Origin of the sequence: Actinoplanes hulinensis (assembly GCF_019429605.1) — a bacterium.
GTDB lineage: Bacteria > Actinomycetota > Actinomycetes > Mycobacteriales > Micromonosporaceae > Actinoplanes > Actinoplanes campanulatus.
The window spans coordinates 57,672-112,818 of the sequence record NZ_JAHXZI010000020.1 but is presented as its reverse complement, the minus strand read 5'-3'; the positions used below and the strand labels follow the sequence as shown (position 1 = coordinate 112,818).

The 55,147-nt window shown below is 72.1% G+C and carries 60 protein-coding genes (2 of these 60 only partly in view); 35 read left to right on the top strand and 25 right to left on the bottom strand.

The genetic code is table 11. The features are described from left to right. The 5 genes from pucL to KZ829_RS43480 all read left to right on the top strand — a co-directional run. Positions 1-365, top strand: the end of a protein-coding gene (gene pucL, locus KZ829_RS32840; protein ID WP_220147712.1) for a factor-independent urate hydroxylase. Its footprint begins 505 nt before the window's first position; only the last 365 of its 870 coding nucleotides appear in the window; its start codon lies off the left edge, out of view; it ends in the stop codon at positions 363-365. Next, positions 362-1,714 (top strand): 8-oxoguanine deaminase, encoded by a 1,353-nt coding sequence (locus tag KZ829_RS32835; RefSeq protein WP_220147711.1) that lies wholly within the window; start codon positions 362-364, stop codon positions 1,712-1,714. The genes pucL and KZ829_RS32835 overlap by 4 nt, the downstream gene beginning before the upstream one ends. Before the next feature lie 106 nt (positions 1,715-1,820). Beyond that, complete coding sequence (gene aceB, locus KZ829_RS32830; RefSeq protein ID WP_220147710.1) at positions 1,821-3,368, top strand: malate synthase A; 1,548 nt, start codon at positions 1,821-1,823, stop codon at positions 3,366-3,368. Positions 3,369-3,579: 211 nt separating this feature from the next. Continuing rightward, on the top strand, positions 3,580-4,716 hold the full coding sequence (locus KZ829_RS32825) for a DUF6986 family protein (RefSeq protein WP_220147709.1): 1,137 nt from the start codon (positions 3,580-3,582) through the stop codon (positions 4,714-4,716). A gap of 286 nt (positions 4,717-5,002) precedes the next feature. Then, positions 5,003-5,146, top strand: coding sequence for a hypothetical protein (locus KZ829_RS43480; protein WP_229794370.1), 144 nt, complete (start codon positions 5,003-5,005; stop codon positions 5,144-5,146). Here the strand turns inward: KZ829_RS43480 and KZ829_RS32815 are convergent. Further along, the gene (locus tag KZ829_RS32815) at positions 5,137-5,562 is read right to left on the bottom strand and encodes a glutaredoxin family protein (protein WP_220147708.1); all 426 of its coding nucleotides are present in this window, start codon (positions 5,560-5,562) and stop codon (positions 5,137-5,139) included. The two genes, KZ829_RS43480 and KZ829_RS32815, sit on opposite strands and share 10 nt — an antisense overlap. 93 nt (positions 5,563-5,655) lie before the next feature. Between KZ829_RS32815 and allB the strand changes: the two genes are divergently transcribed. From allB to KZ829_RS32795, 4 genes are read left to right on the top strand one after another with little or no spacing between them, the layout of a single operon-like run. Further along, the gene (gene allB / locus KZ829_RS32810) at positions 5,656-6,972 is read left to right on the top strand and encodes an allantoinase AllB (RefSeq protein ID WP_220147707.1); all 1,317 of its coding nucleotides are present in this window, start codon (positions 5,656-5,658) and stop codon (positions 6,970-6,972) included. Next, positions 6,972-7,943 (top strand): allantoicase, encoded by a 972-nt coding sequence (alc, locus tag KZ829_RS32805; protein WP_246636654.1) that lies wholly within the window; start codon positions 6,972-6,974, stop codon positions 7,941-7,943. The genes allB and alc overlap by 1 nt, the downstream gene beginning before the upstream one ends. Further along, the gene (locus KZ829_RS32800; protein ID WP_246636653.1) at positions 7,940-9,097 is read left to right on the top strand and encodes a phosphotransferase; all 1,158 of its coding nucleotides are present in this window, start codon (positions 7,940-7,942) and stop codon (positions 9,095-9,097) included. Before alc ends, KZ829_RS32800 begins: the two co-directional genes overlap by 4 nt. Positions 9,098-9,116: 19 nt before the next feature. Further along, positions 9,117-10,196 carry a protein-L-isoaspartate O-methyltransferase family protein gene (locus tag KZ829_RS32795; RefSeq protein ID WP_220147706.1) on the top strand — a complete coding sequence of 360 codons (1,080 nt, stop codon included), beginning with the start codon at positions 9,117-9,119 and terminating at the stop codon, positions 10,194-10,196. Here the strand turns inward: KZ829_RS32795 and KZ829_RS32790 are convergent. From KZ829_RS32790 to KZ829_RS32780, 3 genes are all read right to left on the bottom strand, one after another. Then, positions 10,172-10,819 carry a response regulator transcription factor gene (locus tag KZ829_RS32790; RefSeq protein ID WP_220147705.1) on the bottom strand — a complete coding sequence of 216 codons (648 nt, stop codon included), beginning with the start codon at positions 10,817-10,819 and terminating at the stop codon, positions 10,172-10,174. The genes KZ829_RS32795 and KZ829_RS32790 overlap by 25 nt on opposite strands. Further along, positions 10,816-12,093, bottom strand: a complete 1,278-nt coding sequence (locus KZ829_RS32785; protein WP_308285758.1) for a sensor histidine kinase — start codon at positions 12,091-12,093, stop codon at positions 10,816-10,818. Before KZ829_RS32785 ends, KZ829_RS32790 begins: the two co-directional genes overlap by 4 nt. A gap of 75 nt (positions 12,094-12,168) precedes the next feature. Continuing rightward, a complete protein-coding gene (locus KZ829_RS32780) occupies positions 12,169-13,752 on the bottom strand; it encodes a phospholipase D family protein (protein ID WP_220147704.1) in 1,584 nt (527 codons plus the stop codon). Between the two features lie 99 nt (positions 13,753-13,851). Here KZ829_RS32780 and KZ829_RS44215 point away from each other — a divergent pair, with 99 nt between their 5' ends. Then, positions 13,852-13,977: a hypothetical protein gene (locus tag KZ829_RS44215; protein WP_281428295.1), complete on the top strand. Its 126-nt coding sequence runs from the start codon at positions 13,852-13,854 to the stop codon at positions 13,975-13,977. Between the two features lie 25 nt (positions 13,978-14,002). On the opposite strand, the gene KZ829_RS32775 is transcribed toward KZ829_RS44215, so the two are convergent. Both KZ829_RS32775 and KZ829_RS32770 read right to left on the bottom strand, forming a co-directional pair. After that, positions 14,003-14,203 (bottom strand): class I SAM-dependent methyltransferase, encoded by a 201-nt coding sequence (locus tag KZ829_RS32775; RefSeq protein WP_220147703.1) that lies wholly within the window; start codon positions 14,201-14,203, stop codon positions 14,003-14,005. Continuing rightward, positions 14,191-15,387, bottom strand: coding sequence for an aminopeptidase (locus KZ829_RS32770; RefSeq protein WP_220147702.1), 1,197 nt, complete (start codon positions 15,385-15,387; stop codon positions 14,191-14,193). The genes KZ829_RS32775 and KZ829_RS32770 overlap by 13 nt, the downstream gene beginning before the upstream one ends. Positions 15,388-15,675: 288 nt before the next feature. On the opposite strand from KZ829_RS32770, the gene KZ829_RS32765 reads away from it, so the two are divergent. Beyond that, the gene (locus tag KZ829_RS32765) at positions 15,676-17,337 is read left to right on the top strand and encodes a sensor histidine kinase (RefSeq protein WP_220147701.1); all 1,662 of its coding nucleotides are present in this window, start codon (positions 15,676-15,678) and stop codon (positions 17,335-17,337) included. 19 nt (positions 17,338-17,356) lie between these two features. On the opposite strand, the gene KZ829_RS32760 is transcribed toward KZ829_RS32765, so the two are convergent. After that, a complete protein-coding gene (locus tag KZ829_RS32760; protein ID WP_220147700.1) occupies positions 17,357-17,797 on the bottom strand; it encodes a MarR family winged helix-turn-helix transcriptional regulator in 441 nt (146 codons plus the stop codon). Positions 17,798-17,850: 53 nt separating this feature from the next. Between KZ829_RS32760 and KZ829_RS32755 the strand changes: the two genes are divergently transcribed. Then, positions 17,851-18,315 carry a GNAT family N-acetyltransferase gene (locus KZ829_RS32755; RefSeq protein ID WP_220147699.1) on the top strand — a complete coding sequence of 155 codons (465 nt, stop codon included), beginning with the start codon at positions 17,851-17,853 and terminating at the stop codon, positions 18,313-18,315. Between the two features lie 135 nt (positions 18,316-18,450). Here KZ829_RS32755 and KZ829_RS44930 read toward each other — a convergent pair whose 3' ends face one another. From KZ829_RS44930 to KZ829_RS32735, 4 genes are all read right to left on the bottom strand, one after another. Continuing rightward, the gene (locus KZ829_RS44930; RefSeq protein ID WP_220147698.1) at positions 18,451-19,065 is read right to left on the bottom strand and encodes a Clp protease N-terminal domain-containing protein; all 615 of its coding nucleotides are present in this window, start codon (positions 19,063-19,065) and stop codon (positions 18,451-18,453) included. Between the two features lies 1 nt (position 19,066). Then, positions 19,067-19,303, bottom strand: coding sequence for a helix-turn-helix domain-containing protein (locus KZ829_RS32745; protein WP_183215434.1), 237 nt, complete (start codon positions 19,301-19,303; stop codon positions 19,067-19,069). A 180-nt stretch (positions 19,304-19,483) separates the two neighbouring features. Beyond that, positions 19,484-20,200, bottom strand: coding sequence for a VOC family protein (locus KZ829_RS32740; RefSeq protein WP_308285757.1), 717 nt, complete (start codon positions 20,198-20,200; stop codon positions 19,484-19,486). 384 nt (positions 20,201-20,584) lie between these two features. Further along, on the bottom strand, positions 20,585-22,744 hold the full coding sequence (locus tag KZ829_RS32735) for an ATP-binding SpoIIE family protein phosphatase (RefSeq protein WP_220147696.1): 2,160 nt from the start codon (positions 22,742-22,744) through the stop codon (positions 20,585-20,587). Between the two features lie 189 nt (positions 22,745-22,933). Here KZ829_RS32735 and KZ829_RS32730 point away from each other — a divergent pair, with 189 nt between their 5' ends. Both KZ829_RS32730 and KZ829_RS32725 read left to right on the top strand, forming a co-directional pair. Beyond that, a complete protein-coding gene (locus KZ829_RS32730) occupies positions 22,934-23,776 on the top strand; it encodes a cellulose binding domain-containing protein (RefSeq protein WP_220147695.1) in 843 nt (280 codons plus the stop codon). Positions 23,777-23,884: 108 nt separating this feature from the next. Beyond that, on the top strand, positions 23,885-25,414 hold the full coding sequence (locus tag KZ829_RS32725) for a mechanosensitive ion channel family protein (protein ID WP_220147694.1): 1,530 nt from the start codon (positions 23,885-23,887) through the stop codon (positions 25,412-25,414). A gap of 127 nt (positions 25,415-25,541) precedes the next feature. On the opposite strand, the gene KZ829_RS32720 is transcribed toward KZ829_RS32725, so the two are convergent. After that, on the bottom strand, positions 25,542-25,898 hold the full coding sequence (locus tag KZ829_RS32720) for a DUF6401 family natural product biosynthesis protein (protein ID WP_220147693.1): 357 nt from the start codon (positions 25,896-25,898) through the stop codon (positions 25,542-25,544). A 107-nt stretch (positions 25,899-26,005) separates the two neighbouring features. Between KZ829_RS32720 and KZ829_RS32715 the strand changes: the two genes are divergently transcribed. Further along, on the top strand, positions 26,006-26,440 hold the full coding sequence (locus KZ829_RS32715) for a hypothetical protein (RefSeq protein ID WP_308285756.1): 435 nt from the start codon (positions 26,006-26,008) through the stop codon (positions 26,438-26,440). On the opposite strand, the gene KZ829_RS32710 is transcribed toward KZ829_RS32715, so the two are convergent. Beyond that, positions 26,428-26,637, bottom strand: a complete 210-nt coding sequence (locus KZ829_RS32710; RefSeq protein ID WP_183215422.1) for a hypothetical protein — start codon at positions 26,635-26,637, stop codon at positions 26,428-26,430. The genes KZ829_RS32715 and KZ829_RS32710 overlap by 13 nt on opposite strands. 79 nt (positions 26,638-26,716) lie before the next feature. On the opposite strand from KZ829_RS32710, the gene KZ829_RS32705 reads away from it, so the two are divergent. Further along, on the top strand, positions 26,717-27,517 hold the full coding sequence (locus tag KZ829_RS32705; RefSeq protein ID WP_220147692.1) for a hypothetical protein: 801 nt from the start codon (positions 26,717-26,719) through the stop codon (positions 27,515-27,517). A gap of 48 nt (positions 27,518-27,565) precedes the next feature. On the opposite strand, the gene KZ829_RS32700 is transcribed toward KZ829_RS32705, so the two are convergent. From KZ829_RS32700 to KZ829_RS32690, 3 genes are all read right to left on the bottom strand, one after another. Then, the gene (locus KZ829_RS32700; RefSeq protein WP_220147691.1) at positions 27,566-28,030 is read right to left on the bottom strand and encodes an SRPBCC family protein; all 465 of its coding nucleotides are present in this window, start codon (positions 28,028-28,030) and stop codon (positions 27,566-27,568) included. Further along, on the bottom strand, positions 28,027-28,317 hold the full coding sequence (locus tag KZ829_RS32695; protein WP_246636651.1) for a DUF2795 domain-containing protein: 291 nt from the start codon (positions 28,315-28,317) through the stop codon (positions 28,027-28,029). Before KZ829_RS32695 ends, KZ829_RS32700 begins: the two co-directional genes overlap by 4 nt. 108 nt (positions 28,318-28,425) lie before the next feature. Beyond that, the gene (locus KZ829_RS32690; protein ID WP_246636650.1) at positions 28,426-29,343 is read right to left on the bottom strand and encodes a YihY/virulence factor BrkB family protein; all 918 of its coding nucleotides are present in this window, start codon (positions 29,341-29,343) and stop codon (positions 28,426-28,428) included. 91 nt (positions 29,344-29,434) lie between these two features. Here KZ829_RS32690 and KZ829_RS32685 point away from each other — a divergent pair, with 91 nt between their 5' ends. The 6 genes from KZ829_RS32685 (at position 29,435) to KZ829_RS32660 (ending at position 35,975) form a co-directional block, all read left to right on the top strand. After that, the gene (locus KZ829_RS32685) at positions 29,435-31,006 is read left to right on the top strand and encodes a phytoene desaturase family protein (RefSeq protein WP_220147689.1); all 1,572 of its coding nucleotides are present in this window, start codon (positions 29,435-29,437) and stop codon (positions 31,004-31,006) included. Positions 31,007-31,136: 130 nt separating this feature from the next. After that, the gene (locus tag KZ829_RS32680) at positions 31,137-32,270 is read left to right on the top strand and encodes a glycosyltransferase (RefSeq protein ID WP_372453933.1); all 1,134 of its coding nucleotides are present in this window, start codon (positions 31,137-31,139) and stop codon (positions 32,268-32,270) included. Positions 32,271-32,352: 82 nt separating this feature from the next. Then, the gene (locus KZ829_RS32675) at positions 32,353-33,246 is read left to right on the top strand and encodes an ABC transporter ATP-binding protein (protein WP_220147688.1); all 894 of its coding nucleotides are present in this window, start codon (positions 32,353-32,355) and stop codon (positions 33,244-33,246) included. Positions 33,247-33,251: 5 nt separating this feature from the next. Next, positions 33,252-33,992 carry an ABC transporter permease gene (locus tag KZ829_RS32670; RefSeq protein ID WP_220147687.1) on the top strand — a complete coding sequence of 247 codons (741 nt, stop codon included), beginning with the start codon at positions 33,252-33,254 and terminating at the stop codon, positions 33,990-33,992. A gap of 2 nt (positions 33,993-33,994) precedes the next feature. Then, positions 33,995-35,230 carry a sensor histidine kinase gene (locus tag KZ829_RS32665; protein ID WP_220147686.1) on the top strand — a complete coding sequence of 412 codons (1,236 nt, stop codon included), beginning with the start codon at positions 33,995-33,997 and terminating at the stop codon, positions 35,228-35,230. Between the two features lie 118 nt (positions 35,231-35,348). Next, the gene (locus tag KZ829_RS32660; protein WP_220147685.1) at positions 35,349-35,975 is read left to right on the top strand and encodes a response regulator; all 627 of its coding nucleotides are present in this window, start codon (positions 35,349-35,351) and stop codon (positions 35,973-35,975) included. A gap of 101 nt (positions 35,976-36,076) precedes the next feature. On the opposite strand, the gene KZ829_RS32655 is transcribed toward KZ829_RS32660, so the two are convergent. Beyond that, positions 36,077-36,493, bottom strand: coding sequence for a VOC family protein (locus KZ829_RS32655; protein WP_220147684.1), 417 nt, complete (start codon positions 36,491-36,493; stop codon positions 36,077-36,079). Then, entirely contained in the window at positions 36,486-37,367 is an 882-nt protein-coding gene (locus KZ829_RS32650; protein ID WP_220147683.1) for a helix-turn-helix domain-containing protein, read from the bottom strand. The genes KZ829_RS32655 and KZ829_RS32650 overlap by 8 nt, the downstream gene beginning before the upstream one ends. A 46-nt stretch (positions 37,368-37,413) precedes the next feature. Here KZ829_RS32650 and KZ829_RS32645 point away from each other — a divergent pair, with 46 nt between their 5' ends. After that, positions 37,414-38,526: an FAD-dependent monooxygenase gene (locus tag KZ829_RS32645; protein ID WP_220147682.1), complete on the top strand. Its 1,113-nt coding sequence runs from the start codon at positions 37,414-37,416 to the stop codon at positions 38,524-38,526. Positions 38,527-38,619: 93 nt separating this feature from the next. Here KZ829_RS32645 and KZ829_RS32640 read toward each other — a convergent pair whose 3' ends face one another. Continuing rightward, positions 38,620-39,123: a hypothetical protein gene (locus tag KZ829_RS32640; RefSeq protein WP_220147681.1), complete on the bottom strand. Its 504-nt coding sequence runs from the start codon at positions 39,121-39,123 to the stop codon at positions 38,620-38,622. Positions 39,124-39,209: 86 nt separating this feature from the next. On the opposite strand from KZ829_RS32640, the gene KZ829_RS32635 reads away from it, so the two are divergent. After that, the gene (locus tag KZ829_RS32635) at positions 39,210-39,698 is read left to right on the top strand and encodes an HXXEE domain-containing protein (protein WP_220147680.1); all 489 of its coding nucleotides are present in this window, start codon (positions 39,210-39,212) and stop codon (positions 39,696-39,698) included. Between the two features lie 263 nt (positions 39,699-39,961). Here the strand turns inward: KZ829_RS32635 and KZ829_RS32630 are convergent, their stop codons facing one another. Continuing rightward, positions 39,962-41,017, bottom strand: coding sequence for a methyltransferase domain-containing protein (locus tag KZ829_RS32630; RefSeq protein WP_220147679.1), 1,056 nt, complete (start codon positions 41,015-41,017; stop codon positions 39,962-39,964). Between the two features lie 96 nt (positions 41,018-41,113). Here KZ829_RS32630 and KZ829_RS32625 point away from each other — a divergent pair, with 96 nt between their 5' ends. The 3 genes from KZ829_RS32625 to KZ829_RS32615 all read left to right on the top strand — a co-directional run bounded on the left by KZ829_RS32625 (position 41,114) and on the right by KZ829_RS32615 (position 45,485). Beyond that, positions 41,114-43,687, top strand: a complete 2,574-nt coding sequence (locus tag KZ829_RS32625) for an ATP-binding protein (RefSeq protein WP_246636649.1) — start codon at positions 41,114-41,116, stop codon at positions 43,685-43,687. Between the two features lie 4 nt (positions 43,688-43,691). Next, positions 43,692-44,366 (top strand): MBL fold metallo-hydrolase, encoded by a 675-nt coding sequence (locus KZ829_RS32620; RefSeq protein WP_308285755.1) that lies wholly within the window; start codon positions 43,692-43,694, stop codon positions 44,364-44,366. A gap of 78 nt (positions 44,367-44,444) precedes the next feature. Continuing rightward, positions 44,445-45,485, top strand: a complete 1,041-nt coding sequence (locus tag KZ829_RS32615) for a LacI family DNA-binding transcriptional regulator (RefSeq protein ID WP_220147678.1) — start codon at positions 44,445-44,447, stop codon at positions 45,483-45,485. Positions 45,486-45,647: 162 nt separating this feature from the next. On the opposite strand, the gene KZ829_RS32610 is transcribed toward KZ829_RS32615, so the two are convergent. The 3 genes from KZ829_RS32610 to KZ829_RS44205 all read right to left on the bottom strand — a co-directional run bounded on the left by KZ829_RS32610 (position 45,648) and on the right by KZ829_RS44205 (position 48,736). Beyond that, on the bottom strand, positions 45,648-46,811 hold the full coding sequence (locus KZ829_RS32610) for an LCP family protein (protein WP_308285753.1): 1,164 nt from the start codon (positions 46,809-46,811) through the stop codon (positions 45,648-45,650). Between the two features lie 148 nt (positions 46,812-46,959). Further along, positions 46,960-48,594 (bottom strand): RecQ family ATP-dependent DNA helicase, encoded by a 1,635-nt coding sequence (locus KZ829_RS32605; RefSeq protein WP_220147676.1) that lies wholly within the window; start codon positions 48,592-48,594, stop codon positions 46,960-46,962. Positions 48,595-48,610: 16 nt separating this feature from the next. Beyond that, positions 48,611-48,736 carry a hypothetical protein gene (locus KZ829_RS44205; protein ID WP_260178646.1) on the bottom strand — a complete coding sequence of 42 codons (126 nt, stop codon included), beginning with the start codon at positions 48,734-48,736 and terminating at the stop codon, positions 48,611-48,613. Positions 48,737-48,854: 118 nt separating this feature from the next. Between KZ829_RS44205 and KZ829_RS32600 the strand changes: the two genes are divergently transcribed. The 8 genes from KZ829_RS32600 to KZ829_RS32565 all read left to right on the top strand — a co-directional run bounded on the left by KZ829_RS32600 (position 48,855) and on the right by KZ829_RS32565 (position 54,634). Next, entirely contained in the window at positions 48,855-50,417 is a 1,563-nt protein-coding gene (locus KZ829_RS32600) for a glycoside hydrolase family 3 protein (RefSeq protein WP_220147675.1), read from the top strand. Positions 50,418-50,455: 38 nt separating this feature from the next. Continuing rightward, positions 50,456-50,782 (top strand): hypothetical protein, encoded by a 327-nt coding sequence (locus KZ829_RS32595; RefSeq protein ID WP_308285752.1) that lies wholly within the window; start codon positions 50,456-50,458, stop codon positions 50,780-50,782. A 44-nt stretch (positions 50,783-50,826) separates the two neighbouring features. Beyond that, positions 50,827-51,654 carry a DUF1206 domain-containing protein gene (locus KZ829_RS32590; RefSeq protein WP_220147673.1) on the top strand — a complete coding sequence of 276 codons (828 nt, stop codon included), beginning with the start codon at positions 50,827-50,829 and terminating at the stop codon, positions 51,652-51,654. 107 nt (positions 51,655-51,761) lie between these two features. Then, a complete protein-coding gene (locus tag KZ829_RS32585; RefSeq protein ID WP_220147672.1) occupies positions 51,762-52,931 on the top strand; it encodes a mechanosensitive ion channel family protein in 1,170 nt (389 codons plus the stop codon). A gap of 54 nt (positions 52,932-52,985) precedes the next feature. Continuing rightward, the gene (locus KZ829_RS32580; protein ID WP_220147671.1) at positions 52,986-53,396 is read left to right on the top strand and encodes a phage holin family protein; all 411 of its coding nucleotides are present in this window, start codon (positions 52,986-52,988) and stop codon (positions 53,394-53,396) included. Between the two features lie 43 nt (positions 53,397-53,439). Beyond that, complete coding sequence (locus tag KZ829_RS32575) at positions 53,440-53,805, top strand: DUF3618 domain-containing protein (RefSeq protein WP_220147670.1); 366 nt, start codon at positions 53,440-53,442, stop codon at positions 53,803-53,805. After that, the gene (locus KZ829_RS32570; protein WP_220147669.1) at positions 53,805-54,077 is read left to right on the top strand and encodes a DUF4235 domain-containing protein; all 273 of its coding nucleotides are present in this window, start codon (positions 53,805-53,807) and stop codon (positions 54,075-54,077) included. The genes KZ829_RS32575 and KZ829_RS32570 overlap by 1 nt, the downstream gene beginning before the upstream one ends. A 353-nt stretch (positions 54,078-54,430) precedes the next feature. Continuing rightward, positions 54,431-54,634, top strand: coding sequence for a cold-shock protein (locus KZ829_RS32565; RefSeq protein WP_011905669.1), 204 nt, complete (start codon positions 54,431-54,433; stop codon positions 54,632-54,634). Positions 54,635-54,741: 107 nt separating this feature from the next. Here KZ829_RS32565 and KZ829_RS32560 read toward each other — a convergent pair whose 3' ends face one another. Both KZ829_RS32560 and KZ829_RS32555 read right to left on the bottom strand, forming a co-directional pair. Continuing rightward, entirely contained in the window at positions 54,742-54,981 is a 240-nt protein-coding gene (locus KZ829_RS32560) for a hypothetical protein (protein ID WP_220147668.1), read from the bottom strand. After that, positions 54,975-55,147 carry the end of an aldo/keto reductase gene (locus KZ829_RS32555; protein ID WP_220147667.1) on the bottom strand. 805 nt of this gene lie beyond the right edge of the window, so the window shows 173 of its 978 coding nt (coding positions 806-978); the start codon falls outside the window, past its right edge; it ends in the stop codon at positions 54,975-54,977. The genes KZ829_RS32560 and KZ829_RS32555 overlap by 7 nt, the downstream gene beginning before the upstream one ends.

Genomic DNA, 55,147 nt, shown 5'->3' with positions numbered 1-55,147 from the left:
GGATCCTGGCGACCGCGGTGGACGCCCGCTGGCGGCACCGTGACGACGGTGGGGACAGTGCCGACTGGGCGAAATCGTTCGAGGGCGCCTTGGAGGCGCTGGTCGGCGCCTTCGTCGGCACCTACAGCTATTCGCTGCAACAGACGCTGTATGCGATGGGCAGCCGGCTCCTGGAGGCCCGGCCCGAGGTGGCGGAGGTGCGACTGGCGCTGCCGAACAGGCATCACTATCTGGCCGACCTGTCGCCGTTCGGGCTGGACAACCCGAACGAGGTGTTCATCGCCGGCGACCGGCCGTACGGGTTGATCGAGGGCAGCGTGACCCGCGACGACGCGCCGCCGGCGACCGCGGGATGGTGGCTGTGATCCTCGTCGAGAACGCGGCGGTCGCCACCGTCGACCCGGCCGGGCGGGAGCACACCACCGGTTACGTGCTGGTCGGCGACGACGGGCGGATCGCGGCCGTCGGGGCGGGCCGGGCGACCGCGGTGCCCGAGGGCACCCGCCGTGTCGACGGTTCCGGTTGCCTGGTCACGCCCGGTCTGGTGAACACGCATCACCACCTGTACCAGTGGGCGACCCGCGGTCTGGCGCTGGACGAGACGCTGTTCGGCTGGCTGACCACGCTCTACCCGATCTGGGGCCGGCTGGACGCCGAGATCGTCGGTGCGGCGGCCGGGGCGGGCCTCGGCTGGCTGGCGTTGTCCGGCTGCACCACGAGCATGGACCATCACTACGTCTTCCCACGCGACGGCGGCGACGTGCTGGCCGCGGAGATCGAGGCGGCGCGGTCGATCGGCGTGCGGTTCCATCCGACCCGCGGCTCGATGGACCTGAGCCGCAAGGACGGCGGCCTTCCACCCGACCACGTCGTCGAAGACACCGACGAGGCGCTCGCCGCCACCGAGGAGGCCGTCGACCGCTGGCACGACCCGTCGCCGGACTCGATGCTGCGGATCGCGGTGGCCCCCTGCTCGCCGTTCTCGGTGACGACCCGGCTCATGGAGGAGGCCGCGACGCTGGCCCGGCGCAAGGGGGTGCGCCTGCACACCCACCTGGCCGAGACCGACGACGAGGAGGAGTTCTGCCGGAAACAGTTCGGCTGCACCCCGGTGGAGTACGCGGAACGCGTCGGCTGGCTCGGTGACGACGTCTGGCTGGCACACGGCGTGCACCTGGACGACTCGGCGATCGCCAAGCTGGGCGCCACCGGGACCGGCGTGGCGCACTGCCCGAGTTCGAACGCACGGCTCGGCGCCGGCATGGCCCGGGTTCGCGAGCTGCTCGACCACGGCGTCCCGGTGGGGCTGGGCGTCGACGGGTCCGCCTCGCAGGAGGTCTCGCATCTGGGGGCCGAGTTGCGGCAGGCGCTCTACACGGCCCGGTCGCGTGGCGGTCCGACGGCGATGGACGCGCGGGAGGCGCTGCGGCTCGGCACCATCGGCGGCGCCCGGTGCCTCGGCCGGGCGGACGATCTCGGTTCGCTGGAGGTCGGCAAGCTGGCCGATCTGGTGATGTGGCGGCTCGACGGGCTGGGGCACGACGGCATCGACGACAAGGTCGCGGCGCTGGTCTTCGGCCCACCGGCGCGGGTCGACCTGGCGCTGGTCGGCGGCCGTCCGGTGGTCGAGCGCGGCGAGCTGGTCAACGCCGATGCCGACACCCTCACCGAGCATGCCCGGCGGGCGCATCGGCGACTCATGGACGCCGGATAGAGAAGTAAGCCACAGCGGCCGGGGGGTGGTAGACCGGTGGGAAGGACCATGAATAATGCTCGATTACGGTACGGGGGAGTAACCACACTGAGAGGAATCGTCAACGATGACCGAGATCCTGTCCGACGAGGCCCTGGCGTTTGTCGCCGACCTGAACCGGCGCTTCCGGCCTCGCCGTAACGAGCTCCTCCAGGCGCGTGCCGCGCGCCGAGCGGAGATCGCGGCCGGGGCCACGCTGGGCTTCCTTGCCGAGACCGCGGACATCCGCGCGGCTGAATGGACGGCGCCGCCCGCGCCGGCCGATCTCCAGGACCGGCGGGTCGAGATCACCGGGCCCACCGAGCGGAAGATGACGATCAACGCGCTCAACTCAGGGGCCAAGGTGTGGTTGGCGGACCTGGAGGACGCGAACACCCCACACTGGTCGAACGTCGTCGACGGCCAGCAGAACCTCTACGACGCCATCCGGCGCACGATCACGCTCGAGACCGAGAAGAAGACGTACGAGCTGAACGGTGGGCCGTACCCGACGATCGTGATGCGCCCCCGCGGCTGGCACCTCGACGAGCGGCACCTGCCGGTCGACGGTGAGCCGGCGGTCGGCGCGCTGGTCGACTTCGGGCTCTACTTCTTCCACAACGCCAAGGAGTTGCTGGAGCGCGGCAGCGGGCCGTACTTCTACCTGCCCAAGATGGAGTCCCACAAGGAGGCGGCGCTCTGGAACGACGTCTTCACCTACGCGCAGGAGGCGCTCGGCATCCCGGTCGGCACGATCCGCGCGACCGTGCTGATCGAGACCATCCCGGCCGCGTTCGAGATGGAGGAGATCCTCTACAGCCTTCGGCCGCACCTTTCCGGGCTCAACGCCGGTCGCTGGGACTACCTGTTCAGCATCATCAAGTACTTCCGCGACAACCCGAACATGATCCTGCCGGACCGCGCGGCGGTGACGATGACCGCGCCGTTCATGCGGGCGTACACCGAACTGCTCGTCTCCACCTGCCACAAGCGGGGGGCGTTCGCCATGGGTGGCATGGCCGCCTTCATCCCGAGCCGTCGTGACCCGCAGGTCAACGAGGTCGCCCTGGCCAAGGTGCGGGAGGACAAGGAGCGCGAGGCCGGCGACGGGTTCGACGGCTCGTGGGTGGCCCACCCCGACCTGGTCCCGGTCTGCAAGGAGATCTTCGACCGGGTGCTCGGCGACAAGCCCAACCAGCTCGCCAAGAAGCGGCCCGACGTCGCGGTCGACGCCGCGGACCTGCTGCACGTGGCCGGCACCGGCGGGGCGGTCACCCGGGCGGGGCTGCACAACAACGTCAACGTGGCCCTGCAGTACCTGGAGGCGTGGCTGCGCGGGAACGGCGCCGTCGCGATCCACAACCTGATGGAGGACGCCGCCACCGCGGAGATCTCCCGCTCCCAGGTCTGGCAGTGGATCCACAACGGGGTGAAGCTCGAGGACGGCACGCCGATCACCGCGGAACTGGTCGGGCGGATCGAGGACGAGGAGCTCGCGAAGATCCGCGAGACGGTCGGTGACGAGGCCTGGGCGGCCGGGCGCTACGACGACGCCCGCAAGCTTTTCGAGCTGGTCGCTCTCGCCGACGACTTCGCCGACTTCCTCACCAGCGCCGCCTACGACTCCATCGACTGACGCGCCGCCGCGACGGCGGGCACCGCGTGAAGGCAGGGCAAGACGGGCGCGATCAGCGCTCGTGGGTAGCCCCGGAGGGGCGCCGCTGTGCGGCGGCGTCACTCCGGGGTGGCCGTGACGGGGGTGGAAGCCTGGTCGCGGCCGATGGGTGCGGGCCACAACCGGCACGCGGAAGCGGAGCCGGGCCGAGATCGACCGGGGGAGGCCGTGGATGCGCCTGAGCGGACAGGACTACGACGAGATCGACGCGGGTCTCGCCGGGCACGACGCGTTCCTCCGGGCCCGCTATCCGGGTGAGCGGGCCGGGCGGCAGCCCGTCCACACCGTGTACGTGCCCGCCGACCGCCTCGACGACTTCCGTGACTGGGGCGCCATCGCGATCCGGGCCATGGAGGAGCACGACTTCCCGTGGCCCGACCCCGCGGTCCGGGCCAAACTCGCCCGTGAGCCGATCGAGGACCTGCGCGTCGATTTCGAGGACGGCTACGGGGTCCGCGACGACGATCAGGAGGATGCGGCCGTCCGCCGGGCCGCCGGGATCCTCGCCGCCGGGCCGCGGCCACCGTTCCTCGGCATCCGGATCAAGTCGCTGGAGGCGGCCACCCGGCGCCGCTCGCTGCGCACGCTGGATCTCTTCCTCGGCACCTACCAGGATCTGTTCACCGTCACGCTGCCCAAGGTCAGCGGTCCGGACCAGGTCACCGCGATGGTCACCCTCTGCGAGAAGCTGGAGAAGGCGTACGGGCTGAGCGCCGGCGCCCTCACCTTCGAGATCCAGGTGGAGCTGCCGTCGGCGGTGCTCGCCGCGGACGGGACCGCCACCGTCGCCCGGCTGATCACGGCGGCCGGCGGGCGGTGCACCGGGCTGCACTACGGCACCTACGACTACAGCGCGGCCGCCGGGGTGGCCGCCGCCTACCAGTCGATGGAGCACCCGGTCGCCGACTACGCCAAAGCTGTCATGCAGGCGGCCGCCGCGCAGACCGGGGTGCGGCTCTCCGACGGCTCCACCAACGTCCTCCCGGTCGGCGGCACGGCCCAGGTGCGCGAGGCCTGGGACCTGCATCGCCGTCTGGTCCGCCGTTCCCTGGAGCGGGGCTACTACCAGGGTTGGGACCTGCATCCCGCCCAGTTGCCGACACGGTACGCGGCCACCTACGAGTTCTTCCGCGACGGCCGGGACGCGGCCGTGACCAGGCTGCGCCGCTACCTGGACCGGCAGGACAGCGGCATCGCCGACGAACCGGCCACCGCCCGCGCGCTGGCCGGCTACCTGCTGCGCGGCCTGGACTGCGGCGCCCTCGACGACGCCGGCTTCCCCCGCGCCGAGCTCACCGCGCTCGCCTGAGCCGAAACGACGCCGGCCGCGACCACGCCGAGGGACGCCAGCCGCGAACGACGCCGAAGTGTGCCGACCCGCGAACGGCACCGAAGGGTTCGAACTCTTCGGCACCGGCGCGAGTACTACCAGGCGGCATCACGCCGAATGCGGGGAGGACACCGTGCACGACCGCCTGACGAGAACCGTCCGTGCCACCGGAACGGAGCCACCGGACCACACCTGTGAGCGACCGTCCTGGAGTTGCCGCGCCTGCGGGCAGCCGTGGCCGTGCCCGCCCGCGCGGGTGTCGCTCATGGACGGTGCCGACCGGGTCATGCTCGCCATGTACATGTGGGCGCACCTGGACCGGGCGATGACCGATCTGCCGCCCCGCTCGCCCGCCGAGTTCTACGACCGTTTTCTGAGCTGGACGGGTGCGGATCTGGTTCAGGCCTGAGGGGCCGCGGGCGCGATCTGGTCCCGCAACCAGGACGGGTCGGGGTTGACGTGCCCCCGGCCGCCGATGACCACGGTGGGTACGGTCTCGTCACCGCCGGTGATCTCTCGGACCGCGGCCGCCGCATCGGGGTCCTGCCAGATGTCGATCCAGCGCAGCCGGGCCGCCTCGGGGCCGAGCCGGGCCCGCAGTCGCAGGCAGTAGGGGCAGCCGGGCCGCCAGTAGACGACCGGCCGATCGTCGCCGGCCCCGCCTGACGTGCGCGGGAAGGCGAGCGGCGACAGCACGAAGGCGAACACGAGGAACACGGCGAGTAGCAGCGCCGCCGATCCGGGCGCGCCGTCACCGATCTTCACCGCGGCGATGAGCACGCCGCAGAGGGCTGTCAGGAGTGCCAGGCTCCACCGTCGCACCATGGACCGGGAGGGTACTCCGCTACCGGCGGTAACGAAACGACTGACCGGCCGGGATGGGCGCGGGCCGAAACAAAGCGCCGATAGAGTCCGATCATGGCTGATCTGGTGGTCCGGTCCCGGCGCGTGGTCACACCCGAGGGGGAGCGGGCGGCGGCGGTCCTGGTCGGGGAGGGGCGGATAGCGGCGGTTCTGCCCTACGACGCCGGCGCCGGGGCGGCCGAGGACGTGGATCTCGGCGACACCGCGCTGCTGCCCGGCCTGGTGGACACGCACGTGCACGTCAACGAGCCGGGCCGGACCGAGTGGGAGGGTTTCGCCACGGCGACCCGGGCGGCCGCGGCCGGCGGGGTCACCACGATCATCGACATGCCGCTGAACAGCCTGCCGCCGACCGTGACCGGCGAGGCGCTGAGGATCAAGCGGGCGGCCGCGGCCGGGCAGTGCCACGTCGACGTCGGCTTCTGGGGTGGCGCGATCCCGGGCAACGCGGCGGATCTTCCCGGCCTGCACGCGGCCGGTGTCTTCGGTTTCAAGGCGTTCCTGGCCGATTCCGGGGTGCCCGAGTTCCCGCCGGTCGACGCGGACCAGCTGGCCACCGCCATGAACGCGGTGGACGCCCTGTTCGTCGTCCACGCCGAGGATCCGGATCATCTGCGCGACGCGGCGAGCTCGCCCGCGTACGCCGACTTTCTGGCCTCCCGCCCGGAGGGCGCCGAGCACGCCGCGGTGGCCACGGCCATCGCGGTGGCCCGCGCGGCGGGCCGCCGCGTGCACATCCTGCATCTCTCCGCGGCCACCGCACTGCCGTTGATCGCCCAGGCCAGAGCAGAGGGGGTACGGGTGACGGCGGAGACCTGCCCGCATTATCTGACGCTGGACGCGGCCGGGATCCCGGACGGCGCCACCGAGTTCAAGTGCTGCCCGCCGATCCGGGACACGGCGAACGCCGACCGGCTGTGGGAGGCGCTGGCCGACGGCCTGATCACGTGTGTGGTCAGCGACCACTCCCCGTGCACCCCGGACCTGAAGCGGCGGGACACCGGTGACTTCGCGGCGGCCTGGGGCGGGATCGCCTCGGTGCAGCTGGGGCTTCCGGTGATCTGGACCGCGGCCCGGGATCGCGGGCACACCCTCGCGGACGTGGTGAAGTGGATGGCGCGCCGCCCCGCCGATCTGGTGGGATTGCGGGACAAGGGCCGGATCACTCCCGGCGCCGACGCGGATCTCGTCGCCTTCGAGCCGGACGCCGAGTTCGTCGTCGACGCGCACGCGCTGCATCACAAGAATCCGGTCACCCCGTACGCCGGGAAGAGGTTACGGGGTGTGGTGCGCACGACCTGGCTGCGCGGACGCGCGGTGACCGGCGATCGGGCCGGCGGGAAGTTCCTGAGCATCGACAGGGAGAGCTGATGGAGTTCACTGCGCTGCCCGATCTGGCGTCGCGGGCGTTCGGTGGCGGTGTCGTGCACGTCAACGACGAGTTCTTCGCCGCCGCCGACCACCTGGTCCTGCCCGATCCGCCGGGGCACGCGCCGAAGACCTTCGACCACAAGGGACAGGTGTACGACGGCTGGGAGACCCGCCGTCGCCGTGTGCCGGGGCACGACTTCGCGGTGGTCCGGCTCGGCGCGCCCGGCATCGTCCACGGCGTCGACATCGACACCGCGTTCTTCACCGGCAACTACCCTCCGTTCGCCTCGGTGGAGGCGGTGGAGCTGCCCGGCCATCCGGGCCCGGACGAGCTGGCGGCCGCCGACTGGGTGGAGATCCTGCCGAAGTCGCCGCTCAAGGGCGACAGCCGCAACCTCTTCCCGGTGGCGGACCGGCGCCGCTTCACCCACGTACGGCTCACCATCTTCCCGGACGGCGGGGTGGCCCGGTTGCGCGTGCACGGCGAGGTGGTGCCCGATCCGGCGCTGCTGCCGAAGGTGTTCGACGTGGCCGCCGCCGAGTACGGCGCGACCGTCGTGGACTGCAGCGACATGTTCTACGGTCACCCGCAGCGGATGCTGATGCCCGGCCTGGCCCGCAACATGGGCGACGGCTGGGAGACGTCCCGCCGGCGGGACGACGCGAACGACTGGGTGCTGGTGCGGCTGGCCGCCCCGGCCGTGCCGCGCCTCGCCGACCTGGACACCAGCCACTTCAAGGGCAACGCACCCGGCTGGGCGGCCCTGACCGGCATCGACGCCGGTGAGCGCACCTTCGAGCTGTTGCCGCGGACGGCGCTGCGCCCGGACACGCCGCACCGGTTCCGGCTCGCCAAGGCGCCGGTGGTGACGCACGTGCGACTGGACATCTTCCCGGACGGCGGCATGGCCCGGCTGCGGCTGCTCGGGCGGGCCGATCGCGGATTCCTGCGGAAGCGGCTCGGTCGATGAGCGAGCTTGCGAGCGAATCATCAGGTTCAGCGCTGACCCGGACGGTGACTCTGGTGCTCGCCGACCGGGCGGGCCGGGTGCTCGGCGCCCTGCCACCGTTCTCGGTCGGCACACCGTGGTGGCAGGAGGTCGCCGACGTGGTGGCCGGCGCCGGGATCGACGTGACAGTGCTGCGCCTGTTGTACGGCGACCGGCCGGCCCCGCCCGGCGGGCACGTCACCTACCTGGCCGTCTGCGACGAGGCGCCGGCCGGGCTGGTCCCGGCCGAGGTCGGCCTGTCGCCGCATCCGAACCGGGCGCCGTACGCCGAGTTCGGTGGCCCGGAGCGGTCGCTGGCCTGGGCGGCCGGCGCGCTGGACCGGATCGGGCTGCACGGCGCGGTGGCCCGCCAGCAGCGGACCTGGAACCTGTCGGCGATCTGGCGGTTCGACGGGCCGGACGGGACCCCGGTGGCCTGGCTCAAGCAGGTGCCGTCGTTCTTCGGGCACGAGCCGGCCGTGCTGCGGATGGTGGACGCGGTGGAGCCCGGTCTGGTGCCCTACCTGCTGGCCGCGGGTGACGAGGGCCGGATGCTGCTGGCCCATGTACCGGGGGAGGACCGGTACGACGGGGGCCCGGCGCTGCGGGCGGAGATCGCGACCGCGTTCCACCCGGTGCAGCGGCACTTCGCGGGCCGGGTGGATGAGCTCCGCGCGCACGGCGTTCCGGCAATGGAGGTGGATGCGCTGGTGAGCGTCGCTTCGCCGTACATCTCGGAATTGCCTGGCTTGGGGAAGTTGATCGATGATCTTCCCCGGAGGCTGGAGCAGGTGGAGAAGTGTGGTCTCCCGGACACCCTGGTGCACGGTGATCTTCATCCGGGCAACGTCCGGACCGGGGAGGAGGGTCTGACCATCGTGGACTGGGGCGACTCCTCGATCGGCAGCCCGGCCCTGGACGCGCTGCGGCTGGAGGTCGATCCGGAGCACTGGGCGGCGCTCTGGCCCGACGGTGACGCCCTCCGCGCCCTCGACCTGTTGCGCCCGGTGCGGGAGTTGCGGGCGGCGGCCACCTACGCGAACTTCCTGGCCCGGATCGAACCCTCCGAACATCCTTACCACGACGCGGATGTCCCCGGCCGGCTCCGCGCCGCGGTGGAGTGCGCGAGGCATTGACGGCTATACGGTGTCAGGCATGGAGGACGCCCGCCGGCACTACCTCGACCTGATCCGCGGAGACGGCGCCGAGCTCTCGCCCGCACTGGCCCGGGCGTTCGGCGCGGTGCCCCGGGAGATCTTCGTGCCGGACGGTTTCCTGAGCCGCGACGGCCGCCGTGTCCTGCCCGCCGACCCGGAGTTCCTGGCCACGGTCTACCGCAACGACGTGCTGGTCACCAAGATCAGCGACGGCCGCCCGGTCAGCTCGTCCAGCCAGCCGTCGCTGATGGCGATCATGATCGAGGCGCTCGACCCGCGGCCCGGCATGCGGATCCTGGAGATCGGCGCGGGCACCGGCTACAACGCGGCCCTGCTGGCCGCCATGGGAGCGACGGTCACCACGGTCGACGTGCAGCCCGACGTGGCCGCCCGGGCGCGCTCCGCGCTGGCCCGCGCCGGCGCCTCCGGGGTCCGGGTGGAGACCGCCGACGGTTACACGGCCGCCTTCGCGGGAGACCCGGAGCGGTACGACCGGATCATCGTGACGGTCGGCGTGGCCGGTGTCTCGCCGCACTGGCTGGACCGGCTGGAACCGGGCGGCCGGATCATCGTCCCGGTCGAGCACAGCGGTACCCACCCGGTCCTGGACGTCCGTACCGGCGGCGCCGCGACCGTGGTGTGCCCGGCCGGGTTCATGAGCGCGGCCGGCCCGCTGACCGCCCGGCACCGGCACAGTCACCCGGAGCCGGTGCCCGGCATGACCGGTCTGACCGAGACGCGACGACCGTGCTGGCGGCCGGAGCTGGCGACACTGGCGTACCGGGATCTCTGGTACGCGGCCGGCGCCTGGCACCATCGGGTCACCCAGGCGGCGCTCCCGGACCGGCAGCAGAGCTGTCTCGCGGTGCTCGACGAGTCCGGCGAGTCCGGCGCGGTCGTCCTGGCCGACGGGGCGATCCTGGCCTCCGGCGCGGAGCGGGACCGCTACACGGCGATCGGTGCGGCGCTCGCCGGACGGTGGGATGCCCTGGGCCGGCCACCGATGAGCGCCTGGGACGTCGAGCTGGTGCTGACCGGGCCGCTGTGGACGCCCTACCGGTGGACGGTACGCAGGTAGGTGAGCACCGCCAGGACCCGCCGGTTGGTGTCGTCGGTCGGCGGCAGGCCCAGCTTGGCCAGAATGTTGCCGACGTGCTTGCCGACCGCCGGGTCGCTGATGAACAGGGCCGACGCGATCGCCGAGTTGGACCGCCCCTCGGCGATCAGGGCGAGCACCTCCCGCTCCCGGCCGGACAGCCCGGCGAGCGGATCCCGCTGGCGGCTCAGCAGCCGGCGGACCACGTCCGGGTCGACGACCGTGCCGCCGTCCACCACGGTGCGCAGCGACGCCACGAAGTCGGCGATGTCGGCGACCCGGTCCTTGAGCAGGTAACCGACGCCGTCGCCGGTGCCGATCAGGTCGGCCGCGAACTCCTGCTGCACGTACTGGCTGAGCACCACGACGGGCAGCCCGGGGCGGTCCCGCCGCAGCCGTACGGCCGCCCGCAGCCCCTCGTCGGAGAAGGTCGGCGGCATCTTGATGTCGGTGATCACCAGCTCCGGGTCGTGCTTCCCGACCGCGGTGATCAGCTCGTCGGCGTCCCCGACCGCGGCCACCACCTCGAACCCGAACCGGACCAGCACCCCGACCAGGCCCTCGCGCAGCAGCACCCCGTCCTCGGCGAGGACCACCCGGGTCACAGCTCGACCCGCAGCAGCGTGGGCCCACCGGCCGGGCTGGCCAGCAGGAGCCGTCCACCGGCCGCCGCCACCCGGTCGGCCAGCCCGGTGAGCCCGCTTCCGGCGGCCGGGTCGGCGCCGCCCCGCCCGTCGTCCTGGATCTCCAGCACCACCCCGTCGCCGGAGCGGGTCAGGCGCACCTGGGCCGAGGTGGCGCCCGCGTGCCGGGCCACGTTGGTGAGCGCCTCGGCGGCCACGAAGTAGGCGGTCGTCTCGACCCGCTCCGGCAGCCGGCCGATGGTGCCGGGCGCCTCCACCGTCACCGGCACCGGCGAACTCGCGGCCAGCTCCCACAGCGCGGCCGCCAGGCCGACGTCGCTCAGGGTCTGCGGGCGGATCCCGTGGATCAGGTCGCGCAGCACCACCATCAGCTCCTTGGCCTGGTCGTGGGCCTGGCCGAGCGGCGCGGCGGCGGGGGAGTCCTCGGGCAGGTCCAGCCGGGCCATGCCCAGGTGCAGGGTGAGGCTGGTGAGCCGGTGCTGGGCGCCGTCGTGCAGGTCCCGTTCGATGCGGCGCCGCTCGGCGTCGAACGCGTCGGCCAGCCGGGCCCGGGACTGCGACACCTCGGTCAGCTGGTCGCGCAGGCCGTCGCCGCCGCTGCCGAGCAGCCGCCGGGCCAGCGCGCCGTGCACCGCCGCCAGGCCACCGATCAGGTAGAGCCAGACCGGGATCAGGACGATCCCCAGCAGGGTGAACGGGATCGACGCGGGGCCGCCGTCGATGGTCAGGTCACCGAGGTTCCACTCGGTCACCCAGGGGCTGAACAGCAGCGTCGCCTCCAGCGTGATCAGCACCCCGGTGAGCAGCAGCACCGGCGGGGCGAACAGGGCCAGCACGACGGCGTACAGGACGGCCCGCCAGGTGGACTCGTGCCCGAACAGGCTCAGCGGGTTGGTGGCGCTGATCCGGTGCGGCGCCACCAGCGGCCGGGCGTCGATCATCCGGAGCCGCTGCCGTTCCAGGGCGGCCAGCGGCAGTGCCACCAGCGGGCTGAACGTGGCGATCAGGGCGGCTCCGAGCGCCATGAGAACGAGCACCACGAGTTCGGGCGCCGTTCCGTGGATGAGGTTGCGGCCGGCCACCAGCCACGGGATCAGCAGCAGCCAGAGGACGAAGGCGAGCGGCGTGACGATCACCGCGGTGATCGACAGGTAACCGGCCGCGCGCCACGGCCAGGTCGTCCGGAGGTAGCGGCGGTCCCGCAGGGCGGTGGCGAGATGCTCGGCGTTCAACACCAGGTCACGGTAGCCAGCGCGCTCCGGCCCGGCCCAGCCGTTCAAACACCCGGTCAGGGGTATGCCTAGGCATACCTACCAGGTCCCCGCCCGGCGGTCACGCCAGGGCCGTCCGTCCGGGTCATAGATCATCCGGTACGCCGGAAGCGCCCACAAACGCTGATACCACGGCAACGGCCGCGTCTCGTGCGGGATGAGCCGCCCCGGCGGCCGGGGCCCCACCCGCCCGCCGTCGCGCCAGTCCCGCAGCCGGTCGGCGGCCCCGGTCAGCGCCGCGATCGCGCTCTCCGGGTCCAGCAGGTCCTCGTCGTCGCCGTCCTCGCGATCCAGGTGCTCGCGCATCAGCGCCAGCCGCAGGTCGCGGGCGAACCGCCGGGCGCCGTCGCCGAGCCCCGCCGGATCGGCCGGGGCCCGCCCGTCGGCGGTGCCGTCGAGGACCGCGCAGGACAGCTCGCTGTCGTGCGTCCACGAGCGGCGGTTGAAGTTGTCGCTGCCCACGCTGCACCAGACGTCGTCGATCACGCAGACCTTGGCGTGCACGTAGATCGGGGTGCCGACGTGGTTCTCCAGGTCGAAGACGTGCACCCGGTCGGCGGCCGCCCGTCTGCACAGCTCGATGGCCTGTTCCCGGCCCACCTGGTTGGGCGGCAGCGCGAACGCGCCGTCCACGTCCGGATGGCGGGGCACCACGGCCACCAGGTGCAGCCGCGGATTGGCGCGCATCGCCTCGGCGAACAGCTGGGCCACCTCCGTGGACCACAGGTACTGGTCCTCCAGGTAGACGATCCGGCGGGCCCGCTTGATCGCCTTCGTGTAGCCGCGGGCCACGCTGCGCTCGCCCAGCGTCGCGAAGCCGTACGGTGGTCGCATCGCCGGATAGGTGCGCAACACCTGCACGGTGTGCGGGCCGCACTCCGGCGGATCGGGCGGAAGGTCCGGCAGCGGATCGGGGCGCATGTCCTCGTGGCGCAGCCGGTCGGTGACGGTGGCGATCGGGCCGTTCTGGTCGAGCGGCACCCGGTCGGTCCAGCGTTCCCGGAACGAGCGGTCGAGTGTGCCGACGACCGGGCCGCGCAACGCCAGCTGCACGTCGTGCCAGGGCGGGTTCGGCCCGTACGCGGACGCCATCCGCACCGCCTGCGGGTCGCCGTGGTGCCGGGCGTCGTCGCGGCGGCTGTGGCACAGGTCGATCCCGCCGGCGAAGGCGATGTCCCGTTCCGGTCGTCCCGGGTGCCGCAGCACCACGAGCTTCTGGTGGTGCGACCCGCCCCGGCGGACCCGCTGGTCGAGCAGCACCTCGCCGCCGGCCGCCTCGATCTCGTCGCTCAGCGTCCGGTTCTCCTCCTCGCTGTAGGCGAGTTTGTCCAGATGGGAGCGCCAGAGCAGCCCTTTCACGACGACACCGCGCGCGGCGGCAGCCGCGAACACCTCGGCGACCGTGGGCCCGCCGTCGCGGACCCGTTCGTCCGGGTCGCCGCGCCAGTCGGTGAAGAACAGGTGATCACCGGGCTCCAGCGCCCCGATTTCGGTCACCAGCCGATCGAAGTAATTTTGCCCGTGAATGAGTGGCTCGACCGTGTTTCCGGTGTTCCATATGGGTATGGAGGTGTCCGGGTTGCCGCGTTCGGCAGCGGTGAGAAGCCATTCCTGCGGCGGCACAGCAACCCCTTCGAGGTCGACGACGCCCTCACCGTAAGCCTCCCGCCCGCCGCCCGCATGCGGAGCGGGACACCCCGACCCCCGCCGAGGAGTGGAACCATGAGCAGCGAGCCCCTGACCACGACACCGGTGACCGCGGCCGCCGACACCGCCGAGACCGGACTGCTCATCGCGGTCCTGCTGCTGGTGCTGCTGGGCACTACCGCGATGCTGATGATGTCCTGATCGACAGCACCGTCGGGGTCGGTGTTCAGCCCAGCTCCCGGATCTGCGCCGCGTAGGCGCCGGTGCCGCAGCCGATCTCCAGGCACCGGCCGTGGCCCGGGCCGAGCTGCTCGGCGATCGCACGCCGGATGCCGAGCGGGTCACCGGGCGTGGTCGTCGGCAGGAACTCGGTCTCGTACCAGTCGGCGATCTCGTCGTAGGCGGCCCACATCGTCAGAGGACCCACTCGTCGTCGCGGATGATGTCGACGGTGCCCTTCGGGCCGGTGCCGGTCACCGTGATGCCCTCGCCGCCGATCACCACGTCGGTGTGCACGCCCGACGTGTTCAGGCCCAGCGCCTCCCGCCGCTCCACCGGCAGCTCCCGGGCGCCCGGCACCGAGAACGGGAAACTCGCGCCCCAGGCCACGTGACAGGCGGCGTTCTCGTCGAAGAGCGTGTTGTGGAAGACGATGCCCGCCCTGGCGATCCGGCTGTCCGAGTCCACGAGGGACACCTCGCCCAGGTAGCGGGCGCCGTCGTCGGTCCCCAACTGGGCCTCCACGGCGTCCGCGCCGGAGTCGGCCGACACCGCCACGATCCGGCCCGCCGAGAACTCCAGCCGCAGCCCGAGCACCAGCCGCCCGTTCAGCACCAGCGGCTTCGTCACCCGCAGCACACCCTCGGCGGTCCGCCGGTCCGGGCTGGTGAACACCTCCTCGGTGGGGATGTTCGGCATGTACGGGACACCGTCGTCGTCGATCAGCCCGCCACCGGTCCAGCGGCAGCCGGGGATCAGGCCGACCGTGAGATCGGTGCCGCCCCCCGCGTACCGGATCGAGGTCAGCTCCAGAGCGTCCAGCGCGGCACCCCGCTCGGCCAGTGTCGCGGCCCGCGCCCGCCAGGCCGCCGCCGGATCGGCGGTGTCCAGGCGCATGGCGGTGGCCACCGCATCCCACAGCCGCTCCACATCCGGCTCGCCGAAGACCTGGGCGGCCCAGCCGGGATTCGGCGCGCCCACCGCGGTCCAGCGCAGCCGGCCCAGCACCGTCTCCCGCATCAGCGCGGTCTCCTCGGCGGGGAACGCCGCCGCCTTCACCGGGTCGGCGCCGTCGAGCACGTGCGGGTCGGGGTCGCCGAGCAGGGCGATCGAGGCGATGCCCTGCTCGGACCACTCCCGGATGCGCTGCAACGCCCAGCCGCGACTGGTGGTCAGCGTCTCCAGGCCGGCGTGGTCGACGGCGGATCGGCGCATCGGGCCGTCGAACCAGAGCGGTTCCACCCAGGCTGCCCCGGCGGCGTACGCGGCGGCCACGACCGCCCTGGCGATCTCCAGGTGCGCGGTATCGGTACGAAGAATGACTCCCTGCCCGGGCTGGATGTTCACGCCAGCCCGGACCACGACATCGGCGAAACGCTCGATCCGGTCCATGCCGGTCAGCCTAATCAGTCCGTGTGCGGTACGCGTGCCGCCGGAATGACGCCGAGGCCGCCCTTCCGGAAGTCCCCGAACGCCTGCCTCAGCTCCTCGCGGGTGGCCGAACCGGCTGATGTGCCATGCGCCCCCGGCGTCGGATGTCCGATGACAGCGCACTCGATCATGCCGAGGCCCCGGAGAGAGGACCGACTACGACGCGGGCCGGCTTGTCCTTCAATTCCGGTACGTCCGGCGCCGACCCCCGGTAGCCTGGCGCGGGACTCTGTGTCGGTTTGGGGGTCGATGGCCGTGGACCTGGGTAGCGCTGCGGGACGGCCGGAAGAGGTCCCGATACCCCGGGTTCTGTGGGCGTGCGCGGTCGCGGTGTTCATAGCCACCCTGCTCGTCGCGCCGATCGCCACCCACCGCCCGCCCGTTCGCCCGAACCTGGCACTCGTGCTCTTCGTTCTCATGGCCGCGGCCGATCTGCTGACCACGCATCTGCTGCTGCAGCAGTTCCTGGTCGGTGGCCGGCTGGCGACGCTGGGACTGTCCTCGGCCTACCTCTACTCCAGCCTGATGATGCTGCCCTACGCCGTCATGTTCGCCCAGGTGCAGCGCCGGGGTCCCAGCTCGATCTGGGCCGAGGTCTGCCTACCGTGGCTGGCGGCGTTCCTCTTCTTCGGGTTTCCGGTGCTGGTGGCGGTGCAACAAAGGGTCGTCGCCGCGCTGCCGGCCCGGCTGAGCCGGCAGGCCCAGACCCGGCGCCGAGCCGCCGCCGCGATCGCCGCCGCCCTGATACTCGCGCTGGTGGCCGCGGTGACGGGGCTCGTCATCGGTGCCGCCGACCGGCTGCCCCAGTTTTACCACGGCGACACGCAGACCGCGGCCGGCGGGTGGGTGGTGGGTGCAGGGCTCCTGGCCGCGGCCGTCAGCCTGCTGGTGGTGGCCAGGGACCTGCGTCACCGGCCACCGGTGGAACGGTGGGTGGTGGTGGCGATCAGCGCGACCCTGGGCTCCGCAACCCTCCACATAGTCGCTACGGAACGCTACACGCTCGGCTGGTACGCGGGACGGGTCGCTATGCTGATCTCCTCCGGGGTGGTGCTGGTGGCCCTGCTCGCCGAAACCGCGACTCTTTATCGCCAGCTCTCGGCAGCCCACCACGAACTGAGCCGCAGGGCCGAGCAGCTCGCCGCCGCCAATCTCGAGCTGGAGGCCACCGGCACCTGGAAGAGCGACATCATCGCAACCCTCACCCACGAGATCAACCAGCCCCTGGCCGTGATCTCGGCCTACTCCGAGGAACTGACCCACGAATGGGACACCACCACCGACGACGAACGCCGCGCCGCCGTCCAGGCATTGGGCAAGCGGGTCGACCAGTTGCTCGACATGGCCGCACACCTACTCGCGCTATGCCGCGCCGAGCCGGGCCAAATACATACCCAGCCCGTCGCGCTGCCGGTCAGACAGGCCCTGACGCGGGTCACCGACAACCTGCCCAAGAAGGCTCGTAAGCGGGTCGACGCAACCTGCGGCCAACCCGGCGCGGCAGTGTGGGCCGACCCGGTACACACCCACGAAGTCCTGACCAACTTCGTCACCAACGCCGTCAAATACAGCTCCGGCGACATCCATCTGTCAGCGGCCCTCGACGACACCGGCAACGACATCCTGTTCGCCGTCAGCGACGAAGGCAACGGAGTGCCACCGGACTTCGTCGCGCACCTGTTCGACCGCTTCACCCAGGTCGGGCAAACCGGACCACGGACCGGCGCCGGTTTCGGGCTGTACCTGTCCAAGCTGCTCGCCGAGGCGAACCACGGCCAGGTCTGGTACGAGGACGTCGTTCCACACGGCAGCCGGTTCATACTGCGCCTGCCCCGCGCCCAGCAGAGCCCGCAAACGGCGGCATCGCTGGACCTGAGCCTCCCCCGCACTGATGGGGCGCCGAACGCCTGAACCTGATGGCGGGTGTGGCTCAGACCTCTCTGATCTTGGCGAAGACGCGGCCGATCACGGCCAGTTCCTCATCGTCCAGGTGATCGATGAAGCTCTTGCGAACGGTCTCCAGGTGGGCCGGGGCGGCATCGCGCAGCGCGGTCAGGCCCGCGTCGGTGAGCACGGCCTCCTGGCCGCGGCCGTCGTCGGGACAGCTCTGCTTGCGCACCAGGCCGCGCTTGACCATGGAGCTGATCTGGTACGTGATCCGGCTCGGCGAGAACACGAGACGGCTGGCCAGCTCACCCATCCGGATCCGGCGGCCGGGCGCGCCGGCCAGGGCGACCAGGACGTGGTAGTCGTTCATGCTCAGGCCGGTGGCGGCGCGCAACTCGTCCTCGAGGCGGGTGTGCAGTGCCCACGAGCTCTCGATGAAGGTGCGCCAGTGCGCGAGCTGCGTGGCGCTCAATGGGCCGGCCATGCCCGAACCGTACTCCTCCAAATCTGAAATACCAGCCCGATTAGGGTACGGACGTGAAGACTCGCCAAGCCACCCCCGACGACGCCGACGAGCTGATCCTCCTGCGGGCCGTCCTGCTGCGGACCTTCGGGCGCGACGACTGGAACGACGACTGGCGTGAGCCGGCCCGGAGATCACTGGTCCGCCGCCTGGGAGCGGCCGAGCCGACACTGGCCGCCTTCGTCGTCGAGCGGCCCGAGGGCGGCGGTCTCGCGGCCTGTGCCGTCGGCACCGTGGAGGAGCGCCTCGGCAACCCGTACAACCCCGAGGGCCGTGTCGGGTACGTGTTCAGCGTCGCCACCCACCCGGACATGCGGCGGCGCGGCTACTCCCGGGCATGCGTGGAAGCGCTCCTGGAGTGGTACCGCGACCAGGGCGTCAACTCGGTGCATCTGACCGCGTCGCCGGACGGTGAGCCGCTCTACACCTCGCTGGGCTTCACCCGCAATCCCGATCCGGCGATGCGGGTGCGGCTGTGACCGAACTGCGGACCACCCGCCTCCGGCCGCGGCCCTTCCAGCCCGGTGACGCCCCGGCCGTTCAGGTGTAGGCGGGTCACCTCCACGACTACCTGCACATCCGCGGGGAGTGGAGGGACCGCCTGCTCTTCGCCGCTATCCGGCCGCGGGAGACTTGAGCGCGCCGGTGAGGGTGCTCCGGAGCTCGCCGAAGTCGACGTCGAACTCGGTCAGGATCTGCATGGCCAGGCCCTGACCCTCGCGGAGCAGGCCGAGCATGATGTGCTCCGGCGCGATGAAGTTGTGCTTCAGCCGGATGGCCTCGCGCAACGACAGCTCCAGCACCTTCTTGTTGCGCGGCGAGAACGGCCTGTGCCCGGTCGTCACCGAGGAGAAGCGCCCGAAGATCCCCCTCTTCTTCGGGGCCGGCCGCGGCAGGCGCAGCGCACCGGCCCCGAAGTTCTCCTCGATGGCGGCGCGGACCGCCTCCAGGTCGATGCCGATCGCCTTGAGGGCGGCGGCGTCCTCGGCGTCCCGGTCCGCGACGGTGGTGGCCTCGCTGCGGTCGCCGACGTGCCGGATGATCGCGGCCCGGACCGAGGCCTGGTCGACCCCGGAGCCGGCCAGCGCCTCGCGGACCGTGTCGTTCTCCCCGGCGAGCAGGCTGAGCAGGGTGTGCTCGGTGCCGATGGTCTCGTGGCCCAGCTCGCGGGCCTGCTCCTGGGCGCCGACGACGACGGCGCGGGCCTCCTTGGTGAATCGCTCGAACATCTCAGCCCTCCCGTGGATCCGGCATCGGCATCAGCTTGGCGTGCTTCTTGTGCACACCCTGGCGGGTCACCTCTAGCGCGTCGGCGATCTCCTGCCAGGACCAGCCCTTGGCGCGGGCATTCGCCACCTGTAGGCGCTCCAGGCCCTCCAGGAGGCGGCGCAGCGCCACCACCGCGCGCAGCCCGGCTCTCGGGTCGGCGCTGCTCGCGGCGGCGGCGAGGTCGGTTGCCTCAGTCATGCCGTCAACTTACGTTGACAGCCCGCTCTCTGTCAACGTTGGTTGACGCCGCCGGCTGCCAGGGCTTTGTCGACTGGGTTGAGACAGCTCTGAGGGCCGGCCGATGGGGCACCGGAACGCGAAGAGGCCGGCCCCGAAGGGCCGGCCTCTTCCGCGTGGTTCCTCTCGGTCTGGTGCGGGTCAGTCCCAGGCGGGCAGGCTGCCCAGGGAGACGGTCAGCTCGACCGGGTGGTGCACCGGCGCCGCCACCGTGAACCGGGCGCCGAACGGGTCCCGCAGCTCGGCGAAGGCGGTCAGCCCGGCCTCCGACGGCTCGGTGATGACCGCGCCGCCCAGTGTCTCGCACCGATCGGCCGCGGCCCGGATGTTCTCGACCTGGAAGGCGGCACGCCACCAGGCGCCACGGTAACCGGGCGCGAGGCCGGCGACGGCGTCGTGGGCCTGGTTGAGCCACTCGCCCGAGCCGAACTCGTGGCGCAGCAGCCAGCCGAACGCGAAGCCGTAGAAGCGGGCCGCGGCGTCCGGGTCATCAGTGATCAGTTCCGGCCACGACATGGTGCCGGGCTCGCCGCCGGCCTGTGCGCCGGCGAAGTCGTGACCCTGCCAGAGGCCGATGATCGCGCCGGACGGGTCGGCGACGATCGCGCGCCGGCCGCCGTGCGCCTCGGCCGGTTGGCTCACGCAGTGCCCGCCGGAGAGGGCGACCTGCTCGAGCGTCTCCTCGAGGTCCGGAGTGCTGAGGTGGGTCAGCCACCCGTCCGGACGGTCGGGCTGACTCCGGGTGAGGCCGGCGACAGCGCGCCCCCCGAGCTTGAACCGATCACCCGCAGACTCCCAGCCGAACAACTCTGCGTAGAACTGTGCCGCGCGTGCGGGGTCCGCACTCGCCAGCTCCACCCAGCAAGGTGTCAAGGGTGCATAACCTCTGATCCGCATGAGCCGCTCCATGGTGGACATCCCCAGTCGCTTCAGCACTCTACGGCACTGATAACGCTTCGTCACCACCAGCCGGTTCATTGTCCGGTTTAGAACAGTATTAAACTACGGTACGTGAGCACCTGAGTGATCCAGGTGACGCCTGCCCGGAGCTGCCACCACGCCGTGCAGCAGCACCGATACGGCGACAGGGGACTCGGCCGTCGCCCGGACGGGGTCCCCCGGTCGGGGAATCGTCATGAGTCGCTGCATACGCTACGTAATAAGGCTGCCGAGGTAACGGATACCGAGCGTTGCGATCACGCAGTGTTCCAACCCGGGCGCAAGCCACATCGGACGGTGGGGTCACGCCCGCGCCTTGCCCGCCAGGAGCATCTCGAACCACACCGTCGATCCGCGCACCGTCGGGTCGGTGCCCCACGAATCGCTCAGCTCCTCGATCAGGCCCAGCCCGCGGCCCCGGCTGGCCAGGGCGTCGGTGCGGGCCCGGATCACACTGCCCCGGGTGCCGGTGTCGGCCACCGACACCAGCAGGCGTTCCGCGTTCAGGTCGACGTGCACCTGAGCCGGCGTGCCCGCGTGCAGCAGCGCGTTGGTGGTCAGCTCACTGGTGCAGAGGATCGCCGCGCCGATCACCGGCTCCGGCACGCCCCACTCCCGCAGCCGGGTCGTCATCCACTGCCGGACCCGGCTCGGTCCGGTCGGCTCCGCCGCCACCTGCGTGGTCGCGGACCGGCTCAGCGCCAGCGCGTGCTCCACGGCCAGCACCGCCACGTCGTCGTCGGTGGTGCCCTCGACCGCCGCGGTGGCCAGTGAGCACATGTTCCTCGGGTCGCCGCTCGGAGACGCCGCCGCGGCGGTGACCAGCGCGTCCAGCCCGTCGTTGAGCGGACGGCCGCGCCGCTCCACCACGCCGTCGCTGAACATCAGGATCGTGTCGCCCGGCTCCAGCCGCAGTGTCCCGGTCTGCCAGCGGCCGCCCAGGCCCAGCGGCGCACCCGGCGGCACCTTCACCAGCTCGGCCGTGGCCGGCTCGCCACCCCGCCCGGCCCGGCGCAGCACCGGCGGCGGGTGGCCCGCGCTGGCCAGCGTGACCGAACCGTCCGACGGGTCCAGCACCCCGTACACGATGGTCACGAAGATCTCCTCGTTGCGCGACTCGGCGCCCAGTGAGCCGACCAGCCGGTCCAGCCCGGCCAGCACGCTCGGCGGCGCCGGATCGGTCAGCGCCAGTGCCCGCAGCGCCGCCCGGACCTGGCCCATCACCGCGGCCGCCCGCACGTCGTGCCCGGCCACGTCGCCCAGCACCATGGCGAGCCGGCCGTCGAGCAGGTGGAACGCGTCGTAGAAGTCACCGCCGGCCGCGTTGCCGTCGACGCCCACGTCATATCGTGCGGCGATCCGGAACATGTCCAGCTCGGGCAGGTGCTCGGGGAGCATGCTGCGCTGCAACAACTGCGCGGTCCCGTGTTGGGCCTCGAATCGGCGGGCGCGCTCCGCGGCCTGCGCCACCAGCTCGGCCGCGGCCTTCAGCAGCGCCCGCTCGGCGGGCAGCCAGACATGCGCCCGGCGGAAACCGACGGTCAGCGCGCCGCGCAGCGACGGCGTCCGCAGGGGGAGCGCGGCCAGCGCGCGGACCCGTCGCTCGTGCCGGTCGGTCGCCACCGCGTTCAGCGGCTCGCCGTCGGCCACGAACGTCGCCCGCCCACTCTCCGCCGCCGCCACCGCCGGGGCCGCCGGGTCGGCGCTCACGCGCCGCCACACCGGGGGGAGCCGCTCGTCGGCCTCGTCGAGCATCTCGCCGCGGATCCGGCGGACATATCGGTACGCCAGGCCGTCGTCCACTGCCAGCACGCAGTGGTCCAGGTCGAAGGAATCCATCGCGTACGCCAGGACGACGCGGGTCACGTCGTCGATGGTGAGCGCGCCGGCCAACCGGGCGGTCAGCTCACCCAGGCTCTGCAGCCGGTGGATGACATGCGTGGTCTCGGCCGCCACGGTCAGCACCCCGGCCACCGTGCCCCGCGACGAGCGGATCACCGAATGGCCCCGGGTGTAGAAGGCCGGCTCGGTGTGGCCCGGGGCGAACTGCACCTGGCTCTCCGGCTCCAGGATGGCCCGCCCGGTGCGGTGCACCTGCTGGATCACGTCGCCCAGGCCGGGCTGATCCCAGGCCGGGCCGAACGCCCGTGCGGCCGGGGCGCCCAGCGCCGTCGGGTGCAGGGCGTCGAGGACCTCGGCATACGCGTCGTTGTAGAGGACCAGGAAGTCGTCGCCGACGGTCAGCAGCATCGGCACCGGGGAGGCGAGCACCAGCTCGACCGCGGCGCGGACCGCCGGATCCCAGCCGGTGATCGGGCCCAGCGAGGTGCCGGACCAGTCGAAGGCGTGCACCAGCGTCGCGCAGCCCAGGCCGGTGTGCTGTGCGCCGGCCGTCTGCGCGGGCAGTGTGGTGATCGGAGACGGGTGGAGACCCCCCGACCCGTACCCTCCCGAGCCGACCATGCGGAAAGCCTATCCCGACTGGTCCGTTTGTACGATGCCCCACCGGCCGTCCGTCCGGTTATTGACCGTTCCCGCGTATCGTCCGCGGGCGGTGCCGACGACGTCTCACGCTCGGTGTCACCTACCGTCACCAGGTCATCGGTGATTCGATCTTGGTCAACGGAACGGTCGTTCACCTATAGTCGCGGCGTGATCGAGCCACCCCGCGGTGTGATGCGCCACAACGCCGAACAGCACCGGACGGATCCCGTGGACGATCACACCGCCCCCGACCTCCTGGACCAGCGGTACGACGCCCTCGCGGCCTGGTCCGAGTCGGCGGAGACGATGACGATGGCCGCGGTCCGGGCGGAACCGTCCCCGGCGTACGCCCCGGGGGTTGAAGCGGACGTGCCGCACCATGCCGCGCCCTCGCGCCGCGCGCGCGTCGCCGTCGTGGCCACCGCCGGGGTCGCGGTGCTGGCCGCCGCCGCGACCGTGATGACGTGGGGCGGGGACGAAACGGAGACGCCCGCGGTTCCGGTCGCCGCCCCGGTCCCGGTCGAGTCCGCGGTCGAGACCGTGCCGCCGCCCGCGCCCACCCCCTCGGCGAGTGCCGTCACCTCGCCCTCGGCCACCCCGTCGCCCTCGACATCCCCCAGCCGCAGTGCGACGGCGAAGCCCCGGCTCACCGTGCCGACCGGCCGGGCCTCCCGGAGCGCCTCGACCGCGCCGGCCGGTGGCGCCCCCGTCCTCAGCGCCTCCTACGGCTACCAGTTCGACGACACCGGCTACCGCGGATCCGTCCGGGTCAGCAACACGGGCACCGTGGCGGCCACCGACTGGACCGTCGCCCTCACCGTGCCCGGCGCCGAGACGGTGACCGTCACCAGCGGCGCCGTCACCGCCGGCCAGTCCGGGAGCGCCGTCACCTTCCGCCCCTCCGGGGCCGGGGTGCCCGCCTCCGGCTCGGTCTCCTTCAGCTTCACGCTGGCGCCCGCGCCCACCGAGCCGCCCACCGGCTGCGCTCTCGACGGGCGACCCTGCTCCTGACTCTGCGTGTCCTCTCGGGTACCGATTGTCGGATGCGCATGGTATTCCGGAGTCCTACGGTTCGTTGAGGACCCATCGCGGCCTTGACGACGCTTGTCAGGAGGACGGATGGCCGGTGACGGGCTGAGTCGTGGCCTCAGCGAGATGTGGCGGTCGGTGGTGCTGTACCTGCCGTCGATCCTGGTTTTCCTGGTGATCCTGGTGGCCGGCTATCTGCTGGCCCGGCTCGCACGGACGGTCACCGCCAAGGCGCTGCGGCGGGCCGGGTTCGACCGGGCCGTCCAGCGCGGACCCGCCGGGCGGCTGCTGCGGCCCGGGGCGCCCAGCGCCACCGACGTCTGCGCGCGGCTCGCCTTCTTCGTGGTGCTGCTGTTCGCCCTGCAACTGGCGTTCGGCGTCTTCGGTCCCAACCCGGCCAGCGACCTGGTCAACGCATTGCTCGGCTGGCTGCCACAGGTGTTCGTCGGGATCGTCATCGTGGTGGTCACCGCCGCGATCGCCGGGGCCGCCCACGACCTGATCCTGGCCGTGCTCGGTGGGCTCGGCTACGCCCGGGTGCTGGCCAAGGCGGTCGCCGCGGTGATCGTCACGCTGGGCGTGATCGCCGGGCTCGACCAGGTCGGCATCGCCACCTCGGTCACCCGCCCCCTGCTGGTCACCATCCTCGCCACGGTCGCCGGCGTGATCATCGTGGGCGTCGGCGGCGGCCTGATCCGGCCGATGCAGCAGCGGTGGGAGGGCTGGCTCGACCGGGCGGCGGCGGAGTCGGCGGCCATCCGGGAACAGGCCCGCGCCTATGCCGAGGAACGAGCCCGCCAGGCCGCCGGGCAGCCCTCCACCGCGACAGAGCCTCCGGCGCCTCCAGCCGCGCCGCCGGTGTCTGCTTCCCCGGCCTCTCCTTCTCCCGCGGCGCCGTCTCCCGAGTCCTCGCCTCCTGCCGGAACGGCCGCCGCCGCCGTTGCCGGCGCGGACGACCGGTTGGCTCCGCCCGCTGCCGACGGCGCCGGCCGGGCGTATTCCGGCGACGGCGTGGCCCGGTCCGCGGATCCCGGCCGGGGTGGCGAGAACCGGCACTTTCCGGACGACACCGAGGAACTGGCCTGGGAAGCCCGATGGGCCGAGGAAGAGCGGCGGGTCCGCGAGCAGGACGGTGACGAGACACAAATGATCGTCGCGTCGCCGGCCGGCTCCGGCGACGACGAGAACACCACCGACCTGCACCCCGAAGAACGCACGACCGACCTGCACGCCGGCGAGCCCACCACGGGCCCGCATTCCGGCGAACGCACGACCGACCTGTATTCCGACGAACGCACCACCGATCTGCACGGCGGCGAACCCACCACGGCCCTGGACACGGTGCGAATGTCCAACGACACCGCGGGGACCACGATCCTCACCCCGGGCGTCCGCCCGGGGCAGTCCCCGGCCGGCGGACCTTCCGGCCCGGAGGAGACCACGGTCCTGACCGCCGGTCCCTCCGCGGACGAGGTGACGGTGATCCGGAGCCCGGGCACCGCGTCCGGCCTGCAGATCGTCGACGGCGCGGGTGAGGAGCGGACCCAGGTGGTGCCGCTCCCCGCCCACGATGACGATCCCACGACGGACTCGCGGCCAGGCGGGACGGGCACGAACTGAACATGCCGTGCGAATGGCGGAGGGCCGGCACCGGAATTCCGGTGCCGGCCCTCAGGGTCGGGTGTCGATCACTGGATGGGGCGAGCCCGACCCGGTGACCCGTGCGGCCTCAAGCCTGCCGATCAGGTCAGCGTGCGGCGGGGAGGGTCCGCGCCAGCGTGCAGACCGCGAGGAGACGGCGGAGGACCCAGTCGTTCTCGGTCCAGTCGATGAAGCCCTCGGGGGCGACCCAGCCGTGCTGGTAGGCGGCGTCGCGGACACCCTCGGCGTAGGCGGCGAGCAGGATCGCGGTGAGCGGGCGGTTGTCCGCGTCGAGGCTGTCCCGCACTCCGGCGGCGTGCTGGTCGATCACCGACATCAGGCCGGGGCTCTCCTGGGCTGCGGCGAGACCGCTGACCCCGACCGACGCGGTGAGGTCGGCGAGCGAGGCGAGAGCGGTGCGCTGAGCAGCGCGGGCGGCGGCGTTGCTGAACAGGCCATTCATGGGAAGAGACGTTAGGTAGCCCAGGGTGACCGACGGTTCGCTGCGAGTTGCAGGCGGGTTGAACTCGAAACCGTGGGGAACTTGCCAGGATCTCGGAAGGAGAAGTGGTGGGGACGCGAATCGGGGGCGACGGCCCGGACGAACGGCATCGGCGGCCGGAGGGTCTCGACGACCTGACCGTGGAGGCGCTCGGGAAGCTGAGCGAGGCGCTGGAGACGGTGGACCGGGTGCGCGGCCACCTGTACTCGGCGCATCAGCTGACCGGTACGGCGGACTTCGCGCTGGACGCGGCGGTCTCGCTGTTCATGCAGGCCGGGCACACCGAGATGGCGGAGCGGATCCAGCGGGAGCTGATCGGCCGCAACGTCATCCCGGGGCACTGGACGTTCCAGATCGTCGAGGAGTTCGACGACGGGTACTACGCCGAGTTCCGCGAGGTGGAACGCCAGGCCCGGGAGCGGTTCGCCGGTGGGCGGCGGCACCTCTACGAGGCGGAGCTGAAGGGGCGGCGGCGAACCGCCCGCCCCGATTACTCCGAGTAGTCGGCAGGCTCGGGGCGGCGGCGCTGGGCGTCGTCGGCGATGATCACGGTGGCCACGAGCGCGGCCACGACGACGGCGAAGAACCACGAGGCGTCATCGATCAGCTTCGCGGCAAGCGGCGCCTGGAAAGCGGCGAGCAGAAAACCCAGCCAGGCGAAGCGACGCTGACGTTCGGAGAGGAATCCGGGAGATCGCACTCGGACAGTCTGGCTCGAAATGGACGCATCGCCGTCACCCGTTCGGCCGATTATGCGTTGTCCGATGGTGCCCACCGTCTTGCGTCTTCGTCGCTCAATCGTCGTGGTCGCCAGCCTGACCGCGCTGGTCGCCGGGGGTTTGATCGCCCTTCGTGAGGCGCCCGTCCCGGCGCCCGCGCCCGCTCAGCGGGCGGTGCCACGGCCGGGCGAAGCCCGGGTGGAGGTCGGGCCACTGCATCAGCGCACCGGAGCGCTACTCACTCTGGGTGATGCGGCAAGCCGGGTACGGGTACGCTTCGCCGATCTCCCGGGTCTCCTCTACCGGATCAGCGCCGCCCCGGACTCCGGTGTCGCCCCGAGGGTCGCCCGGCACGGCGGCCGGGTGGCGGTGAGGCTGGAGAACACCGGCCGGGACGGCCTGGACGAGGTGCGGATCGTGCTGAACCGGGACGTCCGGTGGGACATCCGCCTGCCCGGAGGCGCCGGCGAGCAGCATCTGAACCTGCGTGACGGCCGGGTGGAGCGGGTCTACCTGGGTTCCGCCGGGCTGACCGAGGTGTGGCTGCCGGAACCGGTCGGCACCGTTCCGGTCGTGCTGGCCGGCGGGTCGGGGACGGCGATGCTGTCGGCCGGTGGCGGCGCGCCGTTCCGGGTGCGGTTCGACGAGGGCGCCGGGTCGGTGCGGACACCGTGGACCGCGAACGACGGCACCCCGGCCGGAACCGTGCTGCGGGAGCCGGGATTCCGCCGGTCCCGGGACCGTTACGCGATCCGGGCGGCCGGCGGCCTGGGCACACTCGTGGTGCGCCGCGACGGGATCCCGGCGGTACGGCGGGCCGAAACGCCGAGCTCACGCCGTACCGGAAATGGCTTTCGCTAAGACCCGGAAACGACCGCCCGGAGGCGGCCGTCCCGAGAGGATGGAAGGTCACATGCCGGGGCGGTCGACCTGGCCGCGCCACGCGCCGGTCTCGATGCCGCCGCGGCTCTCGATGAACTCCTTGAAGCGATGCAGATCGCCCTTGACCTTGCGGTCGATCATGCCGAGCTTGTCACCGGCGGTCTCGAGGAGGCCCTGCGGGTCGAAGTCCATCTGAACGGTGACCCGGGTGTGGGTGTCGTCGATCCGGTGGAAGGTGACCACACCGGCCTGCTTCTCGCCGTCGGTGGAATGCCAGGCGACCCGCTCGTCCGGCAGCTGCTCGGTGATCTCGGCGTCGAACTCGCGCCGGACCCCGGCGATCTCGGTCTTCCAGTGGGTGTGGGTGTCGTCGAGCTGACGGATCTCCGTGACCCCCTCCATGAATCGGGGGAACTCCTCGAACTGGGTCCACTGGTTGTAGGCGCTACGAACTGGGACGTCGACGTCCACGAACTCGGTGACGATGCTCACGCTTTTCTCCCTTCGCTAGCTTCCCAAGCCTGTGCGGCGTTCTCGAAGATCTCCCCGTCGGGCAGCGCCGCCAGCAGTCGCATCACGTCGTCCGGGGCTTCGAGCGTGCGCGCCGAACGCTCCAGCGCGATACGGTTCCCGGGGAATGCGGACAGGCCGATGTAGCTGCCGAACCGGCTGAACGCCTCGCCCTGGGTGCTGCCGATCCCCGCGGGGACGCCACGGCCGTAACCGCCGGGCGCGAACGTCACCTCCGGCTGATCCTCACCGGCCGGCTCGGGTGTCATCCACTCCTCCACACGCCCTCCGGCCGCCCCCCGGACGTTGCCCCGGGTCTCCCTGGCCATCCTCTCGTCGAGGACGGCGCCGTGCTTCGTGTTTCCCCGTTCCATGATTCAGGGGGTGCCCGGGGTGCCCGGGGCTAAACGCGGAGCCAGCGGGGTTTCCGGATCCCGGTCGCCGGCCTGGCGTAGCCGCCCGCGCTGCACCTCGGCGTTGACCTCGACACCGAGGAGCAGGGCCAGGTTGGACAGGTAGACCCAGATGAGGAACGCCATCACCGCGCCGAGGCTGCCGTAGGTGCGGTTGTAGGAGCCGAAGTTGGCGACGTACAGCCCGAAGCCGAACGACGTGGCGGTCCACACCGCGAGGGCCGCCACACCGCCGAGGGTGAGCCAGCGGAACCGGGGCTGCCGGACGTTCGGGGCGATCCAGAACAGCAGCGACAACAGCATGATCGCGATCCCGACGAGCATCGGCCAGCGGCCCACCGACCAGACCCGGCGGACGGTCTCGCCGGCGCCGAGGGCGTCGCCGACCGCGTCGACCAGCGGGCCGCTGATCACCATCCCGGTGCCGGCCACCGCGAGCAGCACGAGCGCCACGCCCGCGAGGAGGAGCTGGAGCAGGTGCAGGGACCACCAGCGGCGGCCCTCACGGACGCTGTAGATGCGGTTGGAGGCGCGGGTGAAGATGGCGACGTACCCGCCGGCGGACCAGATCGCCAGCGCCAGGCCGAAGCCGAGCAGCACCTTCGCCGAGGTCTGCCGGACCAGCAGCGCGTCGACCACGGCGAGCAGGCTGTCGTTGGCGACGACCGAGCCGAGCCCGATGTCACGCAGGATGCCGATCAGCGCCGGCACGGCGGTGGCCCCGTCGGTGACCAGGTTGATCAGCGCCACGATCACGACGAGGGAGGGCAGCAGCGCGGTGACGGCCTGGAAGGTGAGGGCCGCCGCGTAGTCGGTGCAGTCGTCGTTGATGAAGCCCGTGAGGCTGCGCCACAGGACGCCCCGCCAAGTTCGCCAGCTCAAATGCCGGATCTTCGCCGGCACCGCCCCCACGGCCACGCCCGCCTGTACCCGCCCCCGGTTTGTGGCAAACCTCAGCGGGTAGCGTCGGCGCGTGGACACCGTGGACGCCATCGTCATCGGGGCCGGGCACAACGGGCTGGTCGCCGCCAATCTGCTCGCCGACGCCGGCTGGTCGGTACGGGTCCTGGAGGCCACCCCGCACCCGGGCGGCGCGGTCCGCTCCGGGCACGTGACCGCCCCCGGCTACCTGTCCGACCTGTTCAGCTCCTTCTATCCGCTGGGCTACGCGTCCCCGGTGATGAAGGCGCTGAACCTGGACCTGCGCTGGACGCACGCGCCGGACGTGTTCACCCATCTGCTGCCGGACGGCCGGGCCGCCACGGTGAGCCGGGAACTGGACCGGACGATGGCGTCGATGGAGGCGTTCGCGCCCGGCGACGGGGAGCGCTGGCGTACCGCGTACCGGGAATGGCGGGGTGTCTCGGACCGGATGATGGACACGCTGTTCACCCCGTTCCCACCGGTCCGGCACGGCCTCGGCCTGGTCCGGCAGCTGCGGGTGGGCGGCTCCCTGCGGCTGGCCCGCCGCCTGGTCCTGTCGGTGCGCGAGCTGGCCTCCGAGCTGTTCCAGGGCGAGGGCGCGGCCCTGGCCCTGGCCGGCTGCGCCCTGCACACCGACCTGTCCCCGGAGGAGGCCGGCGGCGGCGTCTACGGCTGGCTGCTGGCCATGCTGGCGCAGCAGGTCGGCTGGCCGGTCCCGGTCGGCGGCGCGGGCGAGATCACCTCGGCCCTGCTCCGGCGTTTCCCCGGCGAAATAAGCTATGGGGCGCCGGTCACCCGGGTCCTGGTGGCCCGCGGCCGCGCGATGGGCGTGCGCACCGCGGACGGCCGGGACTGGCGGGCCCGGCGCGCGGTGATCGCCGACGTACCCGCCCCGGCGCTCTTCCTGGACCTGGTCGGCGAGCGGTGGCTGCCGCCGCGGATGACCGAGGACCTGGCGCACTTCCGCTGGGACGGCGCCACCGTGAAGGTCGACTGGGCGGTGCGCACGAGGATGCCGTGGACGAACCCGGCGGCCGCCGGCTCCGGCACGGTGCACCTGGGCGCGGACCTGAACGGCCTGACCCGGTACTCCGCCCGGCTCGCCTCCGACGAACTGCCGAAGCATCCGTTCCTGCTGCTCGGGCAGACCACGACCGCTGATCCGTCCCGGTCACCGGAGGGCACCGAGTCGGTGTGGGCGTACACCCATCTGCCGCACCGGCCGTCCTGGACGGCCGACGAGATCGCCGGGCACGTGGAGCGGATCGAGGCGGTCGTCGAGGAGCACGCGCCCGGTTTCCGGCGCGAGGTGGTGGGCCGCAACGTGTTCGGCCCGGCCGACCTGGAGCGGGAGAACCCGTCCCTGGTCGGCGGCGCGCTCGGCGGCGGCACCGCGGCCGCCTTCCAGCAGCTGTTCCTGCGCCCGGTTCCCGGCCTGGGCCGCCCGGACACCCCGGTGGACCGGCTGTTCCTGGGCAGCGCGTCGGCGCACCCGGGCGGCGGCGTGCACGGCGCGCCGGGCGCGAACGCGGCCCACGCCGCCATGGCCCGTGACCGGCGGCTGACCGGGGCCGCCTACCGGGCCGCGGTCGACGGCGCGCACCGGGTGATCTACGCCTGACGTTCCGCGATGCCGGGAGAACCGCGAAGACCTGGGCTTACGCTGCGGTGACGCCCGGGGCGATGTTTCGGCGTTCGGGCCCCCGGGCAATGGCTCCGCGTACCCGACCCCAGCATCTGGAGGAGACCCCGTGCGCATTGCGATGATCTCCGAACCGGCCGGCCGGGCCGATGAACTGGCCGCCGCGCTGGCCGAGCTGGGCCATGACGTCCGCGTCTACATCCGCCGCGCGGACCCGGACTCCGCCGAGGTGGTCGTCACCCCGGCCGGTGTGCACGTGGTGAACGTGGTGGCCGGCCCGATCCGGCCGATCCCCTCCGACCTGCTGCTCCCGCACATGGGCGAGTTCGCCCGGGTGCTCGGCGAGCAGTGGCGCGACGGCTGGTCCCCGGACGTCGCGCACGCCCACTTCTGGACCAGCGGCCTGGCCGCGGTCACCGCCGCCAAGCAGATCGGCGTGCCGGTGGTGCAGTCCTTCCACGAGCTCGGCGAGTTCGACGGCGCCGCGCGGGGCCCGTCCCGGTCCGGCTACGAGCGCGCGCTCGGCCGGGCGGTGGACCGGGTGGTGGCACAGACCCAGGACGAGGTGGGCGAACTGGTGCGCATCGGCGTGCCCAGGGCCCGTCTCACCGTGATCCCGTCCGGTGTGGACAGCGAACGGTTCACCCCGGAGGGCCCGGCCGCCCCGCGCGAGGACCCGGAGCTGCCCCGCATCCTGTCGGTCGGCAAGCTGGTCGAGCGCAAGGGCTTCGGCGACGTCATCCAGGCCATGCGCTACGTTCCCGGCGCCGAGGTGGTGGTCGTCGGCGGCCCGCCGCCCGAGCAGCTGCCCGCCGACCCGGGCGCCGGCCTGCTGCGGTCGATGGCCGAGCAGTTCCGGGTCGCCGACCGGTTCCGGCTCGTCGGCTCGGTGCCGCAGCGGGAGCTGCCCAGCTGGTACAGGTCGGCGGACGTGCTGGTGGCCGCACCCGGCGACGAGCGGTCGGCCCTGGAGGCGATGGCCTGCGGGCTCCCCGTGGTCGGGACCGCGGGGGGCACCCTGACCGAGACGGTGGTCGACGGGCTCACCGGCGATCTGGTGCCGGCCCGGGACCCGCGGGCGCTGGGCGGGGCGCTGCGCCGGCTGATCAACGACAGGGTGCGCCGGTTCGCCTACGCGACCGCCGCCCTGGACCGCGCCCGCCAGGCGTACTCGTGGAAGCGGGTGGCCGCACAGATCGGCTCGGTCTACGCCGGCCTGCGCCGCAGCAACGCCACGGTGTAGACCGGCATCAACCGATCGGTGGACGGCGACGACCGCCCGCTGTTCGATTCGGGCACGGTGCCCGCCACGCGACGCTGTCCGCATGACAGTCATCGAGGTCGAGAACCTGGCGAAGAGGTACGGCGAGACCGTAGCCGTCCGGGACGTGTCGTTCACCGTCGAGGCCGGCGAGATCTTCGGGATCCTCGGCCCGAACGGCGCCGGCAAGACCACTACCGTCGAGTGCATCGCCGGGCTGCGTACCGCCGACTCGGGCCGGATCACGGTGCTCGGGCGCCCGGCCAGCGACCCGGAGCTGCGCGCCCGGATCGGGGTGCAGCTCCAGGAGAGCGAGCTCCAGGACAAGATCACCGTCCGCGAGGCGCTGGAGCTGTACAGCGCCTTCTACCCGAACCCGGCGGACTGGCGCGAGCTGGCCGGCGACCTGGGCCTGACCGCCAAGCTCAGGACCCGGTTCGGCAAGCTCTCCGGCGGCCAGAAGCAGCGGCTGTCCATCGCGCTGGCCCTGCTCGGCAACCCCGAGGTCGCCATCCTGGACGAGCTGACCACCGGCCTCGACCCGCAGGCCCGCCGGGACACCTGGGAGCTGATCTCCGGCATCCGCGACCGCGGGGTCACCCTGCTGCTGGTCACCCACTTCATGGAGGAGGCCGAGCGCCTCTGCGACCGGATCGTGGTGATCGACAAGGGCGCGGTGGCCGCCCTGGACACCCCGGGTGGACTGATCAACCGGGCCGGCGACGAGCAGCGGATCCGGTTCCGCCCGTCCGAGCCGTTCGCCGACGAGCTGCTCACCGCCCTGCCCGAGGTGCGCGAGCTGAGCCACCAGGGCCCGCGGATCGAGATCATCGGCTCCGGGAACCTGCTGCACGCCGTCATCTCGGTGCTCGCCCGCGACGGCATCGTCGCCGCCGAGCTGACCCTGGAACAGGCCACCCTCGACGACGCCTTCGTACACCTCATCCGCGGGGAGTGAACATCATGTCCGTCTTCATCAAGCTGACCCTGTCCGAGTTCCGGCTCACCCTCCGCGATCCGCTCTACGTCTTCTTCACCCTGCTCTTCCCGCTCCTGCTGATCACCATCCTCGGCAACGTGCCGACCATGCAGGAGACACCGCCGGAGCTGGGCGGTCTCCGGGTGATCGACGTCTACGCCGGGGCCGCCCTCGGGCTGGCCATCGGCATCATCGGGTTGCAGGGCCTGCCCGCGGTGCTCGCCACCTACCGTGAGCGGGGGATCCTGCGCCGGTTCGCCACCACCCCGGTACGCCCGGCGCTGCTGCTGGCCGCGCAGCTGACGATGAACCTGGCCACCGTGCTGGTGTCCGCCGTCCTGGTCTACACGGTCGCCCACCTGGCGTTCGACGTGCCGATCCCGGAGTCGCCGCTCACCCTGCTCCTGGCGATCCTGCTCAACTGCTCCGGCGCGTTCGCCATCGGCCTGCTGCTGGCGGCCCTGGCGCCGACCGGCAAGACGGCCAACGCCATCGGCACCTTCCTGTTCTTCCCGATGATGTTCCTCGCCGGGCTGTGGGCGCCGCGCGAGCTGATGCCCGAGGTGCTCCAGCGGATCGGTGACTTCACCCCGTTCGCGGCCGGCCAGGACCTGATGAACGGCGCCCTCACGGGACAGTCGCCGGAATGGCTGTCGATTACCGTACTCATTGGATATCTGGTGATCTGCGGCGCCGCCGCGGTGAAGTTCTTCCGCTGGGAGTGACCATGGAGGGCCCCACCCGGGATCTGACGCGCCCGCTCCTGGCCTACGGGACGCTGATCTGTTCGCTGTTCCTGGTGCTGGTGGCCTGGGACACCCCGGTGCCCCGGACGGATCTGCCCACCATCCTGACCGCCACCGTGCTGACCGCCTGCTGGATCGCCTGGTGGGTCGACCTGCACCCGGGCTGGCAGCGCCGGAGCGGCCTGATGGCGGTCTTCCTCACCGGCCTGATCCTCCTCAACCTCTGGCTCGCCTGGTGCAGCCCGCTCTTCGGCATCTACACCTGGTCCGGCTACCTCTTCATCGGCTACGCGGTCCGCGGCATGTGGCCGCTGATCGTGCTGGTGCCGGTCGCCGCGGTCAACGCCTTCGCCCAGGTCGGCGGATGGGTCACCTTCGCCCGCGCCGACGGGTTCGTCATCTACCTGGCGGTCCTGGTCTGCAACCTGCTGATCGCCGAGACCATGACCCTGATCGGGATCCGGGCCGACCGGAGGTCGCAGAGCCGTGAGGACCGGATCGACGTGCTCGCCGAGGCCAACGCGAAACTCGCCGCCGCACTCAGGGAGAACGCCGGACTGCACGCCCAACTGCTGGTCCAGGCACACGAGGCGGGCGTCCTCAACGAGCGGCAGCGGATGGCCGGCGAGATCCACGACGTCCTCGCCCAGGGCCTGACCGGCATCGTCACCCAGCTCGAGGCGGCCGAGTCGCACCCGGCCGAACGGGACCGGCACCTGGTGGCGGCGAAACGCCTGGCCCGGGAGAGCCTCACCGAGGCCCGCCGTTCGGTCCAGGCGCTGCGGCCGCAGCACCTGGACGCCGCCCGGCTGCCCGAGGCGCTCGACGAGGTGGTCCGGGCGTGGGCCGGCATCCACGGCGTCCGCGCCGACCTGACGGTCACCGGGCCGGCCCGGCCGATGCTTCCCGAGATCGAGACGACCCTGCTGCGGACCGCCCAGGAGGCCCTGGCCAACGTGGCCCGGCACGCCGCCGCCGGCCGGGTCGGCCTCACCCTGTCCTACATGGAGGACATGATCACCCTGGACGTCCGCGACGACGGCGCCGGCTTCGACCCGGACGCGCCGCGGGAGGTCACCGAGGAGGGCGGCTTCGGCCTGCACGCGATGCGGGAACGCCTCACCCGCATCGCCGGAACCCTCGAGGTCGAGTCGGAACCCGGCGGCGGAACCGCGATCTCCGCGTGCGTTCCGGCCATCGCGATCGGAGCAGCATGAGCGAGCTTGCGAGCGAATCATCGAGCTGGGTGGTGACCGGCGACGGCGACGCCCTGTCGATCGGCGGCAGCTCAGGTGGTAAATCATGGCGACGCCGGAGCGAAGCGGAGGTGGCGGCATGATCAAGGTAGTCATCGTGGACGATCATCCGGTGGTGCGCGACGGTCTGCGCGGCATGTTCACCGGCGACGGCCGGTTCACCGTCCTCGGCGAGGCCGGTGACGGCCGGGAGGCGCTCGCCCTCACCGAGGCCGTCGCCCCCGACGTCGTGCTGATGGACCTGCGCATGCCGGTGATGGACGGCGTCACCACCATCCGCGAGCTCAAGGCCCGCGGATGCACCGCCCGCGTGCTCGTGCTGACCACCTACGACACCGACAGCGACGTGCTTCCCGCGATCAAGGCGGGCGCCACCGGCTACCTGCTCAAGGACACCCCGCGCGAGGAGCTCTTCCGGGCCGTGCTGGCGGCACACCGCGGCGAGTCGGTGCTGTCCCCGGCCGTCGCCGGCCGGCTCATGGGCCAGCTCCGATCACCCGCCAAGGAGCCGCTCAGCCAGCGCGAACTGGAGGTGCTCGGCCTGATCGCCCGGGGCTGCACCAACCGGGAGACGGCCAAGCGCCTGTTCATCAGCGAGGCCACGGTCAAGACACACCTGCTGCACGCCTACGCCAAGCTCGGCGTCCGGGACCGGGCCTCCGCGGTGGCCACGGCGATCGGTCAGGGCCTGCTCCGCGGCGATTGAAAAACCGTTTCCGGTACGGGAGACGCGAACCGCCGTTGCCATACCCGCGATCGTCTGCCGGGCCGGGCCCGGCGTCGCGCCCGCCGGGCTGAGCTGCCCACTCACCCTCTTCTCGGCGCGCCCCGGTACGTGCCGAACGACCACAGGTTGCCCTCCGGGTCACGAGCCGTGAAGTCCCGCGAACCGTAGTCGGTGTCGGCCGGCTTCCGCAGGATCTCCGCCCCGGCGGCGGCCGCCCGCGCGTACAGGCCGTCGACGTCGTCGGTCACCACATACCCTCCGAAACTCCCCGGGGCCAGGTCGTTCCACGGGTTGGCGGGGTCGTCGCGCACCGAACCGAGCATGACGCCGCCACCGGGCGGCCAGCTGAGCTCGGCGTGGTCGACCGTGTCGCCCTCGCCGTGGACCACGGTCTCCTCGAAACCGAACGCCTCGACCAGGAACCGGATCAGCGCTCGGGCGTCGTTCGCCTTCAGGGTCGGCCACACCTGCGGGGCCGGTGCTCGAGAATCAGTCATACCGTCCATCGTCGTCGCCGGGTCCCGCATGCGCTTGGACGAAACCGAAGTCACCCCCCAGCTCGACGGGCGCCTGGCGCAGCCCGGAATTCCCGAATTCGTCGGCCAGCCAGCGGGACGGCGCGCACCCCGCGAACACCCGGAAGTCCCGGACCAGATGTGACTGGTCGGCGTACCCGTGTGCGGCCGCCACATCGGCCAGCCGCACCCCGGGCCGCATCGCCCGCCGGGCGCGGTCGAAGCGTGCCACCCGGGCCGCCTCCTTCGGCCGGATCCCCACCTCGGCCCGGAACCGGTCGGTCAGGTGCCGCGGACTCCAGCCCACCTCCGAGGCGAGCCCCGCGACACTGACCGGGCCGGTGCCGAACAGACGGCGTACCGCGTGCGCGGCCCACGACGGCCCGGTGTCCTCCCGGAGCAGCCCACCCAGCACGGCGTCGAGCACCGCGAACCGGGCCGGCCAGTCCGGCGCGCACCGCAGCCGGTCCCGCGTCTCGCCGACGAACCGGTCACCGAGCAGCGCGCCCGCGTCCACGTCCAGGTTGGCGAGCTCGGCCGCGGGGACCCCGAAGATCGCCCGGCAGCCCAGCGGGTGAACCGCCACCTGCACCCCGGACTGACGGCCGTCGTGGGTGATCAGTGCGGGCGCCAGGTGCAGCCCACCGGCCAGCGCCCGGTACCGGCCGGGTGCCTGACGCGGATCCGGGTGGGCGGCCATGACCAGCGGATCGTCCAGCGTGAAGATCAGCGTCAGGTAGGGCGACGGCAGCCCCCGGTGCCGGGCCGGCGCCACCCCGCGCTGCCGGTAGCCGGTGTAGCGCCCGATCCACGGCCGCAGCCCCGGAGCCGGGTAGGACCACGCGTACTCGTCCATGCCGGCCAGTCTCCCCCCGATCCGCGCGGATGCGAAGATCTGGCGCATGCGTGCGGTGGTGATCGGAGCCGGAATCGGTGGGCTGGCGGCCGGGGTGGCCCTCCGGCGGCGCGGCTGGGAGGTGACCGTCCTGGAACGGGCGCCCGCCCTCGAACCGGTCGGTGCCGGGCTCGCCGTCGCCCCCAACGCGCTGCGCGCCCTCGACGCCCTCGGCGCCGGCGAGCGCATCCGTGAGCTGTCCGGCCTCCAGGGCACCGCCGGGATCCGCCGCCCCGACGGCGGATGGATCACCCGGACCGACGCGTCGAAGGCGGCCGCCCGCTACGGCGAACCGGTCATCGTGGTGCACCGGGCCACCCTTGTCCGCACGCTCGCCGAGCAGCTCGCGCCCGGCGACCTCCGCCTCGGCCTGCCGGCCGGCGACGTCGATCCCGGGACCGGGCGGGTGGTCACGGCCGACGGCACGCTCACCGCCGATCTGGTGGTCGCCGCTGACGGACTTCATTCACCGGTACGGGCGAAGCTGTTCCCCACCCACCCCGGCCCGGTCTACACCGGCGTCACCAGCTGGCGCATCGTCGTGCCGCACCCCGGCGGAACCCTCGTCGCCGCCGAGACCTGGGGCGCCGGGAAGGTCTTCGGGGTGGCCGTGCTCGGTGACGGCCGCGTCTACTGCTACGCCACCGCACCCGCCGTCGAGGGTGGCCGCGCCGGCGACGAGAAGGCGGAGATGCTGCGCCTCTTCGGTGACTGGCACGAGCCCGTCCCGTCGCTGATCGCCGCCGCCACCGAGGTCGTCCGCACCGACATCCGCTGCCTCGACGAGCCGCTGCCCCGCTTCCACACCGGCCGGGTCGCGCTGCTCGGTGACGCCGCCCACGCCATGACCCCGAACCTCGGCCAGGGCGCCTGCCAGGCCCTCGAGGACGCGGTCGTGCTGGCCCTTCACGCCGACGACCTGCCCCGTTACACGGCGGAGCGGCTCACCCGTACCACCGAGGTGGCCCGAGCCTCCCGCAGAGTGGGCCGCATGGCCAACCTCGGCCACCCACTCGCCGAGCGCCTCCGCAACGCGGGCATGGCCCTGGGCGGCAGGCTCGGCCCCGGCCTGATCCTCCGCCAGATGGACCCCGTCCTCACGTGGCGCCCACCCACCTGACGTCCACCCGCCCAGCCCCAGCAGCAAAGATCCGGCTGGACCTCAGAGCTGTCCCGACCGCACTGAGACAGCTCCCAGGGCCAGCCGGGAGGGTCAGCCGGCCAGGGCCTGGGCCAGGTCGTCGCGGAAGGAGCGCTCGCTCTCGGTGACGGTCTCGCCGCCGATACCGAGCAGGCCGCCGCTGGAGGCCGCGCCCACCACCTCGTCGGCGATCTCCACGAGCCAGTGCCGGTAGGTCTCGGCATCCGCGGCCGACGCCTTCGCGGCCAGCAGCGCCGCCACCTCGGCGGCCCGGCCCACCACGTCGGCCGCGTAACCGGCCGGGTCGGCCGGCTCGATCACCGGCGCCTCCTCACCGATCTCCGGGTCGCCGGCCTCGGCCACCGCGGCCGCGGCGACGGCGGCGACCAGCGGGCTGGCCGAGGCCCTCCCGTCGGAGATGCGGTCGAGCCCGGCCGCGCTCTCGGCACGGGTCTTGCGGGCGCTGTCCGGGGTGGCGGCGCTCGCCGCGGTGAGCACCGACTGTGGAAGGCCGGTCAGCAGCCCCCACTCGGCGTCGGTGAAACCCAGTTCGGCGTAGAGCGGTCGATCCGTCACGCGTGTTTCCCTTCCGGTGAGTCAGTCGTCAGCATTCTTGTCTACCCGTTCCGGCCCGCTGATCCACCCGTGTCACGATCGTCGGCATGTCGCGCCGCACCGTCTGCCTAGGACTGTTCGCCGTCTGGGCCGTCCACGACGTGGAGGAGGTGCTCACCGCGACCTGGTGGTCCGGCCGAACCACCCCGCGCCTGCTCGCCGATGGCTGGCCGTCCGCCCTGGTGGAGAGCATCGGCTCGACCACTCCGCGCTTCGCCCTGGCCGCCGCTGTCGTCGGCGTCGTGGTCCTGTCCGCCGCGATCCGGGGCGCCCGTACCGGCGGCCGTTCCCCGTTCTTCCGCGCCGCCCTCCTGGTCTTCGGCTGGCACGGCGCCGTCCACATCGGCCAAGCGATCGCCCTGCGCGACTACGTCCCCGGTCTGGTCACCGCTGTCACCCTGGTGATCCCGTACTCGATCTGGGCCTGGCGCCGCCTGCCCCCGGCCTTGCTCCCCGGTCGCATCATCGCCGTCGTCGCGTTCGCCGCCATAGCCGTGACGGCCGCCGCCCAGGCCCTGGCCCGCCTACTCCTCTGACCACGCTGAGCGTCGTGTGTGCGCTGGCCGCTTCTATCGCGGCGGTGCCCGAACACGGAGCCCGCGGCGTGTGCGCCCACCCGTTCTGGGGAGCCGGGCGGGAGCCGCGAGGGTGGCTGGAGTGGGCGACCGGTCGCGAGGGTGACCACCGGGATCAGCCCGGCGGCCGCGCTGCGGCATGGAGTGGCAGCGCGGCCGTGCGGAACCGGCGGGACGGGAAGGATGCGGTTGAGAACGCTCAGACCCGTACGATATCGGCGGTTTCAGGGTTTGGCCTCGTAGACGATGTTGAACGGGGTCTCGGCGACCCGGCGGAAGTGGGTGAAACCGGCGTCGGTGGCCAGGCGGCGGATCGGCTCCTCGCCGGCCTGGGCGCCGAGGGAGTAGCCGCCGTCCTGGGAGAGGGCGCTCGGCACGCAGAGGAACGCCGAGAAGGCGTAGTAGACGCGGCCGACCGGGTTGAGGTTGTCGGCGACCGTGGCGCCGGCGGCCGGTTCGACGATCATCCAGGCGCCGGACGGGGTGAGCTGGGCGCGGATGTGCCGGGCCGCGCCCAGCGGGTCGCCCATGTCGTGCAGCGCGTCGAACGTGGTGACCAGGTCGTACGGTCCGCCGCCGAAGCCCTGCGCACCCGCCGCCTCGAAGCTGACCCGCCCGTCCAGACCGGCGTCAGCGGCCCGTTTGCGGGCCTGGTCGACCGAGCCGTGATGGTAGTCGGAGCCGGTGAAGACCGAGTTCGGGTAGGCCTGGGCCATCAGCACCGTCGACGCACCGTGACCGCAGCCGACGTCGGCGACCCGGATGCCCCCGCGCAGCCGGTCCTCGATCCCGTCCAGGGCCGGCAGCCATTCGGCGATCAGGTGGGCGCTGTAGCCGGGCCGGAAGAAACGCTCGCAGCCGGTGAACACGTCGTCGTCGTGCTGGTGCCAGCCCAGCCCGTCACCGGTACGGAACGCCGCGGTGATCCGTGGCTCCGCCTTGAGCGCGCCGAGCGCCAGCTGGAAGGCCCCGGGCGCGAAGATCGGCCCGTCCGGGTCGGTGAGCGCGAACGCCTGCTCGGGGGTGAGCGAGTAGCGCCCGCTCGCCGGGTCGAACTCCACGTAGCCACCGGCCGCCTGGCCCCGCAGCCACTCCTCGACGTAGCGGGGAGCGGTGCCGGTCCGTTCGGCGAGTTCCTCCGGCAGCGCCGCGCCGGTGGCGAGGGCCCGGTACAGGCCGAGCCGGTCGCCGATCACGACGCCGCCGGCGGCCATGGTGGCGCCCAGGTCGCCGACGAACCGGTGCACGAATTCCATCAGTTTCGCTTCGTTGACTGTCATGCTTCGTTTCTAGAAGCCTTCGAGGCCCAGGAACTCCGTGTCGGCTACCTAGCTCGACGGGCGTGGATACCTAGACCGGCACCTAGACTCCGCGGCATGGGCCGGGCCCTGCTGGAACGGGATCATGAGCTGAGCGAGCTGGGCCTGGTGGCCCGGCGGGCGCTGGACGGGCACGGCTCGGTCGTCCTGGTCACCGGCGAGGCGGGGATCGGCAAGTCGAGCCTGGTCGACGCGATCCGGTCGGTGCTGCCGGCCGAGGGCCGCCTGCTGGTCGGCTACTGCGACGACCTGGCCACCCCACGGGTGCTGGGACCGCTGCGCGACCTGGTCGGCAAGGTCGGCGCGGGGCTCACCGAGGCGCTGTCCTCGGGTGACCGGACCCGGGTGTTCGAAGCGTTCCGGAACGAGCTGGACTGGCCGGGCCACCCGACCGTGCTGGTCGTCGAGGACCTGCACTGGGCCGACGAGGCGACGCTGGACGTGCTGCGCTTCCTGGTGCGCCGGATCGCGGCCCTGCCGGTGGTGATGGTCGGTACCTACCGGGACGAGGAGATCGGCGCCGACCATCCGTTGCACGGCCTGCTCGGGCTGGCCGCGAACACGCCGATGCGCCGCCTGCCGCTGGCCCGGCTGTCCGCCGGGGCGGTCCGCAGCCTGGTCGGTGACCGGGGGCTCGACTCGGCCCGGGTCTTCGCGGTCACCTCCGGAAACCCGTTCTTCGTCACCGAGGTGCTCGGCACCGGCGACACCGACGGCGTCCCGGCCACGGTCACCGAGGCGGTGTACGCCCGTCTGCAGTCCCTGGACCGGCCCGGCCGGGACGCCCTGGCCCAGCTCGCCGTGGTCCCGTCCGCGGTGGAGTCCTGGCTGGTGGCCGCGATCGTGCCGGGTGGTCTGGAGGCGCTCGCCCCGGCCGAGCAGCGGGGCATGCTGACGGTCACCCCGTCCCGGGTGGCGTTCCGGCACGAGCTGATGCGCCGGGCGGTCGCCGCGTCGCTGCCCGCCTCCCGGCGGATCGCCGCGAACCGCGCGGTGCTGGCCGCCCTGCTGGAGCGGGGTGACGCCGACCTGTCCCGGCTGGTGCACCATGCCGCCGAGGCCGGCGACGCCGACCGGATCGTCCGGTACGCGCCGGCCGCGGCCGCCGAGGCCACCGCCGCCGGTTCGCACCGTGAGGCGGCCGCCCACTACCGGCTGGTTCTCGAACACAAGGCGGCGTTCCCGCCGGAGGCGCGGGCCGGTCTGCTGGAGGCGTACGCCGAGGAGTGCTACACCCTGGGCCTGGCCGAACCGGCCGTCACCGCCCAGCGTGAGGCGGTGGCGCTGCGCCGCGGCCTGACCGGCCCGGCCGCGCTGGGTCTCGCGCTGCGCCGCCTCTCCCGGGTCCACTGGTACGCCGGCGACCGCCCGGGCGCCGAGACGGCCGCCACCGAGGCCGTCGAGGTTCTGGAGCGGGCCGGCGACGACGCGGCCCTCGCGTTCGGACTGAGCAACCAGTCGCAGCTGCACGCCCTCGGCGGGCAGACCGGCCCGGCGGTCGTGGCGGGGGAGCGGGCGATCGCCCTGGCCCGGGCGACCGGCGCGGCCGGGGTGCTGTCGCACGCGCTGAACAACGTCGGCTACGCCCTCTGGGACCGCGGCGATCCGCGCGGCCACCGGTTGCTGACCGAGAGCCTGGCCGTGGCGCTCACCGCGGGTGAGGACGATCACGCCTGCCGGGCGTACGCCAACCTGGCCTGGCACCTGATCGACGACCTGCGCCTGCGGGAGGCGTGCGAGCTGCTCGACGAGGGGATGGCGTTCGCCGAGCGCCACGAGGTGCTGGGCTTCCTGCGCTACCTGCACGTCACCCGTTCGATGGCCCTCTTCCGGCTGAGCGAGTGGGACGAGGCGGACCGGCACGCCCGTTGGGCCGACGGCGCGCCCGCCGTGATGCGCAGCCCCGCGCTGGTGGTGCGGGGCCTGGTGCGGTTGCGCCGGGGCCGGCCGGGCGGCGAGGCGCCGATCGAGGAGGCGTGGGAGGTGGCCCGCGGCATCGGCGAGGGACAGCGGGTCGGCCCGGCGGGCGCGGCGATGGCCGAGGCGGCCTGGCTGCGCGGTGACCCGGCCGCCGCCGGCCGGCTGACGCCGGTCTTCCAGCGGGTGCTGGCCGCGGAGGGCGGCCGCCGGCTGGGCGCGTTCGGCTACTGGCTGCACCGGCTGGGCGCGGAGGTCCCGGTCCCTCATCCGTACGCGCCACTCGTCGACGGCAGCCCGCACGAGGCGGCCCGGCGGTGGGCGGAGGCTGGCTGCCGCTACGACCAGGCGCTCGCACTGAGCCACAGCGACGAGGAGGAGGACCTGCTGTCGGCGGTCCGCATCCTCGACTCCCTGGACGCCGAACCGTTGGCCCGCCGGGTCCGGTCCCGGCTGCGTGAGCTGGGCTTCTCCCGGATTCCGCGAGGGCCGCAGCCGGCCACCCGGGACCATCCGGCGGGACTGACCGGCCGCCAGGCCGAGGTGCTGCGGCTGCTGGCCGAGGGCCTGAGCAACCCGGAGATCGCGGCGCGGCTGGTGCTCTCGGTCCGTACCGTCGACGCCCACGTGGCCGCCGTCATGGCGAAACTGACCGTCCACACCCGCCGGGAGGCCGTGTCCCGGGCCCGCGCGATCGGCCTGCTGGAAGAATGATCGGGTGCGAGAGGTGGTGGACGGGGTCTTCGAACTCCGCTCGGTCTATGTCAATGTGCACGTCGTCGTCACCGACGACGGGGTGGTGCTGGTCGACACCGGGCTGCCCGGCCGCACGCCGCTGATCGAGCGCGGCCTGCGCAAGATCCAGCGATCGCTGGGCGAGGTGACCACGATCCTGGTCACCCACCACCATGCGGATCACGTCGGCGGCCTGGCCGACCTGCGGAAACGGACCGGCGCCCGGGTGATCGCACACGCCGCCGACGCGGTCTGGATCACCGGCCACAACCGGCCCGCGCAGCCGTCCGGCCGTCTCGCGAAGCTGGCCGAGCGCCTGATCGGGAAGGTCGAGCCCACGAAGATCGACCAGCTGATCACCGTGGACGGCTCCGAGCCGCTGCCCGGGTTCACCGCCCTGCACACTCCGGGCCACACCCGCGGCCACGTCTCCTACCTGCTGGACCGCTCGGGCGGCATCCTGTTCGCCGGGGACGCCGCCGCGAGCCGTCGCGGTCAGGTCACCGGCCCGCCGGCGCCGGTGACCGCCGATCCGGCACGGGCGGGTCAGAGTCTGGCCCGCCTCGCCGAACTCGAGTTCGACCACGCGGTCTTCGGTCACGGCCGGGCCGTCTCCGGCAGGGCGGTGGAAGCGTTCCGCAAGGCCGTCTCCGGTTAGGACCGGGTAGGTACGCAAGCGCTTCCGTACCCGTTATGCTGGGATATTGATCTTCGGCAACAGCTTGGGAGTTGTGCAGTGCCGAAACCTGGCCCCGGGCTACGCCTCATCGACGTCGCCCAGCGCGCCGGCGTCTCGCTCGCCACCGCCTCCCGCGCCCTCGCCGGACGGGAGGGCGTCAGCGAGGAGGTGGCGAACCGGGTCCGGCAGGTCGCCGACGAACTGGGGTACGTGGCCAACCCGTTCGCCCGTACCCTGGCCGGCGGCGCCAGCACCACGGTCGGGCTGATCGTGCACCAGGTCGACGACCCGTACTTCGCCGAGATCGCCGGCGGCGTCATCGGCCTCGCCGACGAGCAGCGGCTGCTCGTGCAGATCTGCCACTCCGGCCGCGACCCCGACCACGAGCTGCGCCAGATCCGCCACCTGATCGCCCAGCGCGCCGGAATCGTCATCATCGCCGGGTCCGGGTACCACGACCCGCGCGTCGAAGCCGAAGCCGAAGCGGTCCTGGCCGGATACCAGCGCGGCGGCGGCCGGGTCGCGGTGATCGGCCGGCACGCGCTCGGCGCCGACGCGGTCCTGCCCGACAACGAGGCCGGTGGCCACGCCGTCGCCGCCCACCTGCTCGAACTCGGTCACCGCCGGATCGCCGTCGTCGCCGGGGTCCCCGGGCTCAACACCGTGATCGACCGGATGGCCGGGGTGGCGTCGGCGCTACGCGAACACGGGCTGTCGCTGGACGACCTGCCGGTCGTGCACACCGACTTCGTCCGCGAGGGCGGCCGGACCGCCACCGAGCGGATCCTCGCCGAACACCCGTCCACCACGGCGATCATCGCCCTGAACGACGCCATGGCCATGGGCGTGCTGGCCATGCTGCGCGAGCGCGGCATCGGTGTGCCGTCCCGGATGTCGGTGGTCGGCTTCGACGACGTCTCGGTCGCCGCCGACCTGGCGCCCAGCCTCACCACCGTCCGCCTGCCGATGACCGACATGGGCCGGATGGCGCTCGAACTGGCCCTCGAACCACCCGGCGCCGGCCCGCGCCGCCGCCCCACCGGCCACCAGCTGATCGTCCGCGACTCCACCGGCCCGGCGCCGGATCAGTCGAGGTAGACGTCGTCCAGGTCGGACGGTTGGAGACCGGCCCGGATCGAGGGTGTCGACCGCTCGTCCACCAGGCCGGCCGCAGTCGCAGTCGTGCCGCGCCGGCCGGGTCCCGTGCCGTTCTCCGGTCGGCGATCTCCCGTACCAGGGCGTCCGGGTCCTCGGCGCCGGTCACTGGTCCTGGTTGACGAATCCGGGATGGTCGAGCAGGAAGGCCGCGACCCGGTCCTCGGTGACCGCCTTGAAGAAGTCGTCGACCTCCTCGTTGAAGCGCTCACCCAGATATTCGCGCCGGCCGTCCTGGGAGTAGACGCCGCCGCCCGGCAGATTCACGGTGACCATGTCGTCGACGTTGATCGACTGCAACTCCACCGCCCAGTCGACGATGGTGTGGCCGCCGCCGGCGAAGGTCAGCGACTCACCGGCCGCGTCCATCACCTTCAGCAGTTTGGCCGGGTCGCTGACCACGGACTTGCTCATCGCCTGCTTCGCCATCGCCCGGATGAACTGCTGCTGGTGGCGCTGCCGGTCGTAGTCGCCCATCTTCGGGCCACCCTTGAACTCGTAGCGCTGCCGGACGTAGTCGAGCGCCTCCCAGGCTTTCAGGTGCACCGGCTTGTCGCTCTTCTTGTAGAACTTCTGCGGTCCGGTGTAGGGGTGCACACAGCGGTGATGGCCCTGACAGGCGGGGATGCGGTCGCGCGTGCTGCCGTCCGGCTTGAGGTGCTCGGACTTGACGTCCATGTCGATGACCATGTCGACGCCGCCCATCGCCTCGACGATCTTCTTGAAGCCGCCGAAGTTGATGATCGCGCCGGCGTCGAACGCCTTGATCCCGGTGCGGTTGCTCACCGTCTTGGCCAGCAGCTGGAAGCCCTGTTCCGGGCTGAAACCGCCGTTCTTGAGGCGGCTGCCGTACGACATCGCGGCATTGATCTTGGTGGTGTCCGCGCCGGTGCCGGACGCCTTGAACGCCGGGATGTCCACGTACAGGTCCCGGGGCATCGAGAAGAGGTACGCGCTGTGCCGGTCCCGCGGGATGTGCGCGATCACGATCGAGTCGGCGAGCGGCGCCGTCTTGTCGTCCCGCGGGTCGATGCCGACCAGCAGCAGGTTGAGCGGCCCGTTGATGTCCACCTCACGCTTCGGTGTCACCGCCTCCGCCGGGGCGTCGATGTCCTTGAGCAGACTGTTGTCGGTGACCTGGTCGGTGTAGTCCGACAGCAGCGTCTGCCCGGCCACCACCGCCCCACCCCCCGGCACCAGCAGCAGAACCCCGGCGACGACACTGATCCGTGCCCACAGCGGCGCCCGGCGTTTCTTGGACTTGCCCACCCGTTCCGACCTCCCCGTTGCGGTAACCCGCGCATGGTTGCACGCACACGCAACCACCAAGGTCATCGATCGTGAGCGCTCCCATCGCCAGCATCGCCCAGGGCCCCGATCTTCCGCCCGGCCCTGCCCGAACTCCCAATCCGGGCCTTTAGGCGGGGGTCAGGAGGTTCTGGCCGACGACGACGGGGACGGAGAGGGTCTTGTAGCCGACCGTGTCGAAGAGGACCATCATTCGGTCCTCCTCGTAGTTCATCACCATGCCGGTGCCCCACTCGTCGTGGCGGACCCGGCTGTGGACCGGGAACGGGCCCTCCGGTTCGGTGGCGGCGATCTCCTGGGCGATGCCGTCGGCGCAGTTGTCGCAGTGGCCGCACGGTTTGCGGAGGTCCTCGCCGAAGTAGGCCAGCAGCGTCTCGGTACGGCACTGCCGGGACTGGGCGAAGCCGCGCATCATGTCGGTCCGGGACCTGACGACCGCCTGCTGACGTTCGTACTCCGCCGATGCGGCCTCGGCCGCCGCGGCCGGGAGTGGCGCACGAGCCGGGACCGACAGTTTGCGTCCCGCGAGGGTCCGGACGGCACCGACCTGTTCCAGCAGGTTGAGGTACTGGCCGAGCTTGCGGGGGCCGAGCCCGGTGGCCTTCTGCAGCGCGGTCTTGCCGGCCGGTCCCTTGTGGAGTTCACCGGCCAGGTCGCGCAGTTCGCCGGGGTCGGGGGAGCCGCCCTGGAAGAAGCGCTGGATGGCCTCGTCCTCGGAGCGCCAGAGCAGCAGGGCGCGGGCCGGTTCGCCGTCGCGGCCGGCGCGGCCGATCTCCTGGAAGTAGCTGTCCGGGGAGTCGGGCAGGGCGACGTGCGCGACCCAGCGGATGTTGGGCTTGTCGATGCCCATGCCGAACGCCGAGGTCGCCACCATGATGTCGACCTTGTCGTCGGAGAAGTCGGTGTGCCGCTGTTCGCGGACGCCGGCGGCCATCCCGCCGTGGTAGAAGGTGGCCGGGTAGCCGGACGTGGTGAGGCGTTCGGCGAGTTCCTCGGCGGCCCGCCGGGTGGCCACGTAGATGATGCCGGGCCGTTGCTCCTCGTCGAGCAGTGTGGTGAGGCGGCGCCACCGGTACGCGTCGTCCGGGCAGTACGCGACCTCGAGGAACAGGTTGCGCCGGTCCAGTCCGGACACGTGGATCTCGGGTTCGCGCAGGTGCAGCCGGGTGATGATGTCCTCGCGGACCGGCGGCGACGCGGTGGCGGTGAGCGCCAGGACCGGCGGCCGGCCGAGCTGTTCGATCATGTCGCCGAGGGCCAGGTAGTCGGGCCGGAAGTCGTGGCCCCAGGCGGAGATGCAGTGCGCCTCGTCGACGGCGACCAGGCCGGGTCCGAGGGAGCGCACCTCGGCCAGCCGGTCCGGGTCGCTGAGCTGCTCGGGTGTGATGAAGAGGAACTCGGCCTCGCCGCGGCGGATCGCCTCGACGGCCTCGCGCTGCTCCTTGGGCGTCTCCGCGGAGCTGACCCGGACGGCGCGGATCTTGGGATCGTCGCGTTCGTTGAGTGCGGCGATCTGGTCCTGCTGGAGGGCGAGCAGCGGGGAGATCACCACGGTCGGCCCGGGCAGCAGCACGGCCGGGATCTGGTAGATGGCCGACTTGCCGGCGCCGGTCGGGAGCACCACGAGGGCGTCCCTACGGCGGAGCACGGCGCGCATCGGCTTGAACTGGCCGGGCCGCAGGCGGGGCCAGCCGAACCTGGTGCGGGCCACGCGGCGCAGGCGTGGCCCGTAGACGGGGAGCATGGCCGCCCCGATACCCCTATTTGCCGCCGAACATGCGGCGGATCGCCCAGAGCAGGAAGAGCACCGCCAGGGCGATGCCGAGGAGTCGGACGGCGTGCACCTCGGACCAGTCGACACCGGTCGCCGCGACGGTAGTGAGCACGTGCACATCCTACTGATCGGGAGCCACAGCAAATAGAAAGGTTTGTTGACTAAAGTCTGCGGAGGGTGTGAACATAGGTCCCCGACGGGGAGCGAAAGTATCGGAGGTACGGGGGCTCATGTCCATTCACGGCGAATTGCCGGAGTTGGCGGCCGCGGTCCTACAGCCGGGTTTCGTCGGTACGACCGCCCCGGACTGGATCCGCCGGTGGCTCGGCGCCGGCCTCGGGGGAGTGGCCCTCTTCGCGCGCAACGTGGAGTCACCTGGACAGGTGGCCGCGCTGACGGCGCAACTGCGCGCCGAGCACCCGGATGTGATCGTGGCCATCGACGAGGAGGCCGGTGACGTCACCCGGTTCGAGTCGCGGCTCGGCAGCTCCCGGCCCGGCAATCTGGCGCTCGGCGCGATCGACGACGCCGATCTCACCGAGGCGGTCGCCCGCGATCTCGGCCGGGAACTGGCCGACGCCGGCATCACCCTGGACTACGCCCCGGACGCCGACGTCAACAGCAACCCCAAGAACCCGGTCATCGGGGTACGGGCATTCGGCGCCGAACCGCACCTGGTGGCCCGGCACACCGCCGCCTTCGTCAGCGGGCTCCAGGAGTCCGGGGTGGCCGGATGCGCCAAGCACTTCCCGGGGCACGGTGACACCGCCGTCGACTCGCACCACGATCTCCCGGTCATCGACCGCACCGCGGCCGAGCTGGCGGCCTGCGAGCTGGTCCCGTTCCGGGCGGCGATCGCGGCCGGCGCCAAGGCGGTGATGACCGGGCACCTGCTGGTCCCGGCGTACGACACCGAGCTGCCCGCCACACTCAGCCCGCGCATCCTGACCGGCCTGCTGCGCGAGGAATTCGGCTTCGACGGCCTGATCGTCACCGACGCCATCGAGATGCAGGGCGTCCGCCGCCGCTACGGGCTGGAGGGCGCCATCGTCCGCGCGCTGGCCGCCGGGGCGGACGCGGTCTGCGTGGGCGGCGAGCACGCCGACGAGCAGATCGCGATCCGGCTGCGGGACGCGATCGTCGCGGCGGTGCGGTCCGGGGAGCTCCCCGAGGAACGACTGCACGACGCGGTACGCCGGGTCCGTGCCCTCGGCTCCTGGACCACCCGCGTCCAGACCGCCACCGGCGCCCGGGCGGTCGCGGACGCCGCGGCCGGCAACGAGGTGGCCGTCCTCGGCTCGACCGTCGGGTTCGAGGCCGCCCGCCGCGCGGTCCGGGTGACCGTCGCCGACGGTGGCCCCGAGCTGCCGGTGACCGGAGTCCCGCACGTGGTCGAGTTCGCGCCGGCCCGCAACATCGCGATCGGCAGCGAGACGCCGTGGGGTGTCGGCGAGCCGCTCGCCGAACTGCTGCCCGGCACCACGTCGATCCGGTTCTCCGCCGACGACCTGGAGTCGCTGGCCGACCCGGCGGCCCCGGTGCTGGCCGGCGCCGGTGGGCGCCCGCTCGTGCTGGTGGTCCGGGACGTGCACCGGCACCCGTGGATCGCCGGCACGCTGAGCCGGGTGCTGGCGATCCGCCCGGACGCGATCGTCGTCGAGATGGGCATCCCGGTCGCGGTGACCGGCGGCGTCCACATCGCCACCCACGGCGCGACCCGGGCGCTGGGCCGCGCCGCCGCCGAACTGATCGCCGGGCTGAACGTCCCGGCCCCCCAGCCGATCGCCGCCTGATGTGGCCGGGGTTGCTCGCTCCGCGTACCGTTGAAAGGGTGTTGATCTCTCAGCCCCGCCACCGCATCGCCGCCGCTCTCGCCTCGGCCGCTCTCGGCCTCGCCCTGCTCACCGGGTGCGGTGACGACGTGAGCTGCGGCCTGGACCAGTGCACCGTGACCATCGCCCGGGAGAACAACGCCAGCGTCGACGTGCTCGGCGTGGAGGCGAAATTCGTCTCCGCCGACGAGGACACGGTGACCCTCGACGTCGCCGGTGAGCAGATCCAGCTCACCAAGGGACAGCAGGCGGTCGAGGCCGGTGGTCTGACCTTCTCCCTGTCGAGCGTGACGCAGGACCAGATTCAGGTGGAGGTGTCACGCTGACGCATCACGTTTGACGATCGTCGCGCTCGGTCACATTGGGGGGCATGTCCTCCACAGCCTCGAACGTCAAACACACCGCGTCACGGGCCGCCGAGAGCAAGCCCCTGGAGTTCCTGGCCCGGGGCGGCTTCATCGGGTACGGCATCATCCACCTGCTGTTCGCGTGGATCGCGTTGCAGGTGGCCTTCGGCGGCGGCTCCGGTCAGGACAGTGACCAGTCCGGAGCCCTGCAGACCATCGCCAGGCAGTCGTTCGGCAAGACGTTGCTGATCGTCATCGCCGTCGGCCTGGCCGCCATGGCGATCTGGCAGGCCTTCGAAGCGGCCGTCGGTGAGAGCGGCCCGCGGGACCGCACCGCGACGGCCGAGCGGGTGCTCTCCGGCGTCCGGGCCGTCCTGTACGCGTACCTCGCCTGGATGGCCGTCAAGATCGTGCAGGGCGCGAACGCCTCGATGGGTGACAGCTACCAGAGCAAGACCTCCGGCCTGATGTCCGCCGAGGGCGGCCGCTGGCTGGTCGCGCTGGCCGGGCTGGTGGTCCTCGGTGTCGGCGCCGGCATGGCCGTCTACGGCTACAAGCGCAAGTTCGTGAAGCACCTCAACACCCAGCAGATGACGGCCGGCACCCGCCAGCCGATCATCCGCCTCGGTGTGGCCGGCTACATGGCCAAGGGCACGGCGTACGCGATCGCCGGTCTGCTCTTCGTCACCGCCGCCGTCAACTACGACCCGGACAAGGCCCGTGGCCTGGACGCGGCGCTCAAGACGCTGGCCGGCTACTCCTGGGGTGTGTGGCTGCTGGCCCTGATCGCCGTGGGCATCGCGGCCTTCGGCGTCTACTGCGTGGCGCAGGCACGCTACCGAAAAATCTGACTCTAGACCGTGAGTGGCGGCGGATGTGAGCTATCTCCGACATCCGCCGCCGTAGGTGTGCCCGCACCCCGAGAGGGCAAGGCTTCACCTCCGTGGAGGCGATACCAGTGACCAGCGAGAGGACCGTCCTAGTGGCCGTCCTGGGGGCGGCGACCGTGGCGCTCCTGTTCGTCGAGATCGCGCACCGGGTGTTGGTGCGGCTCGGCCGCAAGTCCCCGCTCGCCGCCGATCTGGCGCGGAAGCTGCACCGGCCGTTCCTGATCACCGTCACGCTGCTGACGGTGCAGCAGGCGGTCCGGATCTGGGCCGGCGACTTCCCCGGCCGCTCCGGCGTGATGCACCTGCTCGTGCTGTTCTGCATCGGCGCGATCGCCTGGCTGGTCGGCGCCACGCTGCTGGTGCTGGAGGACGTGGCGCTGGCCCGATGGCGTACCGACGTGCCTGACAACCGCAGGCGCCGGCGGATCAAGACCCAGGTGGTGATGCTGCGCCGGGTGACCGTGGCCGGCATCGTGGTGCTGACCATCGGCGTCATGCTGGTGACCTTCCCGGACGTCCGCGCGCTCGGCGCCAGCCTGCTGGCCTCGGCCGGGCTGATCACCGTGGTGGGGGCGCTGGCCGCGCAGAGCACCCTGGGCAACATGTTCGCCGGCCTGCAACTGGCGTTCAGCGACGCGATCCGAGTGGACGACGTGGTCGTGGTGGAGCAGGAGTGGGGCCGGATCGAGGAGATCACCCTCACCTACGTGGTGGTGCAGATCTGGGACGACCGCCGGCTGATCCTGCCCACCTCGCACTTCACCACCAAACCGTTCCAGAACTGGACGCGTACCGGGTCGGCGGTGCTCGGCACGGCCGAGATCGACGTGGACTGGGCCACCCCGGTCGAGTCGGTCCGGGGCGAGTTGCAGCGGGTCTGCGAGAGCAACGACCTGTGGGACGGCCGGGTCTGCGTGCTCCAGGTGACCGAGGCGATCAACGGCCGGGTCCGGCTGCGCGCGCTGGTCAGCGCCGACGACGCGGCCGCGCTCTGGGACCTGCGCTGTCTCGTACGGGAGCGGCTGGTCGGCTGGATCTGGCAGCATCAGCGGGAGGCGCTGCCGCGGATACGCGCCGAGGTGGAGTCGGTGGCGCCCGAGCCCGCCTGGGTGGGCGGCCACTCCGGTCCGGGCCCGTCGTCCGACGCGGCCCGGGTGTTCAGCGGCGGGCTGGACGGCGACACCCGCGGGCTGGTGTTCGGAGGCCCGGTCCCGGTTGCCGCGAAGCGCAAGGATTGAGGGAGCGGGGACGAGGGCATACACCGCTCACATACGGGATGAAGGGGAGACGCGATGACCCGGTCGATCACCGAGCACTCCACCGCGGAACTGGTCCAGAGGGCCAGTGAACAGCTCAGCCGCCTGGTGCGGGACGAACTGGCGCTGGCCAAGGCGGAACTGGCGGAGAAGGGCAAGCACGCCGGGATCGGCGCCGGCCTGTTCGGTGGCGCGGGAGTGCTGGCCGGGTACGGCGTGGGCGCCCTGATCGCGACCTCGATCATCGCACTGGCCCTGGTCCTGCCGCTCTGGCTGGCCGCGCTCATCGTTTCCGTGGTGCTCTTCGCGGTCGCCGGTGTGCTCGCGCTGCTGGGCCGCACGCAGATGCACCGGGCCGTCCCGCCGGAACCCCTGGCCGCGATCGAGAGTGTCAAGGCCGATGTCGACGAAGTGAAACACGCGGTCAAGGAGCGTGGGAGCGTATGAACGACTCTGTCTGTGCTCCTTACCCCGGAGAGACGGGAAAGCCATGAGCGAAATCAACGGTTCCGCGGCCAAGCCGGATCTGGTGACGCTGCGGGAGGAGATCAGGCAGACCCGATCCGACCTCGGTGAGACGGTGCAGGCGCTGGCCGCACGCGTGGACGTGAAGGCCCGCGCCCGCGAGCAGGTCGCCGAGACGAAGGAGCGGGTGCGGTCCCGGGCGGCCATGATGACCGGCCGGGTCCGGGAGGCGGCGAACGGCACGGCCGTCCGGCTCCGGGAGGCCGATAAGCGCGATCTCGCATATCGCGCCGGTTCCCGGGTCCGCGCCAATCCGTGGCCGACCGTGCTGACGATCGCCGGATTGGCCGCGATGGCCGGTATCGTGCTGATCGTCCGAGGGAGGCGCTGATGGCGGGAAAGCTGAGGAAGGTCGCCCTCAAGCCGGTGAACGTGGCTTTGGGTGTCGCGGCCGGAGCGCTGGCCGGCCTCCTCTTCAAGGAGGCCTGGAAACTGGTCTCCGGTGACGACGACGCCCCCGATGCCGGTGACCCGGATCGTGGCTGGGGCGAGATCCTCGCGGCCGCCGCGTTGCAGGGGGCGATCTTCGCGGTGGTGAAGGCGGCGGTCCACCGCGGCGGCGCGATCGGTACCGAGAAACTCACCGGAACCTGGCCCGACTAGATCATCTTCCGTATTGACAGGAGTCTTGCCGGTCCCCCGGTTCGTTCCCGCTTCGGCGGGAAGAAGTGGGGGGCCTTTTCCATATCGGTCACCCATTATTGGATTCTTACGAGGGGGAGCTTTACAGCCCGATTTTCGGGTACAGTGTGGCCAGTTTTTGCGTACGTGGTTCGCTGCTTCCGCTCGACCGCGAGACGTCGGCCCCATCCCGGGTGGGTCGGCAGTTGTCACGAGGTCGGGCGGATGGGACGTCCTCCTGAAAGGCCGCCTCGCGGTACCGCTGCTCGAAAACGGTCATCGGCCCCGCGCTGCCGCGGTTGGGCGGGCCGGCATTTTCAGAAGGAGAGTTCAGCATGGCGCAAGGAACCGTGAAGTGGTTCAACGCAGACAAGGGCTTCGGCTTCATCACCGTCGACGGCGGGGGTGCTGACGTGTTCGTCCACTTCTCGGCCATCCAGACGAGCGGCTACCGCACTCTGGAAGAGAACCAGCGGGTTGAGTTCGAGATCGCTCAGGGCCAGAAGGGCCCGCAGGCGGAGCAGGTTCGCCCGCTCTGAGACTAATCCGCCGGTCGTGAGACCGGCTCGCCGGCCGCCTGGCGGAGGCCGGCCCGACCGTGGCCCCGCACCCTCATCGAGGTTGCGGGGCCTCTTTCGTCACCGCACTACGGGACGGGCTTCTGCGCACTGGACCGCCGGCGCATCCCGACGGCGATCAGCAGGAGCCCGGCCATGATCAGGCCACCGCCGACGACGGCCCACACCGTCTGGCCGCTCATCGCGCTGTAGGGCAGCACATCCAGCCCCTGGAGTGTCCATACTCCACCCAGCACGATCGCGACCAGGCCCAGGGACATGGCGAGCCAGCCCTTCAACCGCGGCCTCTCGGTTTCATTGTTCACCATTTGTCGTGCACCTGCGGGCGAATCAACTCATCGTAGACGGTGTTGATCATTTCTCCGGTTTCCGGCGAGAGAGCCGGGACCTCCGCGGCGGCCGCGTTCGCCCGTGCCTGTTCGGGGTTGCGGGCGCCGGGGATCACCACCGTCACGGCCGGCTGGTCGATGATCC

Bases quoted from the DNA above. Each gene is read 5' to 3' on its own strand.
- aceB (WP_220147710.1), top strand. From the start codon at position 1,821: ATGACCGAGATCCTGTCCGACGAGGCCCTGGCGTTTGTCGCCGACCTG.
- KZ829_RS32825 (WP_220147709.1), top strand. From the start codon at position 3,580: ATGCGCCTGAGCGGACAGGACTACGACGAGATCGACGCGGGTCTCGCC.
- KZ829_RS43480 (WP_229794370.1), top strand. From the start codon at position 5,003: ATGGACGGTGCCGACCGGGTCATGCTCGCCATGTACATGTGGGCGCAC.
- KZ829_RS32815 (WP_220147708.1), bottom strand. From the start codon at position 5,562: ATGGTGCGACGGTGGAGCCTGGCACTCCTGACAGCCCTCTGCGGCGTG.
- allB (WP_220147707.1), top strand. From the start codon at position 5,656: ATGGCTGATCTGGTGGTCCGGTCCCGGCGCGTGGTCACACCCGAGGGG.
- alc (WP_246636654.1), top strand. From the start codon at position 6,972: ATGGAGTTCACTGCGCTGCCCGATCTGGCGTCGCGGGCGTTCGGTGGC.
- KZ829_RS32800 (WP_246636653.1), top strand. From the start codon at position 7,940: ATGAGCGAGCTTGCGAGCGAATCATCAGGTTCAGCGCTGACCCGGACG.
- KZ829_RS32795 (WP_220147706.1), top strand. From the start codon at position 9,117: ATGGAGGACGCCCGCCGGCACTACCTCGACCTGATCCGCGGAGACGGC.
- KZ829_RS44215 (WP_281428295.1), top strand. From the start codon at position 13,852: ATGAGCAGCGAGCCCCTGACCACGACACCGGTGACCGCGGCCGCCGAC.
- KZ829_RS32770 (WP_220147702.1), bottom strand. From the start codon at position 15,387: ATGGACCGGATCGAGCGTTTCGCCGATGTCGTGGTCCGGGCTGGCGTG.
- KZ829_RS32765 (WP_220147701.1), top strand. From the start codon at position 15,676: ATGGCCGTGGACCTGGGTAGCGCTGCGGGACGGCCGGAAGAGGTCCCG.
- KZ829_RS32760 (WP_220147700.1), bottom strand. From the start codon at position 17,797: ATGGCCGGCCCATTGAGCGCCACGCAGCTCGCGCACTGGCGCACCTTC.
- KZ829_RS44930 (WP_220147698.1), bottom strand. From the start codon at position 19,065: ATGTTCGAGCGATTCACCAAGGAGGCCCGCGCCGTCGTCGTCGGCGCC.
- KZ829_RS32745 (WP_183215434.1), bottom strand. From the start codon at position 19,303: ATGACTGAGGCAACCGACCTCGCCGCCGCCGCGAGCAGCGCCGACCCG.
- KZ829_RS32735 (WP_220147696.1), bottom strand. From the start codon at position 22,744: ATGGTCGGCTCGGGAGGGTACGGGTCGGGGGGTCTCCACCCGTCTCCG.
- KZ829_RS32725 (WP_220147694.1), top strand. From the start codon at position 23,885: ATGGCCGGTGACGGGCTGAGTCGTGGCCTCAGCGAGATGTGGCGGTCG.
- KZ829_RS32720 (WP_220147693.1), bottom strand. From the start codon at position 25,898: ATGAATGGCCTGTTCAGCAACGCCGCCGCCCGCGCTGCTCAGCGCACC.
- KZ829_RS32695 (WP_246636651.1), bottom strand. From the start codon at position 28,317: ATGACACCCGAGCCGGCCGGTGAGGATCAGCCGGAGGTGACGTTCGCG.
- KZ829_RS32675 (WP_220147688.1), top strand. From the start codon at position 32,353: ATGACAGTCATCGAGGTCGAGAACCTGGCGAAGAGGTACGGCGAGACC.
- KZ829_RS32670 (WP_220147687.1), top strand. From the start codon at position 33,252: ATGTCCGTCTTCATCAAGCTGACCCTGTCCGAGTTCCGGCTCACCCTC.
- KZ829_RS32665 (WP_220147686.1), top strand. From the start codon at position 33,995: ATGGAGGGCCCCACCCGGGATCTGACGCGCCCGCTCCTGGCCTACGGG.
- KZ829_RS32660 (WP_220147685.1), top strand. From the start codon at position 35,349: ATGATCAAGGTAGTCATCGTGGACGATCATCCGGTGGTGCGCGACGGT.
- KZ829_RS32655 (WP_220147684.1), bottom strand. From the start codon at position 36,493: ATGACTGATTCTCGAGCACCGGCCCCGCAGGTGTGGCCGACCCTGAAG.
- KZ829_RS32650 (WP_220147683.1), bottom strand. From the start codon at position 37,367: ATGGACGAGTACGCGTGGTCCTACCCGGCTCCGGGGCTGCGGCCGTGG.
- KZ829_RS32645 (WP_220147682.1), top strand. From the start codon at position 37,414: ATGCGTGCGGTGGTGATCGGAGCCGGAATCGGTGGGCTGGCGGCCGGG.
- KZ829_RS32635 (WP_220147680.1), top strand. From the start codon at position 39,210: ATGTCGCGCCGCACCGTCTGCCTAGGACTGTTCGCCGTCTGGGCCGTC.
- KZ829_RS32630 (WP_220147679.1), bottom strand. From the start codon at position 41,017: ATGACAGTCAACGAAGCGAAACTGATGGAATTCGTGCACCGGTTCGTC.
- KZ829_RS32625 (WP_246636649.1), top strand. From the start codon at position 41,114: ATGGGCCGGGCCCTGCTGGAACGGGATCATGAGCTGAGCGAGCTGGGC.
- KZ829_RS32605 (WP_220147676.1), bottom strand. From the start codon at position 48,594: ATGCTCCCCGTCTACGGGCCACGCCTGCGCCGCGTGGCCCGCACCAGG.
- KZ829_RS32600 (WP_220147675.1), top strand. From the start codon at position 48,855: ATGTCCATTCACGGCGAATTGCCGGAGTTGGCGGCCGCGGTCCTACAG.
- KZ829_RS32590 (WP_220147673.1), top strand. From the start codon at position 50,827: ATGTCCTCCACAGCCTCGAACGTCAAACACACCGCGTCACGGGCCGCC.
- KZ829_RS32580 (WP_220147671.1), top strand. From the start codon at position 52,986: ATGACCCGGTCGATCACCGAGCACTCCACCGCGGAACTGGTCCAGAGG.
- KZ829_RS32575 (WP_220147670.1), top strand. From the start codon at position 53,440: ATGAGCGAAATCAACGGTTCCGCGGCCAAGCCGGATCTGGTGACGCTG.
- KZ829_RS32570 (WP_220147669.1), top strand. From the start codon at position 53,805: ATGGCGGGAAAGCTGAGGAAGGTCGCCCTCAAGCCGGTGAACGTGGCT.
- KZ829_RS32565 (WP_011905669.1), top strand. From the start codon at position 54,431: ATGGCGCAAGGAACCGTGAAGTGGTTCAACGCAGACAAGGGCTTCGGC.
- KZ829_RS32560 (WP_220147668.1), bottom strand. From the start codon at position 54,981: ATGGTGAACAATGAAACCGAGAGGCCGCGGTTGAAGGGCTGGCTCGCC.